Genomic DNA, 55,498 nt, shown 5'->3' with positions numbered 1-55,498 from the left:
AGCAGATGTTCCGCGACATACGCGAGGATCAGGTTGGTCGAGATCGGCGCCACCTGGTAGAGCCGGGTCTCCCGGAATTTGCGTTCGACGTCGTACTCGTTGGCAAAGCCGAAACCGCCATGAAACTGCAGGCACGCATTGGCGGCCTCCCAGCTGGCCTTGGCGGCCAGGTACTTCGCCATGTTCGCTTCCGCGCCGCAAGGCTGTCGGGCGTCGAAAAGCTCGCAGGCACGCCAGCGCATGAGGTCGGCGGCTTCCACTTCGATGTGGCTCTCGGCAATCGGGAACTGCACGCCCTGGTTCTGACCGATGGGGCGGCCGAACACGACACGGTCCTTCACATACCCGGTCACGCGGTCGATGAACCACTTGCCGTCGCCGATGCATTCCGCGGCAATCAGCGTGCGCTCTGCGTTAAGTCCGTCGAGGATGTAGCGAAAGCCCTGGCCTTCCTCGCCGATCAGGTGGTCCGCCGGAATCTCCAGGTTTTCGATGAACAGCTCATTGGTCTCGTGGTTCACCATGTTCGCGATCGGCTGTACGGTCAGGCCGTTGCCGATGGCCTGGTGCAGGTCGACCAGAAAGATCGACATGCCTTCGGATTTTTTCTTCACTTCGGCCAGCGGCGTGGTGCGCGCCAGCAGGATCATCAGGTCGGAGTGCTGCACGCGCGAGATCCACACCTTCTGCCCGTTGACGACATAGGTGTCGCCCTTGCGCACGGCCGTGGTCTTGATCTTCGTGGTGTCGGTGCCGGTGGTGGGCTCGGTCACGCCCATCGACTGAAGCCGCAGCTCACCACTGGCGATCCTCGGCAGGTAGCGGCTTTTCTGCGCCTCGCTGCCGTGGCGCAGCAGCGTGCCCATGTTGTACATCTGGCCGTGGCAGGCGCCCGAGTTGCCGCCGCAGCGGTTGATCTCCTCCATGATCACCGAGGCTTCCGCGAGCCCGAGGCCGGAACCGCCGTAGGACTGCGGGATCAGCGCTGCCAGCCAGCCCGCGGCAGTCAGTGCATCGACGAAGGCTTCGGGGTAAGCGCGTTGCTCGTCGATCTTGCGGTGGTATTCGTCGGGAAACTCGGCGCACAGCGCACGCACGGCGTCGCGGATGTCCTGGTAGTTGTCGGAAGAACGGTTCATGGTGTATCTCGATGGCAGGGTGAGTGGGGCATCGGCCGCGCGAGCGCGCGCATCCCTTGCAGCCACGAGGGCGCAATGAACGACCGATGCAGGGAACGGAAAGAAGCGAAAGGGGCCGGGCGGCCCCGGGGTGTCAGGCGGGCGCCGTCATCAGTGGGATGAGTTCGCGCACGTCAGGCAGTTCCTCGAGCCGGCGCAGTGCCGAATCCAGTGTTTCGGCCTGTGACGGCGGCAGCCGCGGCTTGATCGAGGCGCAGCAGGCCATGAACTTGGCCTGCTGATCGGGTGCGGGCAGCGGCCGGCCGGGGCTGCCGAGAAAGTGCGGCACGGCCAGCCGCAGCGTGTCGCCCCGTTTGAGCACCACCTCGACCACTTGCGGACCCAGGGCGTTCGGATTGGGGTTGCCGTCGTCCAGCACCTCGACCCGGCGTGCCAACTCGAAGGTGCGCGCGTCGTTCAGCGCGGGCGGGTCGAAGGCCTCGATGCCCACCCGGCCCTTGCGCAGTGCCGTTGCCACCACGTAGCCCATGCTGAGCTTGGCGCTGGCAGAGTCCATGCCAGGCTGCGCCGGCCGCCCCACGAGCCGTGCGATCAGCGCCGAGGCATGCACGCGCACGGTTTCCACGTCGTCCGCACCGAAGCCGTGCGTGGCCATGAGATCGACGACCGCATCGACGCCCGCATGGGTCGCGCGGCCGGTGGGGTAGGGCTTGTGGCTCATGCGCGCGATCTGGAAGACCTGGCCGACGTCGTTCGCCACGTCGGCCCAGCGCGACTGGCCGAAGTCATAGAGCGCGAAGTAGCCGAACGGGCCCTCCAGGATGTCTCGCGGTCCCGGGAAGCCGGCACGCGCCAGTTCGAAGGCGGTGACGGCTGCGCGTGCGTTCAGGCCCACCTGCAGGCCGACCGCGGGCGAGCCCTCGGCATGGGCCTGCATGGTGCCGGAGAGGTGGCTGTACATGAGGCCGAGTGCGTTGTGCATCGTGTCGGCGTCCATGCCGGCGAGCTTGCACAGTGCGGCCGTGGCGCCAAGGCCGCCGCACATGGCAGGGCGGAAGAAGCGCATCGGCGCACGCTGCGCCAGCGCGACGTAGATGGCCACGTCGAGTCCCAGCGTCACGGCCGTGATCAACGCCTTGCCCGAGACGCCGCCTTCGCGTTGGGCATAGCCGAGCGCGGCCGGCACGATGCAGGCGAAGGCATGGACCACGGCGACGTCGTGCACCGCATCGAACTCCTGGTTGAACACCTGGTAGGCATTGAGCATCACGGCCGACGGGAACGGCAGCTTCTCGCCGCTGCCCCAGACCGTGACGGCGTCGCCGTCGCCCAGGGACTGCGCGGCCTGCTTGAGGGCCGGCATGCGCGGATGGCGCGAGCCGGAAATGCCGACGCCGATGGTGTCGTAGATGAACGTCCGCGCCGCATTCACCGCTTCGGGTGGCAGGGAGTCGAAGTCGCGCGAGCGCACGTGGGCGATGAGGGTGTCGATGGCGTTCATTGAGGCATCGGGACAAAGGGGACGTCGCCGGACCGGGCAACGAGCGGCGCCGGCGCGGGGACCTGCGCGGCGTACCAGTCATGGAGGGATGAGCCCGTCACCACCCGCACCATCGGGTGCGCGAGCAGCAGGTCCAGCATGGCTTCGAAATCGCCGAAACGGTGGGGCACGCCCATCAGGTGCGGATGCAGCCCGATGGCCAGCACCCGGGGCTGGCCCAGGCGGGCGACCTCGCGCGCAAAGACCTCCAGGGTGCGTTCGAGTCGCAGCTTCATTTCGGGCGAGGAGTGCTTCTCGACCGCATAGATCACCGAATCGTTGACCTCCAGCATGTAGGGCAGGGCCATCAGCGAACGGTGCTCGGTTTGCATCCAGCACGGCAAGTCGTCCAGGCACCAGTCGAACACATGGTCGATGCCGGCGGCGGCGAGGATGTCGGGTGTGTCCGCCGCTTCGCGCAGCCCGGGCGAGAGCCAGCCGCGCGGACGGACGCCGGTGAAGGCGGCGATGCGGTCGAGCGACTTCACGATGGCTTCCGCCTGGGCGTGCCCGTCGAGTTGCGCCAGCGACTGCTGCTGCACCCCGTGGCCGATGAATTCCCAGCCGGCCCCCAGGATGGCCTGCGCGGCGCTCGGGTGCGAATCGATCACGGAGGCGTTGAGGCTGGCGGACGCGCGCAATCCGCGGCTGCGCAGCGCCTCGATCATGCGTGGCAGCCCGCAGCGCAGGCCGTACTCGGCCCAGCTGAAGTTCGGCACGTCGGGCACCGTCTCCTTGCCGTGCGGCGGCGTCAGCAGCGTGCGCGGCATGGGGCGGTCGAAAGGCCAGTGCTCCACGTTCACGACGATGTGCGCGAGGATGTGGCCCCCGTCCAGCGGCATCAACGGTGGGCGCTCGGACGAGAGTTGAAAGGGGACGCGTGGATTGCTCATGACGGGTTCTCTTGCAGGGTGGCGGTCATCGGTTCAGCTCCCTTCGAAACGCGGCGCGCGCCGCTCGGCAAATGCAGCCTGGCCCTCGGCGTAGTCCCGGCTGGCGAAGCATTGGCGCACCATCGCGTCGATCGCTTCCCGGGCCTGCGCTGTCGGGGGCTCCAGCGTAGCGAGAATCGCGGCCTTTGCGGCCCGCAAGGCCAGCGGCGCGTTCTGGGCGATCAGCGCCACGCGTGACGCCACTTCGGCGTCGAAGATCTCGGCGTCGATGCAGTCGTTGACCAGGCCCAGGCGCATCGCCTCGGGGGCGTGGAAGCTGCGCGCCGTGTAGAACAGGTCGAAGGTGGCCGGTGCGCCCAGCAATCTCACCAGCCGCTGCATGCCCTCGAACGCGTAGCCCAGGCCGATGCGCGCGGCCGGCATGCGAAAGCGCGCGTTCGACGCGGCGAAGCGAAGGTCGCAGGCGAGGGCGATGCCCATGCCGCCGCCCATGCAGATACCCTGGATGCGCGCCACTGTCGGCTTGGCGCATTCGGCCAGCACGCGCTGGGCGGTCGCCACCGCGTGGTCGTAGGCGGCCACGGCGTCGGTGCCGCTGCGCTGTTGCGCAAACTCGCTGATGTCGGCGCCCGAGACGAAAGCGGCGTCGCCTTCACCGGTGACGACAATCACGCGCACGGCGCGGTCGTCGGCCAGCGCCTGTACGGCTTCGGCGAGCTGCTGCCACATGGCCAGCGTCATCGCGTTGTGTTTGCGCGCATGGCTGATCACCAGGGTTCCGACCCCCGCTGCGGTCTCGGTCCGGATGTGTCCTTCGCTCATACCGCGGCCTTCGCTTGCAGCTGTTCGATGTCGGAAGGCGTGTAGCCGATCTCGGTCAGCATCTCGGTGGTGTGCTCGCCCCAGGCCGGGGCGGCGTGCGCGATGCGCGCTGGCGTGCGCGCCAGCGTGATGGGCTGCGACACCAGCCGGTAGCGCCGGCCGTTGCCCGCTTCCACATCCTGCGCGATGCCCAGATGGTTCACCTGGGCGTCCTCGAAGACCTGCGGAATCGAATAGACAGGGCCCGCGGGCACGCCGGCGCGGTTCAGCAGTTCGACCCAGTGCGCAACCGTCTGGCTCTTGAAGACCTCGGCCAGGGCCTCGTTGAGTGCCAGCCGGTGTTCGACGCGCAGCTTCTCTGTGGCGAAGGCGGGCACCGTCCTCAACTGCGGCGTCTGCAGGCATTCGCACAACCGCACCCAGTTGCCTTCGCCGGACGCGCCGAGATTGAACACGCCGTCGCTGGCCTGGAAGAGGCCCATCGGGCTGCTCGTCGGGTGATCGTTGCCTGCCTGGGCGGGCACGTCGCCGTCGTTGAGGTAGCGCGCGGCCTGGAAGTCCATCAGCGCCACCTGCGTGTGCAGCAGCGAGCCGTGCACCCATTGCCCCTGCCCGGAGCGCTCGCGCTCCAGCAGCGCGATCAGGATGCCCGCTGCCGCATAGACGCCGGTGCCCGAATCGGCCACCGCGAGGCCGGCGCGCATGGGGCCCTGTGCCGGGAAGCCCGTGACCGACATCAACCCGCCCATGCCCTGGATGATCTGGTCGAAGCCCGGGCGCCAGGCATAGGGACCGTCCTGGCCGAAGCCCGAGATGCTCGCGAGGATGATCCGCGGATTGACCGCGCGCAGCGCCTCGTAGTCGATGCCCAGTCGCGCCTTGACGTCGGGGCGCCAGTTTTCCACCACCACGTCGGCTGTTTCCACCAGCCGCATGAAGGCCTCGAGCCCTTCCGGCTTCTTGAGGTTCAGCGTCATCGATCGCTTGTTGCGGTTGAGGTTCTGGAAGTCGCCGCCCCAGCGGTCGGCTGCGAACATCGCCTCGTTCGGGTCGACACCCGCCGGGGGCTCGATGCGGATCACATCGGCGCCGAAATCCGCAAGGATGCGCACGCATGTGGGGCCGGCGCGAACGCGGGACAGATCGAGCACGCGAAAGCGCGCGAGGGCAGGGGAGGCGTTGATCTTGGGCATGGTTTCTCCGTGGGAAGTCAATGAAGCGGGGTGCTGGCGCGCTGGGCGGTGCGCGCCGCGGGAACAGAAGGAGCGCCTGTCGGCGCGGCGAACTGGTGCCCGAAGGCCAGCAGCTCGGCCTCGGCGCCCGGCGCACCGATGGCCTGGATGCAAACCGGCCGGCCGCGCGCGTCGGTGCCGATCGGGAACAACAACGCAGGGAGTCCGAGGTAGTTCACGAAGGCGTGGTACCGGTGCAGTGCGACCAATTCGCGCGGGTCGAAGCGGTCGGAGGTGGTGGTCACCACTTGCGCGTCGGGCACGCCGCGCGGCAGCGAAGGCAACAACAGCACGTCGGCTTGCGCGAAGTGCCCGGCGATGAAGGCGTCGCGCCAGCCCGCGCGGGCTTCGCAGGCGTGCCGGTACCAGGCGGCCGGGACGGCCCAGCCCGGCAGGAGGATCGACTGCGTGATCGGCGCCAGCGAGCCGAGTGCATGGCGCACGCTGTGCGCATGCGTGGCCGCGGCCTCGACGTGGAGCACGATCTGGGCAAGACACGACAGTTCGTCGAGTCCACGCAAGGACGCGCGGTGCCATGCCACCGCGTGCGAGGTGGCGCGAGATTCGAATGCCCCGAGCCGGCTTGCAACATCGTCGCGCAGGTCGGGCTGGTCCAGTGCCGACGCCACGCGCCAGCGGCGGTGGCGCGACAGGTCTTCCTCGATGCCTTCCAGGCTGAGCAGACGCTGCGCCATCGGCGCTTCGTCGGGCAGCAGCGCCGCGAACACATGGGCCGCATCCGACACCGAGCGCGCCACCACGCCGACGGTGTCCAGCGACGGCGCCAGCTGCGACACGCCACCTGCGTCGATCACGCCGGCGCCGGGCTTGAATCCGACCACGCCGCAGGTGGATGCGGGAATGCGCACCGACCCCGCGGTGTCCGTCCCCAGCGAGGCCCGGCACAAGCCGGCAGCCACCGCCACGGCCGAGCCGCTGGACGACCCGCCGACCGCCGCCGCCGGGTCCAGCGGATTCAGCGGTGCGGGAAAGTGCGGGTTCTCCGCGGTGGCGCCGCAAGCGTACTCCGCCATCACAAGGGCGCCGAGGTAGGTCGCGCCACGCTCGGAGAGGCGTCGCAACGGGGCGGAAGGAGGGCTGGTCACCGCATCGGTCGCAGCGCCTTCCGGTCGTCCTTGCCCTGCGGCGCGCAGCCCTGTGCCAAACACGTCCTTGTGCGCCATCGCGATGCCGGAGAGCGGCGCATGTGCGACCGGCCGGCTGCCTGTCGCGCGCTCGACCACGCAGTGATGGACGGCAGCGCCGCGCTCGAAGGCCTCGCGCTGCAAGGCCAGCGCTTCGTCGGCCGAGCTGGCACCCGTGGCAATCGACCGGCGCAGCGCGGCGATGGAGGGCGTGCCTGCATCACTCATGCGCGTGCTCCACGGGGCGGATGTCGAACGGCGGAGTGGTGCCGGCGGCCAGACGGCTCGCCATGGGCGCCAGCCGTGCCAACGTGCGCGCCGCGCGGACCTGAAGTCCGGGTGCGGCATCGATGCCATGCAACTGCAGGCTCAGCGTGACCCATGTCTTCCATGGCTCGAGGGTGGGGTCGGTCAAAGCGGTCTCCTGGCACCGTGCGCTCTCTCTGGAGCAGGTAAAATTAAAAGATGGATGAGGTCTATAAATATATTTATAACTCACAAAAATGTTTTATTCAATCGTTGTTTTACGGGAGCTCGCCCCATGAAAACCGCTGAACGCATCCGCCTTGCGGTCGAGGAGTCCATCCGCGACGGCACGCTCCTGCCCGGAGACACGGTGGACGAACAGGCGCTGATGACGGCCTACGAGGTCTCGCGCACGCCGGTGCGCGAGGCGCTGCTTCAGTTGCAGGCCCAGGGGCTGGTGGAAAGCCTGCCGCGTGGTGGCATGGTCGTCGCGAAGATGGACATGACCCAGCTGCTGGCCATGTGGGAGCTGCTGGCCGAGCTCGAGGGCCTGTGCGTGCGGCTGGCCTGTGAGCGCATGACGCCCGAAGAGCGGCTCGACCTCGCCAAGTCGCACGAGCGCGCCGCCGCCGCGGTCAAGAAAGAAGACGTCAAGGCCTGGCAGGAGCACAACCGGCGCTTCCACGAGGCGCTCTACCAGGGGGCACGCAATCCCTACCTGCGCCAGGAAATCCTGCGGATGCGTTCGCAGACTGGCGCCTACAGGCGCCACGCCTTTGCCGCGTTCGGTCGCCTCAAGTCGTCATGGGAGCAGCATTCCAAGCTGCTCGACGCGATTCAGCGGCGCGATGCCAGGGCGGCGGCCGAACTGATGGTCGAGCACATGAGCCCCGGCCAGGGCTCGACCAACTTCGCGTCGTTCATGGCGGCGCTGCCGAAGGAACTGATGGGGTGAGCGGCGGCAACTGCTGCTTCAGGAAGGTGACCAGCGCGTGCACCTTCAGCATCAGGTGGTCGCGCGTCGGGTAGACCGCAAAGAGGCGCCGAGGCGGCGCCACGTAGGCGTCGAGCGCGGTCTGCAACGAGCCATCGGCCAGTGCATCCTTCACCATCACCGACGGCACCAGGCCCAGCCCGACGCCCCGGCGCATCGCGTCGATCAGCAGCAGGCTGTTGTCGGCGCGGAACGTGCCGCTCACCCGCACACGTGCGCGCCCGTCCGGTCCGTCGAACACCCATTCATCGCGGTCGTCGCCCAGCAGGTACTGCAGGCAGTTGTGGCCCGACAGGTCGGCAGGTGTCGTGGGCCGGCCATGGCGCTCCCAATAGGCGGGCGCAGCGCACACCACGCGGGCCAGGTCCATCAGCGGCATGGCCACCAGGCTCGAATCTTCCAGCCGCGCCTGGCCGCGCAGCGCGACGTCGATGCCTTCGCGTACCAGATCGACCGGCCTGTCGTTCAGCCGCATCTCGAGTTCGATGCCCGGGTGTTGCGCCTGGAACGCATGCAGATACTCGTGGAGATGCGACAGCGTGAGCGACACCGGCGCCGCCACCACCAGCCGCCCCGTCAACCCGCGGCTCACCGAGCGGACATCGGTCAGCGTGCGCTCGGTGTCTGCCAGCGTCCGCTGGCAGAAGCTGTAGAAGCGCTCGCCGGCTTCGGTGAGCTGCATGCTGCGCGTGGTTCGCGCGAGCAGGCGGCAATCGGTCCAGGCTTCCAGCGACTGGATGGCCTTCGTGACGACCGAGTTCGAGAGGTTCAGCGCGCGGGCGCCAGCGGCCAGGCTGCCCTGTTCGACGACGCGGCAAAAGTACTGCATGGCAGCGTAGCGATCCATGGCGCCGAGCGTACCAGCCGAGGCGGCCAACGCAGCACGCGCGAGCGTCTCAGCGCCGCAGCGGGATGGCGATGGGGCGCATTGGTGCGGCGTCGCCACCACGCAGCTTGAGCGACGCACCGATGAACGCGAACTCGTAGACGCGGTCCTTGGCGAGCGCTTCCAGGTTGACCAGCTCGATGATCGGCGCGCCTTGTTGCGCGAGCAGGTAGGTGTGCACCGGCACGTAGTTGTCATCGGCATCGGGCGGGAAAGTCTCGAAGCTCAGGTTGTCGGCACCCACGACCATCGCGCCACCCGACTCCACGAGAAAGCGCGCGGCATCCACGCTCATGCCCGGCGGCGAATCCATGTAGGCGTCGGCCTTGTCGTAGAGCTTCATGCGGCCGGTGCGGATCAGGACCACGTCGCCTGTCTCCAGCTTCACGCGCTGCTTGTCGAGCGTCTCCTGCAGATCGGCCCGGGTGACGCGGTAGCCGGGCGCCAGCATCTCGACGCCTTTGGCGGCCGCAACGTCGATCAGGACGCCGCGGGCCACGATCGGCGGGATGGTCTCGGCGCCGGTCTTCTTCCAGCCGCGGTCGCCCAGGTGTTCGCGCGCCTCGAAGCCGTTCCAGATCTTGCCGTCGAGGCCGAAATGGTTGAGCGCGTCGATGTGCGTGCCCATGTGGGTGTACATCGAGATGGCCGCGCCGGTGTAGCTCACGTGCTTGTTCTGCGTGTGGCCGACGCCCATCGGGTCGTCGACCACGGTGCCGTGCGGCGTGTGCGTCATCCAGATCTGGTAGCGCGGGTCGCCGATGCCGTGCCAGCTCGGCATGCCGACGAAGTACTCGACCGACAGGTCGTACACACGCGCACCGTCCGCGCGGGAAAGCACCTGGGCCTTGGTGCTCGCGGTCATGAGGTTGAGTCGGCCGAGTTCGTCGTTCGGGCCCCACGGGCTCTTGCCCACGACGGGGGCTGCGAAGGCGAGGGTGACGCTCATTGCGCCCCATAGAGACGCTGCGGCGCCGATCTTGCGTATCCATTGCGACATTGAAAACTGCTCCATTTCGTTCGGTTGCTTGGTTGGCTAGGCACGCACTGCGCGGTGCCAGGTGCTGACCTTAGGAGGAACGAAGTCGCGCGGAAACCGTGCCGGCGGCAAAGGTCCTTTCTCGATTCGCGAACGATGAAACCGGCGGAGACAGATCCCACGGAGGGTAACTACCAATGTGCGATGGAATGTCTATAAATATATTTATAAACATTATGCGTACACCATGAAGGGCGACGCATTCCTGGAGTTCTGTCATTGAAGAAAAAGGAAACTGCTGTGGAAGCTACCTCCGTCTCATCCCTTGCGCGGCCTTCGACCGGCGCCCATTCCCCCTCGGACCACGACCGCATGCACCGCAAGATCGCATGGCGGCTGGTGCCGTTCCTGGTGTTCCTGTTCCTGCTGGCGTGGATCGACCGCGTCAACGTGGGCTTCGCCAAGCTGCAGATGCTGCAGGACCTGCAGTTCAGCGAGGCGGTCTACGGGCTGGGTGCCGGCATCTTCTTCATCGGCTACTTTCTGTTCGAGGTGCCGAGCAACCTGCTGCTGCAGAAGATCGGTGCGCGCAAGACGCTCGCGCGCATCACGATCCTCTGGGGCCTCACGTCGATGGCGATGATCTACGTGGAAACGCCCACGTCCTTCTATGTGCTGCGATTCCTGCTCGGCGCATTCGAGGCCGGCTTTTTCCCGGGCGTGATGCTGTACCTGACGTACTGGGTGCCGGCGCATCGCCGCGGCAAGATCAACGGCCTCTTCATGACCTCGTTTGCCATCGCGGGCGTCGTCGGCGGGCCGCTCGCCGGACTGATCATGAGCGGCATGGAAGGCGTCGCGCCGTTTCGAAACTGGCAATGGCTCTTCTTGCTCGAAGGCATTCCTTCGGTGCTTGCCGGCTTCGCGGTGCTGGCCTGGCTGCCGGACCGGCCCCAATCCGCACGCTGGCTGACCGAGGCCGAGAAGCACGCGCTGGCCGCCGAACTGCAGAAGGAGAACGCCGACGTCCCCAAGCAATCGAGTTTCGGCCGGGCGTTGCGCAACCCCATGCTGTGGCTGTGCACCGCCGCCTATTTCTGCATCGTGAGCGGCAACGCCACCATTGCGTTCTGGACGCCGTCGATCGTCAAGGAACTGGGCGTGAAGGGCACGCTGAACATCGGCCTGCTGTCGGCCATTCCGTTCATTCTGGGAACGGTCGCGATGGTGCTCAACGGCATGCATTCGGATGCCACCGGTGAGCGGCGGCGGCACTGCGCCTATGCGACGCTGATCGCCGGCGTCGGGCTCGTGGCCACCGGTGTGTTGATCGAGCAACCTGTGCTCGCCATGGTCGCGTTGAGCTTCGCGACCATCGGCATCCTCGCCGCCTTTCCCGTGTTCTGGTCGATCCCCGCTTCCTTTCTCACGGGCACCGCTGCGGCGGGTGGTATCGCTTTCATCAACTCGGTCGGCAACCTGGCGGGGTTCGCTGCGCCCTTCACGATGGGGTGGCTGAAGACGTCGACGGGAAGCGTGGCCGCGGGCCTCTATGCGGTCGCGGGACTGGAAATCATCGCGACGCTCGTGCTGTTGTATGCGATGCGCAATCGAGCACGCTAGACAGTGGTGCATCGCTCCCTCTGGATTCTTGCCGTTGCACCGCGTGCGCCTTGTGAGTCAAAGAGCGTTGCCCTTCCGGGCCGGAAGAGACGGCCCCTGTGCGGACCTTCCCTTTGCCCGGCAAGCGCGCAGCGCTGCAGCACGCGGGAGTTCAGGGCCGACCACCTGGAAGGTCCGCCGCGCGAGTCAGTGCCCTCAGAAGGCGTGCCGAATGCCCATGTCGTAGCCGGTGGTGCTCGTGGGGACATAAGGTGCGCTGATCCCGGCAATGCCGTTCGCAAACCTCACCCCGCCTCCGGGACTGATGGCCATCGCCGCATTCACGGACCCGTTCCACTTCATCTTGGTTCGCGCAACAGTGGCATAGAGCGCGGTGCGCTTTGACAGGTTGTACACATAGCCGACGGCGAACTTCTCGATCCTGGCATCGTTGTCTTGCAGCCATGTCGCGGGATTCAAAGCATTCACCGTACGGGGAGAGGCGTAGTTCACGCGCGAATAGGACGCACGGATCAATCCAGGCCCGACCGGGGCCGTGATGCCGATCAAGCCACCGGTGTACTTCCCATTGCTCTCGTTCCTGAAGGGATGCGGAATGCCGCCGATATTGGCTACGTGCATCTTGCTGCGCTCATCCCTGATCTGCGACAACTGGCCGAACAATTTGACGACATCGAAATCGTAGGAGACCCCAGCGTTGAGGATCTTCAAACGGTCCTTGTCGAATCCGCTGAGATCGTCCTTGGTGTCTTCCTGGTAGGCGATGGCCAGGTTGAGCGGGCCACGTTGATAGCCGAACCGCCCCCCGACGTTTCGCCCGCCCTTGCTCGGACTGTGGCTCACGCCACTCTGCTTCAGGTTCTCATGCAGCGAGTACATGACCTGGCCGTAGAACCCGCCAACATTGCCCGGCAGGAAATAGCCGACGCTGTTGGAGGCGCGAACGTAGTTGTCAAAGGGCATCAGGTTCGCGGGCGACTTTCCGTGGCTGGTGGTGAGCCCCGTGCCGATCGGATTCCATAGGTTCGCGCCAACCCCGACCGTGCCGAAGGGATCGAAGACCGTCAGATTCCAATAGGTCGGCACATAGTCGCGGCCGAGGCGCACTTCGCCAAACGGCCCCGACAGGCTGACCGTCGAGCGGCGGTCGAAAACGCCAAGCCCCTGGGCCCCGTCGTCCGGTGTGAGTGTGGATTCCAGCCAGAAGCCTGTAGCAAGCCCGCCGCCCAGATCCTCCTGTCCGCGAATGCCCAGGAGAGAAGGGGTGTGCGCGCCCGACGCGAGCTTCGTGGCGCCTTGCGAGATGGATGCCGGCGCTGCCAGGGACCACCAAGGCAGGCCTGCGGGCAGCACGCTCTTGGTCTGGTAGTGGCTCACCGAGATGTCAATGACGCCGAAGAGCGTCACAGAAGACTGCGCCCAGCTCGAAGGCCCGATGAACAGCGATGCAAGTGAGATGGGAAGAAAAAGCTTACGCCCGTGGTTGTGCATGAATGTCTCCTTCGTTGTTGTTGATTGCGCAGGGGGAAATTGGCCTGCCGCCGCCTGCGCCCAGGTCTTGTGTCTAGGCTGAGGGCGCCTCGAACACGGTCGCGACCGTCCCGTCGCGCAGCCACTCCTCCAGAACCCGCGCCAACGGCTTTTCCGACGCGGTCTTGGGGATCGCTTCGATGGCCATCAGCCGAGCGGGAAGGGCGTTCTTCGACAGCGTCTCGCGCAAACGCGCATGGAGCACCGAAAGGTCCAGGTCGGCGCGATGCGGGACGACGGCTGCGACGACATCGCGTTCGCCAGGCGCCCCCGAGGCCGCTGCGGTGCCGAACACAAACGCATCGCGGACCAGGCCGGTGTCCGCGATGGCCTTCTCGATCTGCGCCGGGTCGATGAATTCGCCGTTGCGGCGAATGCCATGGCCGCGGCGGTGCTCGAAGTAGAGCCAGCCGTGCGCATCGGCGCGCACGATGTCGCCGGTCCAGAGCCAACCATCCTTGCCTTTGCTCTGCGAGGCCTGCGGGTCTTCGAAGTACGCGATGTCGAAGGGCGCGCCACTGACCGGCCGGAACGCCAGTTCGCCAGGCGTGCCCGCAGGCGCATCGCTGCCGTCTTCGGCGACGATGCGGATGGAGAACGCCGGGTGCGGCCGGCCGATGCTGCCGATCGGACCTTTCCCGAAAGGGTTGACCGTCAGCCCGCCTTCGGCGGTGCCGTAGAACTCCAGAACATGGACGCCAAAGCGCTGCTCGAAGTCACGCCAGATGGCCTGCGGCATGCCCGCGGCGACCACGAAGCGCACGACATGATCCCGGTCGCTGGGCGACGGCGGCTCGCAGTAGACAGCGGTGGTCATGCCGCCCAGCAGGGTGAAGGCGGTGCACCGGTGCCGACGCACGATCTCCCACAACCGCGACTTGGTGAAGCGGCGCGACATGACGCAGGCGATCCCAAGCCTCAGGGCTGCACCCAGCGTGACCAACTGGGCATTGGCGTGCGTCAGCGACAGGCCGGAGTAGAGGCGATCGTCGCCGGTGTAGCCGAAGGCGGAGGCCGCCAGTGCCGCCGTGTCGACGAAGCGGCGGTGCGTGATCACGATCCCCTTCGGCTCTCCGGTCGTGCCGGAGGTGAAGAGAATCTGCATGGGGTCATCGGGATCGACGGGCGTGAAGTGCGCCGAGGGGAGGCCTGCCTGTGTGTGGCGGGCCAGCAGTTGCGCGTAGTCCAGCGCTTCGCAGGCGCGCGGCGCATCTGCCGCAAGTTCGCCCGAGATGACGCGCACGACCCAGCGAAGGTGGGTGGCGCGCGGTCGAATCTGCGCGACCGCAGCGGCGGCATAGTCCGCCGCGATCACACCCACGCAGTGCGTGCGATCGATCAGTGCGGCGAGCCTGCCGCCTTGCGCCCGCGCATCGATCGGTACCAGCACCGCCCCGAGGTGCGCGGCCGCCACCATGGCTTCGACGAACTCGGGGTGGTTCGCCATCACCAGCGCGATGGCGTCGCCACGTCGGATGCCCAGGCCTTGCAGGGCCCGGGCCAGCGCCAGGCCGTTCTCGTGCAGTTGCAGGAAGCTGCGGTGCTGCTCGGGCAAGGCCGGGCCCGCCTCGAACGTGAGGGCGATCGCATGGGGACGCGTGCGCGCATGGTGGCCGACGAGATCGGCCAGGGTCTTGAAATCCGTCATGTCAGTCCGCCTTGATGCCCGTCTTGTCGATCAGGGCCTTCCATTGCGCCGTCTCTTGCGCCGTCAGCGCAGCCAGTTCAGCCGGCGTCGAGCCCTCGGGTGTCAGGCCGAGTTGCAGCAGATGGCTTCGGAATGCGTCGCTCTTCAGGATCTGCTGCACCTCGGCGTTGAGTCGCGCGATGACCGGCGCGGGCGTGCCCGCCGGTGCCCACAAGGCGTTCCAGCCGCTCAGCTCGAATCCGGGCAGGGTCTCCCGGACCGTCGGCACCTGCGGCAGGACGGGGAGTCGCGTGGGTGTGGTCACCGCCAAGGCCTTGACGCGACCGCCGCGAACCAGCGCCAGCGCCGAGGCCTGGGGCTCGAGCCGGACCTGCACGCGCCCCGCCATGAGCTCGGTGTTGGCATTGGCGCCGCTGCGGTAGGGCACGTGCAGCAGATCGATGCCGCACTGCGCCTTGATCAGCTCCATGCCCAGGTGGAAGGCACTGCCGTTGCCCGTGGAGGCATAGGCCAGCTTGCCGGGCTCGCGCTTCGCCAGGGCGATCAGCGACGGAAGGTCGGATGCCGGCAGGCCGCTGTGGGCGAGCAGCACGTACCCGCCGCGCGCGACCAGGCTGATCGGCGCCATGTCCCTGGCCGGGTTGTAGGGCAGCCGTGGGTAGAGGTGCGGGTTCATCGTCGCCACCTGGTTCATGGCGTAGAGCAGCGTGTGCCCGTCGGCGGGCGCCTTGAGCGCCTTGTCGGTGCCGATGATCCCCGAGGCCCCCGGCATGCCTTCCACATAGACGGGGTTCGAGAGGCGTGTCGACAAAGCGTCGGCGATCAGACGAGCCACGATCTCGGGTGCGCTGCCGGTGGTTGCGGGCACGATGACCTGGATCGGTTTGGACGGCCAGGCCGCGGTGGCGGCCCTGGCAGCGTTGCCGACGAGGCTGGACAAGCCCAGGGCGAGCGATTGCCCGAGGAGAGTGCGTCTGGAATACATGGTGGCGTGCTTCATGTGCGTTGTGCAGCCCGTTCAAGAATGGTGATGGTCGCGGCCGCTTCCTCATGGCCCAGGAAGCCGCCGCCGTTCTCGGCAAGGGCCAGGCGCGCATTGGCCACCTGTCGCCCGCCGGCCTCGCCGCGCAATTGCAGGACGAGCTCATGGATCTGCATCAGGCCGGTGGCGCCGATGGGGTGGCCCTTCGACTCCAGTCCCCCCGAGGGGTTGACGGGCCGGCGGCCGCCCAGTGCGGTATGGCCTTGCTCCGCGAGCCATCCACCCTGGCCGGGTTCGCACAAGCCCAGGTGTTCGCACTGGACGATTTCTCCGAAGGCCGTGGCGTCATGGACTTCGCTCACGTCGATGTCTTCGGGCCCGACGCCGGCATCTGCGTAGGCACGCAGTGCGGCGCGGCGGCTGATCGGCGTCTCGCGTCCATCGACGCGGTCCGATCCGCTGACGAGAACACTGGCCCGCACGCGCACCGCACGCTTCGCATCGAAGCGCTCCAGGGCGTCCTCGCGCACGATCAACGCCGCAGCCGCGCCATCGCCGATCGGCGCGCACATCGGCAGAGTCAGAGGCCAGGTGATGGCGCGCGCCGCGAGCACCTCGTCGACCGACATCGCGACGCGATGCTGGGCCAACGGGTTGTGCACGGAGTGGCTGTGGTTCTTGGCGGCCACATGGGCCAGCTGCCGCTGCGTGGTGCCGTGGCGCGCCATGTGCGCGCGGGCCAGGGCCGCATAGATGTCCATGAAGACGCTGCGTTGCTGTGCGACGGGAGCTTGTGTGGGGTCTTCACCAGCTTGTTGTGCGAGAAAGCGCAGCAGTGCCTCAGGCCTTTCGGCGTCATGGGCGCCATCGAAGATGGAAAAGGTGCGGGCTTTGTCCGGGTGCGACAGCTTCTCCGCTCCCACCGCCAATGCGACGTCACACAACCCTGCACGCAGATGCGCGCAGGCGAGGTAGAAGGCGGTCGAGGCACTGGCACAGGCGTTCTCGACGTTGACGATCGGAATGCCATCCAATCCTGCCTCGCGCAGCGCCACCTGGCCACCGATCATGTGCTGCCCCTGCAGGAGCGACTGGCCGACGTTGGCGAAGAACGCGGCACCCACCTGGTCGGCCGTCGCGCCAGCGTCGGCCAGGGCGAGATCGATGGCCTGGCGGGCCAACGTGCGCAGCGGAACATGCGCGAAGCGGCCCGTGGGCGTGCTGCCGACGCCCACGATGTACAGCGGAACCGTCATCTCAGGCCTTCGCTGCCGCGGCGGGTGCTGCCGTGCGGCGGATCCGGTTGCGCAGCGTGCCGATGCCCTGCGCCTCGAGTTCGATGACATCGCCATCGCGCAGCAGCCGGCCGGTCTCCACGCCGCAGCCACCTTCGAAGGTGCCCGAGGCGAAGAGTTCGCCAGGGTGCAGCGTGCACGAGCGACTGGCATAGCTCACGATGTCCTCGAAGGTCAGCTGCATGTCGGCGGTGCTGCGGGTAGTCTGGACGAGGCCATTGAGCCTCGACTGCACCTGCAGCTGGTAGAGGTCGGGGATCTCGTCGAGCGTGGCGATGCAGGGGCCGATGGCGTAGGCGCCATCGAAGTCCTTGCTCTTGCCGGCCGGGCTGCCTTCAGCCACTTGCGTATCCCGCGCGGTGAAGTCGTTGAACAGCGTGACCCCGAAGATGTGGTCGCGTGCTCGCGACACGGGGATGTCCTTGCCACCCACGCCGATGACGACGGCCAGTTCGAGTTCGTAGTCCAGCGATTCGGCGAAACCCGGCCAGGCGATCTCGGCATCCGGCCCGGTCATGTTGAGCGGATTGCCGGTGTAGAAGCGAGGCACGGTGAACCAGTTCGGGGGCAACTCGAGCGAGCCATCGGCTTGTGCGGCGGCCATGGCGGCCTCCGGGTCGGCCGACCGGGCGGCCAGTTGCTCGGCGCGTCGCCGCAGGAAGAACCTGGGGTGCTCGATCATGGTTCCCCAGTCCCGGATCAGCGGCGGATTGGGCAGCGGGGGAAACAATGCGGCGCCGGCCAGGGACTCTGCAGCGCCGCCGTGCTTGACGACCTGCGCACGCGCAAGGTCCCAGGATGCAGGGCCTGCGCGCAGGAAAGCCAACGCAGAGCCGAAGGCCTCTTCGCCAGGGTGGCGAGCCGTGAGGTCCAGCACACCGTCGACGCCGATGAGGGCACCGAGGCGAGGTGCGTCAAAGCCCTCGCGCACAAAAGTCACGATACGCATTGAAGTCGCTCCTCAGTTGGAAAGAAAGGCCACGGCGCGGGCGGGAGCGGCGCTGGCGCGTGCCAGCTTCAACGGGAAGAAGCCCACGTGGAAGCCGCGCAGCGGCAAGGCGCCGAGGTTGCACAGTTGCTGGACGATGAAGGCCTCCTTCTCGCGGATCGCCTTGTGGCCGTCCCACAGCTGCTGCTTGTCGCCCGTTTCCTTGAAGGCCTGGGCCATCACGGCGAAGGGCCGGTCCCAGCCGACCGCATCGGTGCCGAGCACGGTGGCGCCTTGCTCCGACAGGAACAGCGTGCCTTCGCGGCTCATCCCCGGGTACTGAAAGAAGGCCGGCTCACCCAGGCGATATCGCTCCTGTCCGGTCCGGATCAGCACGGCGTCGCCGGGACGGATGGGCTCGCCCACTGCGGACAACGCCTGGCGAAGCGCATCGACGGGGATGGCCTGCCCAGGCTGCGCCCAAGGGCGCACATCGAGCACCTTGCCGGGGCAGAAGAGCTCGTTCAGTTCGACCTGGTCGATGGTGCGTGAGGTTCGCCCCTCGCAGGTCGATCCGCTGTGCAGCGGTGCGTCCACGTGCGTGCCGCAATGCGACGACATGTCGTTGAGCACCTCCGAGCCCCAACCCTCGCCGTCGGGCAGGTCATCGTGGCTGCAGCCGAAGAAGTGGCAGAAGCGATCTCGGCCGTCCGGCGTCGCTGGATGGGAGTAGTCCACCCGGGGCGCCACGACGCCCGCAGCGGCGGCCATGGCGGGAGGAAGCAGATCGCGGTCGTGCGGGTCCAGCGTCGAGGACAGATCGATCAATCTCATGAAGTCTCCTTTAAGTCATACGTACGTATAAATATACAACTGTATGATTTCAAGGATTGGCTGTCAACGAACTTCAATACCTCGCCACTTCCCCCATGCCCAAGCCCACCGCAGCGAAAACCACCGTCTCTTCGAAGCGGCAGGCGCTTTCCGACACCACCGCAAACCAGATCCTCGACGCCGCCGAGGCCCTGTTTGCTGCACATGGCTACGGGGGCACCAGCATGCGAGCGATCGCGGAGCGGGCCAACGCCAACCTGGGAGCCTTCCACTACTACTGGGGATCGAAGCAGGCGCTGTGCAAGGCCGTGCTGGAGCGCCGCCTGGGGCCGGTGATGAAGGAGCGCAAGGAGCGCCTGGATGCATTCGAGGGTCGGAAGGTCCCGTTGCGAGACATCCTGCGGGCCTCCATGGCGCCCTCACTGCTTGTCGCGGGAGCCAGTGTCCAGGAGCGCGAGTCGTTCCGTGCGTTCTACGGCCGCATGCTGATGGACCCTGCCGATGAAGTGCATGCGCTGACAGCATCCATCGTGGACGACTTCGCGCGACGCTTCGTGGATGTCGTGAGCCACGAGCTTCCTCACTTGAGCAGCGAAGAGTTCTACTGGCGCGTCATCTTCGTCTACGGCGCCTTCTTCTATGCGCACAGCACGCACACGCGGGTGCAGGCGCTGTGGCCCGAGAAGCTGCAGGAGACCAGCATCGAGGCCGGTGTCGACTACCTGGTGAACTTCATCGAGGCGGGCCTCAAGGCAAAGCCGGCGCCCAGGTCCGCGGGTTGACGGGCCACCTGACAGACAAGCGTCTGGTTGGGGGGCAGCACTGAGATACGTGATTCGAATGTTCCGGTCGCGCTGGCGGCCATGGCACTGCTTGTCCGAAACAAGAGGCCGGAGCGCCAATAACAGGACCCCTCACGAACACTGGCCGCAGTGATCGAGATCGAAAGCGACCCGATCAAATGACGCTCAGGAAATGCGACTTCGTTCTCTACGCCGCGTCTTCCGGCATGCCATCAGCACCAAATGCGACACCGCGCTCTTCCAGCTTCTCGCGCGCGGCGTGGTGCACCACGCCGCGTTTGCGCGTGTCGGACTCCAGCAGCCTGCGCAACGTGGCCTGGCTGACATTGGCATTGCGCACCACTTCCATGCGGACGCCCCAGAACTTGTCATTCGCAAAACGATCCAGGATCTCTTCGTCTGCATCCGGGTTCATGGCCGCCACGGCGCGTATGGCCTGATTGGGATCAGTCAAGAAGGGCTCGAGCTCAACCGCATTGGCCGCTCCACTGGCAGCGATGTAACGAAGCGCCTCTGCAGCTTTCTGTTCAGTTGTCTTTTTGACCATTGCACTCTCAAAGTGATGAAGCTCACCTAGCTTCTCATGCGCAATGGTTGATGCATCCGAATTCCGGCTGCCCGGGTCGGATATGCGGCCATGGATCCCGCAAGAATCCTCGCGAACTGTGGGGGACGAAACGACTTTCCTCCAGCTTTCGGCTCAAGCCGGCGACGGGCGCGCAGCCCGTGCCAATGGGGCGGCAGGGATGCCGCCAACATCGGGCCATGAGGCATGCCGGGAAAGGCGAGGTACTGCGCACGCACGCCTGCGCGGTCGAGTCGCCCCGCCAGGTCCCGGCCTGCCTGCGGTGGCACGGCGGCACGCTGGCGTCGCAGGCGTTCGGCGCGCGCCGCGCTGACACCTGCAGGAGGTGGCGCGGCAGGACTCTCGCCTTCGGTCGAGGCGCCTTGCATGAACAACAACATGGTCTCGCGCCCCGCCGGCAGGGGGCGGGGTGTTCGGCCTCGCGCAGGATGAAGCCGTCCTGCCACCACAACGAGGGGGCCGCCGCCGCGCAGCGCGAGAAGAACTGCGGCCGGCGCAACAACGCGTGCAGCGCGAACAAACCACCGTACGAGTGTCCCGCACAGCGTGCGGCGTCGCGGATCCAGCGGTGCGCGCGCCGCCAGGGCCGGCACCGCTTGGGCGACGATGAAGTCGAGAAAATGATCGGCGCCGCCGCCTGGCCGACCACGCTCCTCGTCGTCCCAGGTCGGACCGTCCGCGCGCACCGACGGCGTGTAGTCATAGGTGCGCATCGCCACGTCGAAACGCAGATCGCTGTCGGGGCCGATGGCCAGGATCATCGGCGCGTCGCCGCGAGCGCTCAGTGCATCGAGTTGTGCATTGCCGAGCGAGCAGGAAGCAGTTGCTGCAATCGCACAGGGAATTTCAGGTCAAAGAGCGTTCCAATGCGGTCTACGACAGGCCGTTCTACGGACTTGCCTGTCGGGATCGTCCTTCAAGCAGGCATCGGCGGCCCCCGAGTCCGGCGGCGGAAATCGCTGCATAGCCGCCGCTCGCAAGGGCGAACTGCCGGATTGCGCCCAGCACGCCTTGACCACTTGCTGCGCGCTCAGGAGCCGATAACTGGGTGCTTACGCGCCTGTGGTTGTCGTCGGTTGGCGCCCACAGAAGAATCGTAGGAGGGCATGAAAGATCATCCTCTCGCTTCCATTGCACCCCGCACGGCGAATGCCTCACGGATCAAGATGCTCAGCGAGCTACAAACGTCCGTAGCCCTTCTTGGCCCCTTGAGGAAAAAGCACCCGAGTGAGTATCAGAGACCTGGTTGCGGGCGCGGTGCAGCAGCGACAGGAGCCGGGTTCGCTCCCTCCCGTGGAAAGCGCGGTGTCCAGGTTCTTCCCGCATCGAGCGATGAAAAGACCCGCTTTCCGTCTTCCGCGAGGATTTCCTGGTCATCGGCGTACACGATTCGCGCTGCGAAGTCGGCGCTTCGAAACGGTTGACCCAAGGGGGTCCAGGTCTTGCCGCCATCGGTCGTCTGCGTGACCTGGTTGCTGACCGTACTGAAACCAGGCGTCGGCTGAATGCCCAACGCTCGGGTCTGATCCCGCCAATAGGTCCCAATCGGCACGGTGCGCTCGGTGCTCACCCAGGTCTTTCCGCCATCGGTGGAACTGGTGAAATACGTCGTCATGCCATTCATGCGGGTAACGGCAATCTCTCCATCCGGGAGCACTTGCCAGTGGCTGACCCAGAATCTCTCGCGATTCGTCGTGACCTGAAGGGACTGCTTGTCGACGCGCGTGATGAGGGTCTCGCGTCGAAAGCCGGGAACGTTTCTGGCCATCAGCAGAGCGTCTGGATGATCGAGCAGCAGAGCGGGCAGCCTTGCTTCGTCCACGTCCTGAATTCCCGCGCTGAGTTCCTTGGGCGCGGCCTCATCGTTGCCCAACTGGTCCTGGACCAGGATGCGGGCGCCCTTGAGCCGGTCGGTGACCACGAGCAGCGCCCTGCCTTCAGACAAATCTTGGATCGTTGCGACCTGACCATGTTCGCTCGACAAGCGGCGAGCCTCCCACGAACCACCGCGGCGTTTGACGGCGTAGCGGCCGAACTCGGAGCCGGCCACGCACGTTGCATCTTTCCAGCAGGAAACGAAGCTCACTCGCGCCAGCGTGTCGAGTGGCTCCGATGTCCAGCGCCCTGGGGCCACGCGCTCGACGATCTCGCCCAGATGCGATCCGGCCACCATACGGGCTCCGCTTTGCGATCCGATGGGAGACAGCATCGACACCAGCCCTCTTGCGCGAGCAATGGCCTGTGCTTCATCTGCAGGCATCTGGAGCCATCCTCCACCTGGTTGCAGCGTGGGGGCATTGCGTGAGTCGTCCAGCAGCGCTCGCATGCTTTCCGCGGTACCTCGTGCACCGCCGAGCAAGACGATCTGGGCCGGCTCCTTGTCCCCAGTGCTCGGCGAGAACACCACCGTTCCCAGGTTGGCAAGGCGTCCCACCTCCACCTTGAAGCGTGGCACCTGCTTGTCCAGGGACGCATGGTCGCTGGTGATCAACGCAAGCAGCAGGCCTGGCCCAGGGCCGATGCTTCCGGCACTCGCAAACTCATACTCGCCGGGAGGCAATCGACCGAAGTGCAGTGATTCGGTCGGTACCGAACTGCCTCCAAACACACCCACGGCCATCGGCGTCAGATCGGGTACTTCATGGCGAACGCCTTGCGCGGAGATCAAGGTGATCTGCTGCCACTTCGGATTCAGCAGGCTGATTGGCCTGGTGGAAACGACTTTGAGTAGCACATACCCGTCCGTTCCCTCGGACGGAAGCCGAACGTCAAGCCGGCCATCTGGCGCACGCGTGGCGATCGATGTGGCGCAACCAGTCAACAGCACCAAGCTGGCGACGGCAAGCCATCGCCCGATGACATGAGCTCTCATTCGTTCCTCCCGAGTTGTCCCGCTGAAATTTCTTAAAAGTAACGGGATGCTAGCCGAGGCATGAACTGAGCAGCAAGCCCAGGAGGGTTTGTGATCACGACGGCCGCTCGGATATGCGTCCCTGAATGGTGGTTCCGAACAGTTCAGCCCGCAGCGATCGACCGATCACCCATGCTGCTGAAAAAAGCATTGTTGCGTGACCGTACACATCGGTCGTCTTCATCCAGCCCAAAAATGGGCGGGAGAGTGAGCGCGCGAACTACGACCGCGCCCTTGAGGCCGCCCCCAAGCCGTTCATGGGCCGCTTCGTCACGAGCTTCGGGCGGCGAGGGTTCGGCTGTTCAAACCGCATACACAGCATCAAGGTCGCGGAACCCCTTGATCTCGATCGGATTGCCAAAAGGATCGAGGAAGAACATGGTCCATTGCTCACCGGGCTGTCCCTCGAAGCGCAACTGCGGCATCAAGACAAATTCCGTCTCGGCCTCCTGCAGACGTGCGGCCAAGGTCTTCCACTCGGTGAGCTTCAAGATCAGGCCGAAGTGCGGCATCGGCACGAGCTTGTCGCCAACGAGGCCCGTTGCGGCAGTGGCGAGAGGCTTGCCCAGGTGCAGCGAGATCTGATGGCCGAAGAAGTCGAAGTCCACCCAGGTCGCGGTGCTCCGTCCCTCGCGGCAGCCGAGCACGCCGCCGTAGAACCGTCGCGCGCTTTCGAGGTCGGTGACGTTGAAAGCGAAGTGAAAGATCGAAGTCATTGGCATGGCTGCAGTCCTGTTGCTTGTTGGATAAGTCATAGTCAATAGCCTCGCTCGGGATCAACAAAACCTGAAAGCCGTGGATCGCCGAAGCCTGCGTTGATCTTCGAAGCGATCTGCGCGATCGCTTCGTCGATCACGGTCTGCCCTGCGATGTGAGGCGTCAGCGCGATCTGCGGGCAGGTCCAGAACGGATGGCCAGGGGGAAGGGGCTCCTCGCGCGTCACGTCGAGGGTGGCGCCAGCGAGGTGGCCACTCTGGATCAGCGCCAGCAAATCGGACTCCACCACGTGGGCCCCGCGCGCCACGTTGATGAAGTATCCGCCCGGCAGCAGGCGTGACAAGGTGGCACTGCACACGATGTCGCGCGTGAGCGGTGTGAGCGGCAGCATGCATACCAAGATGCGCGTGCGCGAAAGAAACTCGTCGAAGGCATCGGCGCCCGCCAGGCAGGTGAAACCCTCGACGTGTTTGATCGACTGGCTCCAGCCAAGCACTGGAAAGTCAAACTTCACGAGCGTCTCGGTCACACGCAGGCCGAGTGCGCCGAGTCCCATCACACCGACTGGGAAATCTGCGCGCAGACGAGGCTTGCGCGGACGCCAGTTGTGTGCGGCGGCATCGTCGGCATAGGCGTCGAACTCGCGGAAGTGCCGCAGAACGGCGTGGCAGACGTAGTCGGCCATCTGAACGGCCATGCCACCGTCTTCGATGCGTACCACGCGCGCGTGAGTCGGAAGGCGCAGTCGCATCAGCGCGTCAACGCCCGCCCCCATATTGAAGATCACGCGCAGGCGCGGATGCGCGTCCATGAAAGCCTGCGTCGGCGACCAGACGATGGCGCATTCTGCTTCTGCGGCCACGGCCGGCCAGACAGTCAAGGAGGCCTTCGGCAGCGCCGCGCGCAGCCGGGATTCCCACGTGGCGCCTTCGACATGACTACAGCACAGCGCAACGGCGCCAGCCGGGTTGGGATTCGAATCGTTCATGCTTTTCTTGAGGTGCTTCTACTCAATCGTGCGGCGCCGGCAGGTTCGTCCGGCACGAAGTGCGCGCTGCGGGTTGAGGTGCGAAAAAAGGGAAGTCCGGCCCTTGGATGCGAAGGCTGAGAAATGGCGGTCGTGTCGCGGGACGGGGGCTCCGTCGCAACCGCACTTTCTCCGCAGCTCGCAATTCCTAAGAGACGGTGTCGGCGATGGGTGGCTTGGAATTCAGAAGATCCAGCGCAACGTCGACGATCATGTCTTCCTGGCCGCCAACCATTTTTCGTTTGCCTAGTTCAATGAGAATTGAACGGGTATCCAGGCCGAAAGTCTTGGCTGCACGTTCCGCATGACGCAAAAAGCTCGAATAGACACCCGCGTACCCCAGCGAGAGCGTTTCGCGGTCCACCCGCACAGGACGGTCCTGCAGGGGCCGAACCAGATCTTCGGCAGCATCCATCAGTGCGAGCAGATCACATCGGTGATCCCACCCGGCACGGTCCGCTGCGGCGATGAAGACCTCCAGCGGTGCGTTTCCGGCCCCCGCACCCATGCCGGCCAGCGAGGCGTCGATGCGGGTCGCACCGAATTCGACAGCCACCATCGAGTTGGCGACGCCAAGACTCAGATTGTGGTGCGCGTGGATGCCGCGCTGGGTTTCAGGCTTGAGCACTTGGCCGAACGCCTGCAATCGCTCGCGGACTCCTGTCATGTCCAGGGCCCCGCCGGAGTCGACGACATAGACGCATTCGGCACCGTAGGACTCCATCAGCTTTGCTTGGGCGGCGAGAGCCTCGGGTGCGATCATGTGAGACATCATCAAGAAGCCGACGGTGTCCAATCCGAGGTCCCGCGCGGCGCCGATGTGCTGGCGAGATACGTCTGCTTCGGTGCAATGGGTTGCGATCCGAACCGAGCGCACGCCAACGGCATGCGCATCGCGCAAGTCGTGCAATGTGCCGATGCCGGGTATCAAGAGCGTCGTCACTCGTGCCCTTCGAACCGAGTCGGCCACTTCGCCAATCCATTCGCGGTCGCTGTGTCGCCCGAAGCCGTAGTTGAAGCTGGCGCCGGCCAGGCCATCGCCGTGAGCGACCTCGATCGCCGCGACGCCCGCTTTGTCGAGCACGGTGGCGATGTCACGGGCTTGTGCGAGCGTGTACTGGTGACCGATCGCATGCATGCCATCTCGCAAGGTCACGTCCTGAACATACAAGGAGGTAGGTTGTCGGCTCACGAGATGGCCTCCATTTTTTCGAGCATTCGCAAGGCGAGATGGTCGGCGGTAGCCATCGCGGCCGACGTCATGATGTCGAGGTTGCCTGCATACGCGGGAAGGTAGTGGGCAGCGCCTTGGACTTCCAGGAAGACCGTTGTCTTGAGGCCAGCCATGACACCGGCACCCGGAACGTTCAATCGGCCGTCGGCGCCGACTTCATCGAACTGCACGGACTGCTTCAGGCGATATCCCGGGACGTAAGCCTGTACGGCACTGACCATTGCGGCGATCGACTCCTCGATCTGACCCGTGTCCGCGGACGCGGTGAGCGTGTAGACGGTGTCGCGCATCATCATCGGAGGATCTGCAGGATTCAGGATGATGATCGCCTTCGCGACCTCGGCACCGCCAACCTCTCGCAGTGCCTGGGTGGTCGTTTCGGTGAACTCGTCAATGTTGGCGCGAGTTCCCGGCCCTGCGGACTTGGACGCGATCGAGGCGACGATCTCGGCATATCGCACGGGAGCGACCCGGTTGATTGCGGCCACAATGGGAATGGTCGCCTGTCCTCCGCAGGTCACCATGTTCAGGTTGACTGCGTCGACGTGTGTGTCCAGATTCACCACCGGCACGACGAAGGGGCCGATGGCCGCCGGCGTCAGATCGATGATTCGGCAGCCGCTTGGCGCCAGGCGCGCCGCATTGACGAGATGCGCCTGGGCCGAGGTCGCATCGAAGACGATCGCGACGTCCTGAAACTCAGGCATCGCAATCAGCCCATCGATGCCCTCCGAGGTGATCGCGATGCCCAGCCGGGCGGCGCGCGCGAGTCCATCGGACTGCGGATCAATTCCCGCCATTGCAACGATCTCGAGGTGCTTGGAGTTCCTCATGATTTTTATCATCAGGTCCGTCCCGATATTGCCCGAGCCTATGACGGCGACTTTCAATTTTCGCATTGGATTCCAACGTAGGTTTTTGCAGCCGATCTTCGGCTCAGAGGTGGTCGGGTCGTTGAACGCCGCGGTTGTGGCGATGGCACAGTTCGCGCCACTTGATGATCGGATGGTCGCCCTCGATCAGCATTTCCTGGAGCCAGGCCTTGTCGCTGCTATAGAACTTTTGCAGCGCGAGCCGAGCTTCTATGTCTTGATTGTTGAAGCCGTCCAGAGAGACTGGTTTCCATCGATTCCAGAACTCCTGCTCGTGGTCCAGAGCCTCTTGCGGATTGGTTACCCGCTTGCCGATCATGATCAAGTAGTAGTGCTCATCCTCGCTGACAGGGACGTACCACTCGAACTGATGGCGGCCCGCGTCCGGGAAGTCGTCAACCCGCAGAACGCCCGGCAGCCACAGCGACGCCGCGGTCGTTCGGGTAGGCACACCATCGGTTCGGGTATTGCGCACCCCGCGGACGACGACGTCGCCTTCGACCTGGCCTTCCCAGAGGCTGACGTGATGGGCGAACTCGTCATACACGCCCTTGGGCTGCCCGTCCACCTCGTGCAGGACGATTTGCCCGGAATTGGCAGTGTGTCCAACGGGCAGAGATCGCTGCGTGTCGTTGACCAGCGGAGAGGTGCGGTGGATGTAGACGTGCAACCCATCGAAACCGTTCTCGCAACCCACGCGCCAGTTGGACTGGACCATGTAGGAGTCGCCTTCGAGGGCCAGGTCCTCGTCGAGAAACATCGGAGGGACGTCTTCGCAAAGCGGGTGCGGCTTGACATCGTCGTCACCCATGAAAACGAACACTGCCCCCTTGGCTTCCTGGACCGGGTACGACTTGACGCTCTGCCTGCCAATTGCCTTGCTATCGGGCGAGGCGAGGATGTCGCAGAGTTCACCGGTTTCCCACTTGTAGGTAAACCCGTGATACCAACAGGTAATGGTGCCCTTCGTGTAGCACTCCAGCTTTTCCGAAAAGGGGACGCCGCGATGAATGCAGCGGTCGCGCAGTGCATAGACCTTTCCGTCAATGCGTTTGAGCAAGATGTTCTCGCCGCACAAAGTGGCCTTCACGATCTGGGATTCGCCGATCTCGCGCGACAGCTTGATCGGATACCAATGATTGCGAAAACCGAGCTTTGCTGCCAGATAGGTGCGCCAGGATGGAACCTTGCGCAGCAAGCGGTCGTCAACGAACGTGATAGGGGCTTCCATTGTCATCTCTCGGTCTCGTGGTTCGTTCTAGAAGAGTTCTTCATCGAAAAAGGCTGTTGTGATGGCCACGAACTCTCGAGGCGACTCCATCATTGCCCAATGCCCGACATGGGGAAGGACGAATCCCCAGGAGTTTTCGAGCAGCTCAAGATAGCCATAGGTACGAGCCAATATGGCAACCTTGTCGGCCTTGCCTCCCACTACCAGGGTCGGCGCCTTGACAGATGCAATCTGCTCGGATGTGTACGTCAGCTTGCTGCGTTTGATGACATCGATGGCGGCCCTGGCCGCGGGCTCTTGCATGAGCGCATGTCGATACTGCAGAAGTTGCTCGTCGAACTGGAAGCGTGGTCCGCCAAGATGCTCCATGATCGTTCGCATGGCTTCGATCGAATAGTCGTAGGCAGCGAACGGGCGCATGGCCTCGGGATCGGGGTTCGAAATTCCAAGGCCGGCACTGCCCATGAGCACCAGCTTGCGAACCAGATCGGGGGCGGTCATGGCCACGCCCAGGGCCGTGGCGCCACCCATCGAGTTTCCAATCAGGTGCGCCGGGGCTGCGTGATTCAGATGCCGAATGAGCGCCGTCAGGTGGCGGTTTCTCGCCTCCTGGCCATAGTCGTAGACCGACGGATCCGGCTTGGCTGTGCGCCCGAAGCCTGGCATGTCGTAGGCAATGACCCGAAATTTTCTTGCATAGGCCGACAAGCAGCTTCGCCAATTTCCCCAGGAGTCGGCACCTGCTCCGCCGCCATGAACGAGGACCAGGAGGGGACCTTCACCGGCTTCGATGTAGTGGGTGGTCAATCCGTCCAGTTCGACGAATTTGGATTGAGCGCCGATCGCGGCGACATCCTTGCTGATGTCGCTCGCATGAGAAGAAAGCATGGTTGGCTCCAGTTTTTGATATTTGCCTGTGAGTTCAGGATTGGGGCGTCATGAATATTCCGCCCATACCCGTCCACCAAGGCGTCATTGCTTCGTAGTAGATGGCTTCGCCGCGGGCATTTCGCAAAGCGCCGGCCATGCAGGCCCAGGTGGCGATCTCCAAACCGCCATTGCCTCCGTGGTCCGTGATTTTTTCGGGAGTCCACTGGCCCAGCCTCTCGCCTTGACCCGAGATCACCAGTTCGATGATCGATTGGTCCCATTCGGCATTGACCCGGCCGGAGTCCGGCATGCAAACCCAATGGGACAGCCCACCGGTGGCAACGATCGCTACGCGCGTCGTGTCATCAATGCTGGCGACGTAGTCGGCGATGATCCGGCCCAGTCCGAAGCTGCGCGCGCACGTCGGAATCGGCTGCATGACCGTGTTGATGTAGATGGGGACGATGGGGATGCCGGCGTCGCCATTGATCATTTCGTTCGGTACCGTGATCCCGTGGTCGGGCGTGAGCCGTTCGACACCGATCAGATCAAAGCCGGCGGCGGCAGCGAAATGCATCAATCCGGTGGCAAATTCGCGATGACCCCGATAAGCCACGCGACGGGTTCCCAGATCGCCAAGCGGGAGATAGGAGTCGGCCAATCCCACCGCCCAAGGGATCTGGAAATCCAAGTTGAAGTTGGTCAGATGGTCACTGGAGACGATCAGCAGCAGGTCCGGCTTGCTGGCGCGGACTCGCCGGCCAACCTCGAGCATGCCGTCGGCAATCCGTTGAGCCGCGTCCGCGGCGTTGCCGGGAAGCCCGAAGGTATGAGACGTGGCGGCGCCACTAACGATCTTTGCCATCGAGGTGCTGATCCTGGAGATAGGGTTGAATCGAGGCTGGCGGCAGGCTTAACAGGCCCAGCGCGGCAAGCAGCTTGAACTGCAGGTTGGGGTGCACATCGAGTTGCGCGAGTGCCTGCTTGGGGTCGGCCAGCAGGGCGCGCCGTTGCGCTTGCGGCACTTCGAACTCGGTGTAGACCGCCTCCGCGTTCTGGGCCAAGCGTGCGGCGAAACCCGGGTTGCCGACTGTGTTGGAGATCAGTCGATGCAACTCCACCGGGGGGCGGGGGGCGGATTTGTCGTGCGTCACGTTCGCTCCCGGGTGTGCTAGGAGAAGGTCACGTCGCACGCGCCAAAACCATCGACCTTGAGTTGATAGTGGGTGTCAGCATGCACCGTGACCATGGGCCCGAGCGCACCGGTCATGATGACTTCTCCGGCCTTGAGCGGCTCGTTCAGCGCAATCATCTTTTGCACCAACCAAAGCGCCGCCAGGTAAGGATCGCCCAAGCAGGCAGCGCCAGCGCCTTGCGAGACGACTTCTCCGTTTGCGTACAGCTGCATGGTGCAGCCGACGGTGTCGACCTCGCTGGGGCGCAGGCGTTGGTTGCCGATGACGAACAGTCCTGAGGAGGCGTTGTCGGCAATCGTGTCCACGATGCCGATCTGCCAATTGCAGATGCGACTGTCCACGATCTCCAGGGCCGGGGAAAGCCAGTCGACGGCATCGACCAGCTCCGCCAGCGACGTTGGCGCAGTCCGCATATCGGTGCGAAAAGCCAGTGCAATCTCGCCTTCGATGCGCGGCTGGAGCAGCTTCGATCGATCAATCGTCGCTCCATTCGCCACGCGCATGCTCTCAAAGAGAACGCCGTAGTCGGGCTGGTCCACGCCCAGCTGCTTTTGAACGACTGGCGATGTCAGCCCGATCTTGCGGCCCACCACGGCTTCGCCTGCCCGCGTGCGAAAGGCGGTGTTCAACTGCTGGACCTTGTAGGCGCCCTCGAGGTTCAGGGGGCCGATCTCGGGACCGACGGGGTCGATGGGGACGCCTTCATAAGCCCGCCGAATTCGCCGGGCGACATTCTCAAAGAGTGCCAATTTGCTCATAGCGTTTGCTTTCTGCCGGCTCCCTTCCGAAGGGAGCGGCCAACTACATCAAGGTAAACTGCGTGTCCGCGATGTTCTGAATGTCGCGCTCTGTGTACTGTATGCAATGAACATTCCTCTGTCAATGGAGCGACGGAGGGTTTTCGTCGTTTGTGCGACCGAGCGCGGGTTTCCTCGGGGCAGCGCATCCACTTTTTGCTTCTTTTCCAGCGAGTTTTTCCATGGCACGTGCTTCTCTGATAGTCCAAAGCGCTCCTTTGCGCGAACAGGTTTACGACGCGCTAAGGCTTGAGCTTCGCAACGGCACGATCAGTCCCGGCTCCAGACTGCTTGAGGTCGAGGTGGCTGCGCGTTTCGGTGTGTCGCGCACGCCGGTGCGGGAGGCGCTTTTCCAGTTGGCGCGTGATGGCCTGATCGTCACCAGCGATCGCGGTTTCATGCTGCCTGCGGACACGCCACGCGACATCGCGCACCGGCTTGAGGCGCACTTGTTGATCGACCCACGAGTGGCCCGCCATGCGGCAACGGATGCAAGCGCGGAAGACATCAAGTTGTTGGGCAAGGCGCTCGAAAAGGAGCAGCAGGCACAGCAGGCCAATCGCTTCGCTGCTTTCGCAGAGAGCAGTTACCAGTTCCGGCTCTCGTGGCGAAAAATGTGCACGAACGTCCCGTTGCAACGTTGCGCACTGATGCTGGAAGACCAATTCCTGGCAGTGCGAAACGAGTTCTACAGAGATCCGGCCAATCGCGCATTGGCTGTGTTCCATGATGAACGTGTGTTCGCAGCGATCGAGCGCTGCGACGGAGATGCGGCCGAGGAGTGCACGCGCGTCTATATGCAGGAGTTGATCAAGAAGTTTTCGGTCGCTTCATGACCGGGTAAGGGCAGGGGCGCGACTCAATCCTGCTTCAGTTGCAGACGGTACGTCTTTGCAATCTTGACCCACTTGGTTTGCTCGGTCCGCATGAGATCCCGTATCTGTTGTGAACCTTCTTCCCTGGGTAGCAGTCCCTGCTTGGCGAAATTGGACCTGATCTCAGGCGCGGCAAGGCTGCAGGCGAAAGTGCGGTGTAGTGCTTCCACGCGGGACGCTGGCACGTTTCGGGGATCGAGCACTCCGTACCAAGCATCGCCCCCTATCGCGGGCACGCAAGCCGTTCCAGCCAATCCGTGAGCACCCGGTTGAACGCGTCCGGGTCTTCGAAGTGAGCCGAATGACCGGCGCCTTCGATCTCTGCGTAGTTCGAATTCGCAAGCCGCTCGTGGACCGCGCGCATGGCTTGCGGTGGAAAGAGCACATCCTCCTGGCCCACAATGAACAGGATGGGCAGTCCGCTGCGCTCGAGGCTCTCCAGGGTCACGCGCCGCGGTGCACCCTTGAGCGTTCGCAGGGTGACGCTGTTGAAACTCGCGAGCTGTTGATAGAGTGCAACGCGTTCGGGCATGGCTGTCCGAACGCGTGAGCCAAGCACGCGCTCGACCTGGGGAAGGTCGGCGGTGGCAGCCTCTGCAACTGCCATTCGCTCGCGCGCGGCGGGCGGCAATTCCAGACCAACCAGAGAGTCCGCCACCACCAATGCGCGCAGCCGCGCCGCGTGCTCGGCAGCGAACGCCATGGCTGCACCGCCGCCCATGGACTGGCCGATGAGCACCGAGCCCTCGAGCCTCAATTCGCGCCAGATGGCGACAAGATCGTCCGCAAAGCTTTCGCGTCCTGATTGCTCCACATCGGTGGAATTCCCGAATCCGCGAAGATCCAGCGTCGTCAGGCGCCAACGATGGCTCAGGCCGGCAATCTGCGCGAACCAGCTGGCGTGATTGCCGCCGACTCCATGAAGCAGGACGAGGCTCGGGCCCGCCCCATGTTGCTCGAAGTAGATTCGGCTCTCGCCGATTGTCAGATAAGGCACGTGAGGAGCTTCATTCCCAGGTGGCGAACGCCATTGCACATCCCGTACCGGCAGGGCTGCGATAGCAAGGAATGTAGTCGATGAGATTCATCTTCATGCCCTCTACCGCGCCCGCGAGGGCCGACCAGCAGCGAAACTCGGAGTTGCCCGACTGGAGCTTCTCGAGCTGCAGCGCCGCGTGCTGCTCGATGTCCCCGGACGCCATGACCCGCAAGAAATCGCGATCGAACTGCTCGTCGACGACAAAATGGCTGAGCCCACCTGTGGACACGATCGCCACGCGCAGGTCGTCAGGCCAAGACTCCACGAGCCTGCGAGTGGTTTGGCCAAGCTGGTACGCCCGCCGCGGCGTGATCTGGGTGGGCGGATAGTACGTATTGATGCTGACCGGAATCACAGGATACGTGTGCTCGGACATGATCTTGTAGTACACATATCCGAAGGAGTGGCTCATGCCTTGTCCGGCAGCCATGTAGCGCGAATGCGCCGGATCGAACCCGGCACCCATCAAGTCTTCGATGAGCCGCAACGCGCGCGGCGCATCCACCGGGTAGTCTCTTTCCTCTTGCGGATACCAGAGCTCCTGGTTCAGGCGAGGGTCGTACTTCCATTTCATGATTCCCTGCGCCTTGTAGGGAAGCGAGTCGCCGCAAAAGACGGAGATCGATGGCATGTTGTCTTCGTCGAAGACTTCCTTGTGATCGTCACCGAGCACGATCAGAAGGTCTGGAGACGCTGCATCCAGGCGACGCGTAAGTTCAGCCATCGCCGCCTGATTGGCTTGGTGGCGCTTGTGCATGACCTCCGGAACTATTTGCTCCGTCAGCGCGGGATCGGCTCTTGAAAGCAGCTCCTGGTAGGAGACCCGCTTGCCGTCGAAGTCATGCAGCGCAAAGAGGTTCTGGTCGTCCTGCGCCGCGCGTGCGAGCCATGCAGATGGCTCCATCAACAGCGCTGGACTGTGAGAAGACGCAATTCCCATTATTACTTTGGCCATAGGATTCCTTTTTTGGTGGAGGTTAGAAAGGGCTCGGCGCGCCTTCAGTGGCGGCGCGGCTGAAGGATCGGTGGGCAACGGACAAGACCCATCGCCTGATTTCCTGTGTGGCCGGCTCGCTCGTCGACGACTGGCGAGTCAGCATGTAGTACCCACCCGCACTTTCGAGTTGTGATTCAAGAGGGCAAACCATCTCGGCGTCCCCAAGCACGCTCTCGAGAAATATCCTGGGAACGATGGCAATGCCTTTGCAGTCCTTGGCTGCTCGGATCGCCATGAAGAAATGGCCGAAATCCAAAGAAGGTGCTTTGGCGGGAGGTCCCAAGCGATGGTGGGCGAGCCAATCTCCCCACGCATGCTTTCGATTCGCGGTGTGGATCAGCCGGTAGTTCAATACGTCGGCAGCGCGCTCGACCGGGCGGCCTTGCGAAAGCAACTTGCGCGACATCACGGGCACGAGAACGTCGGGGAAGAGAAAGTCTGCCTGCACGTCCTTCCAACTGCGTGCCATCTCGAGGTCGATGCGCGGCGCAGCGGCGGCATATTGCCGGCCTGGTAGCCGGCCCACCCGGATCGCAACGTCCGCCTGATGGGTCCGGAAGTCGACAGGGTCAAGTGAAGAATCGATCCGAAGCTCGATGTGCGGGTGCGTCTCCGTGAACTCCTGCAGCAAAGGCATCAGCCAGAGGGTGCAAAGCGTCGGCAGTACATCCAGAGTGACGCGTCGGTGGGCATCGCCCATCGTCATCTTCGTGGCCTGCTCTATGTTGCACAGAGAAGCCTGGACGGCCGAGAAGTAGTCCTTCCCCTTCTCGGTCAGTTCGATGCGTCGGGTGAATCTGTCGAAAAGCCTCACGCCCAGGAATTGTTCGAGCGCGCGAACCTGGCGGCTGACGGCGCCCTGCGTGACGTGCAGTTCGTGCGCCGCCTGCGTGAACGACAACTGGCGAGCTGCGGACTCGAATGCGCGCAGTGCCGGCAGGGGCGGAAGTCGAAGTGATTGGCTCACGACTGCGCGCTTCGAACTGGTTGGCTCTCAACTACGCAAGAAGGCCGTAGAGGTCATCGCCCTTGCGTTCAATTGCATAGGTCTTGAGCGCCTTTGTGCAGGGAAACTCGAGTGCCTTGCCGGTGCGGATGTCGAAGGCGCCGCCGTGCAGCGGGCAATGAAGCACGCCGTCTTCGATGTGCCCGTCCGAGAGCGACACCAGCGCGTGCGTGCATGTGTCTTCGGTCAGGAAAAATTCGTCTCCGATGCGGGAAACGGCAAGTGCCTCTTCGCTGCCCTTGGGACAGACTTGACGGGGGCGTTCGGTACCGACGTCGGCGGCCTTGCATAGCCAGATGGGAGAGGTGCTCATGGGCAAATTTCAAAGTGAGGGAAGGGGCGCGGCCGGCGCGCTTCCTGCAATGCAGGACATCAACGCCGCATGGCGTCAATGTTCTGTGTATGCAGTATGCACAGAATTTCCGTCTGTGTCCAGAGGCTTTTCGCCGGCATGGGGAGTTCAGAAGTTGTGGCGGATGCCCAGTGCCACCCCGAACTGCTTCTTGCCCGCGAGGGAGGGCGACTGGCCGTCGACCGAGAGTGCAGACGCCCCTTGGTTGTGCATGTAGCCCGCCGTGGCATACAGGTTGGTGCGGGTGGACAGGAGGTAGCGCAGCCGGGCCACCGGGAACCAGGCGTCATCGCGGCTGTGGCGACGGTTGATTCGATAGAGCGTCGCGTCCAAATGGACCAATGGCGCAATTTCCTGAGTCAACGACACCCAGCCGATGGACTGTCGGTACGGCGTTGCGCTCTCGTGCTTTCGTCCGATCCAGCCCACGCCGATCCGGCCCTTGAACACGGTGACATAACCATTCAGTGTGGTTCGAAGATCGTAGTACCTGCTCGAGTTCAGGTCCTCGAAGCGGATGCCCGGTGCGCCGCGCAATTTGTCGTAAGCGGCAGCGACTCCCCAGCCATCGCCGTCGTAGGTGCCGAGCATTGAAAGCTGCGTGCAGGCCTTGTGATCACTGGCCTGTTCACCGGGGCAGTTGGTGGCTGCAGGACCGCCGGTTGCGGCCACGTCGCGCCCGAAGCTGTAGACCGCGCGGTAGTTGAACCTGCCGTAGGTAAACCGGTAGCCGATGGAGTTGTCGGCGCGATCATTGGGAATGTAGGGGTCGACGGAGCCCACGCCGAAGAGGTTGTCCCCCATGTAGTCGGAACCGTACAGCGCATAGCGAAACGTGTATTGCCGACCCAGCACCACTTCCCCGTACGGTGTTTCAAGCCCCACCGTGGATTGGCGGCCAAACGAGCGACCGCCTTGAGAAAGGGTTCCGGTGTCGGGGGCGAAGCCAGTTTCCAAGACAAAGTTGGCGCGGTAGCCGCCACCCAGATCTTCGGTCCCGCGAAAGCCGATTCTCGACGGCGTGGAACCGTTGGAGGTCAGCTTCTTGATCGTGAACCCGGCACTGCCCGTTTTGTCGATGTAGGCGACGGCGGCGTCAACGATGCCGTAGATCGATACCGTGGACTGCGCGAAGGCGGGCGCGCCGCACGCAATCAGCATGGCGGCCAGAGGGCGTTTCATTGGATGTTTCATGGATTTTCATGACGAGGTTGGGGCTGTGCTGTGACGGGCGCAGCGTGCGATCAGCTCACTCACGTCAGTGAGGGCTGTGAAGCGAGAAAGGACGGACTCGGCGTTGATGTCGTCGTCCGCCGGACGCGATCAGACGTCTCGCAGATCCTTGAAGCGCGGCAGCATCGCGCACAGCAGGCAAACGGCAGCCAGCATCCCGATCGAGCAAAACAGCGCGATGCGATAGTTGCCGTAGTGCGACTGCATGACGCCATACAGCACGGGACCCAGCGCAGTCCCGCCCATGAACGCGCCGAAGACAAGACCGTAGAGTTCACCCATGGACTCCAGACCGAAGTACCGACTTGTGAAATAGCCCAGAACGTCGGATTCGCTGCCCAGTCCGATGCCGAAGAAGAGTGCGCCGGCATAGAGCCCCCAGATGCCGACGTTCTCCAGCACGAAGAACAAGCCAACGATTGGCAACATGAACACGAACATGGCAACGCGCGGCGCGAAGAAGCGGTCGAACAGCATGCCTGTCACGATGCGACCGACGATGGCCCCAAACGTCAGCAACGACACGATCACCCCGGCGACCTGACCAGGATGGATGCCCGCATCCAGGAGCATCGGAACGAAGTGAATCTGGATGCCGTGCAGCGCCGTCGCCATCAGGAACGCGATGGCAAGCAGTGCCCAGAAGACGGGCATGCGCAGCGCTTCCTTGCGGTCGATCGAAAAGGCGGCATCGATCGCGGCGCCACCATGCGTCGGTTTGGCGTAGGGGGCCAGTCCCACGTCGCTGGGCAGATCGCGCAGGAGCCACGCGACGATCGGCAGGCCGATCAGCAAAACCGCCAGCCCGAGTCCCACGTAGGCGATACGCCAGCCATGGTCGGTGATCAGGTATTGGGCCAGGCCGATCCCGATCGACTGTCCGGCCGCTGTTCCGGCTGACGCGATGCCAATGGCCAATCCGCGACGGGTTGTGAACCACGCGATCAGCACCCTGACGTAAGACACGTTGTTCGCCGCGACGCCCACGATGCCCAGGATCGCAAACATCAAATAGAAGTGTGCGAGTGAGCTGGTCAGAAAGAACATGGTGCAAAGAACCAAGCCCAAGCCGGTCATCGAAGGCAGCAGCACGCGTCTGGCGCCATGCCGATCTATCAGGCGTCCGGCAACCGGGGTAAAGATGAGCAGCATCACCGAAATGATGGACAGCGCCGCGGCCGCCTGCCCACGGCTCCATCCGAATTCCTCGCCCAGGGGCTTCATGAACGTTCCAAACGTGAGGAACGTCATCGACGTCTGGCCGAACGCCATCCCGATGAATGCGATGGCCGCCATTCGCCAACTGGGATGTATGAAGTGACTGGCGGGCCGAATCTGCGCGGGAGAGATGTGAGTACCGTAGCTCATGAGGCGATCCTTTTTCCTTTGAGATGAAACAGACAACTAGCCATCTCGGCTCTTTGTATGCAGTATGCAGGGTCCAGAATGCAGGAAGTGGGCCAGCAAAATCGAGCCACAGGGATCGGGTTTAACCCGAAGGTTTGCCAAACTGCACCAGCCAAGTGCGACCTGCACGCAGATGCCGAAGCTGTCGATGAACCGGCGCAATGCATGACTCGCGGTCATGCATCGACTGCAAAAGAATCGTTTGTTGGTGTTGGCCGCGCACACCTACGATTTGCTCAACTTAAACAGGGCAAACAGTTGCTCGGAACACCCAATGAATTCTTCGTTTGCTGGGACCTCGTTGAAGGTCGGAATCGCGGGACTTGGCGCGATTGGCAAGTCCTTGGCCGGGCTGCTGGATCAGGGGATCCCGGGATTGCGTCTGCACGCTGTGGCAGTGCGCGATGCCTCCAAATACGCAGGTTTCCTCGATGCGCTTTCGGTGCGTCCCATCACCACCGACTTCGAAGGTCTGGCGCGAGACTGCAATGTCGTCATCGAATGCGCACCCGCTGCCTTGGTGCCGGATATCGTTGCGCCGGCGCTCAAGGCCGGGCGAAAGGTCGTGGTCCTGAGTTCGGGGGCATTGCTCGCCAACATGCATCTCCTGGACCTGGCAAAGGAGGGCGGCGGGCAGATCATGGTGCCTACCGGCGCCTTGATCGGCCTGGACGCTGTCACTGCCGCAGCCGAGGGCACCATTCATTCGGTCACCATGACGACGCGCAAGCCGGTGAAAGGTTTGCTTGGTGCCCCCTATCTGGCTCAGCACAACATCTCGATCGAAAAGATCTCGGAGCCCATGAAGGTGTTCTCCGGCAGCGCGCGCGAGGCTGCTTTGGGATTCCCCGCTAATTTGAATGTTGCCGTTGCGCTGTCGCTGGCAGGGATCGGCCCCGACAGGACAAGACTTGATATTTGGGCAGACCCCGCGCTGAAGAGGAATACGCACACGATCGTCGTCGATGCCGACTCAGCATCCTTCTCGATGACCATCGAGAACATTCCTTCAGAGAATCCGAAGACCGGTCGCATCACGGCACTCAGCGTGCTGTCTCTTCTGAGAAAGATCGGTTCGCCCTTGCGAGTCGGCTCGTGATCCAGCGGATCTTTCTGTGCAAGGACATGGAGATCCTGCCCGACCTCCCGTACCGGGTGTGTCCTGTCGAACGCGACGGCGCCTACCTCCTCTACAGGATCGAGGGGGCGATCTTCATGACAGACGAGTTGTGCACGCATGGCCAGGCATCCCTGGCAACCGGCGAGCTGCATGGATACCAAATTCAATGTCCGTTGCACGGCGGTGCATTCGATGTTCGCACCGGGCTTGCGACCGAATTCCCGTGCAAGCGCCCCATCGGGACGCATCGAGTCGAACTCGTGGAGGACTCGATCTTCGGATGGTTCGAATAGCCAACTGTCCCTTTCTCCGTAACCCAATCTCTCGGAAGCACCTATGTTCAGCAAAGAAGACAATGAAAGACTGACCCGGGTCGGGCCTGGCACCCCGATGGGCAAAGCAATGCGTCGTTTCTGGATTCCATTCTTGATGCCGGAAGAGTTGTCCGAACGCGATGGAACGCCGCTGCGCGTACGCCTGCTCGGCGAAGACCTGATCGCCTTTCGCGACACCGAAGGTCGTCTGGGCCTGCTCGAGCGCTATTGCCCCCATCGACGCGTCGACCTGTACTTCGGGCGCAATGAGCAGTGCGGATTGCGCTGCGTCTACCACGGCTGGAAATTCGATATCAAGGGAAACATCGTCGACATGCCGGCCGAACCGGCCAACAGCACGTTGAAGGACGAGTTGAAGATCACGGCCTACCCGATTGTGGAATGGGGCGGCTTGATCTGGGCATACATGGGCGAGCCTGAATGCATGCCTGAAGTGCCGCCGGAAATTGAATGGGGTGTGGTTCCACCGGCGCATCGTCATATTACGAAGCGGCTTCAGGAAACCAATTTTGCGCAAGGCGTCGAGGGCGGCATTGACTCGAGTCACGTCGGGATCTTGCATAGCGTGCTCAACGAAGACACGCAGATGCCGTTCCGTCAGCGTCAGATCTCCCCCAATCTGGCCATCCCCTATCTCGCATCGGATACGGCACCGCGCTTTTTTGTTCGTCACACCGATTACGGGATGGCGATCGGCGCTCGTCGCAATGCCACCGACGAAGAGTACTACTGGCGCATCACGCAGTTTCTTGCGCCGTTCTACACAATGATCGCACCAAACAAGACTGGTGGGCCGATCATGGGTCATGCGTGGGTCCCTATCGACGATCACAACTGCTGGCTGTTCACGATGACGTGGAACGCACAACGGCCTCTTGAAGCACACGAACTGGATCACGGCGGCGTACACGCTCAGGTGGTACCGGACGGCTCCTACCGACCTCTGATCAATCGCACCAACGACTACCGCATCGATCGCGATGCCCAAAGGCTGCGCAGCTCAACCGGGATCGACAGCATCGGGATGCAGGACACGGCGATTCAGGAAAGCATGGGGACGATTGTGGACAGGAGCCGAGAGAACCTGGGCTCCGGAGATGCAGCGATCGTCGGTTTCCGCAAGTCGCTTCTGCGCATGGCCGATGGCCTGGAAGCCGGGCAGGGACCGATGTCGCCGCTTCACCCCGAGTGGTACCGGGTTCGCTCGGTGGCCATCGTCCTGGCCAAGGGAGTTGATTTCATTGAAGGTGCGACGGATCAATTGAAGGCGATCTCTCCCGAAGACATGCAGTCCGAGGTCCGCCATGGCTGACTCCCTTGAAATCCTGACAGGCGGGGCGCAGGAAGCCGGCATTGTCATCGTCGGATCCGGCCTTGCTGCCGTCTGCGCTTTGGAGGCCATGCGTGAAGCGGGCTACGTCGGGCAGGTGACGATGATTGGCGAGGAGCGGCAGATGCCTTACGACCGGCCTCCGCTGTCCAAGCAGGTACTCAAAGAACCGGGCGCAGAAGCGCGCATAGACTTGCGAGACGCTGCGATTTTCGACGCTCCTGCAACGCGCCTGCTGCGCGGGCGATGCGTGGCTGAGATCGATGCGCGGCAACGGCGTGTGGTTCTTGATGATGGCGCGGTTGTGGGCTACACCAAGCTGCTGCTGGCCACGGGTTCGCGCCCGCGTGTCTTGTCGGGGCTGCCACCTGCCGGGGCCGGTGTGTTTTACCTTCGTACATTGGACGACGCCGTGGCCTTGCGAGGTGCGCTCAAGAGTGCGACAAGCTTGGCGGTCGTCGGTGGGGGCGTCATCGGCCTCGAAGTCGCGGCCACTGCAGTTGCCCTCGGTGTGGAAACGACCGTGATCGAAGCTTCACCCCGACTCATGTCCCGGGCAGCGTGCCCGCAATTGAGCGAAGTGCTGGAGGAGGAGCACCGCAGTCGCGGTGTGCGCGTGCTGTGCGGAGCAACGCCCAGCGCGTTCGATTTTTCAGGCAACCGTCACACCATTTCGTGGAGCGACGGTCGCACGCTGGAAGTGGATGTGGTGTTGGTGGGGGTCGGCGTGACACCTGAGGTCGATCTGGCCGAACGATGCGGCATCCAATGCGCACCCGAGGGAATCGTGGTGGACGGTTTCGGGGCCACCAGCATCCCAGGGGTCTACGCGGCAGGGGAGGTCGCCTTCCATTACAACGGCCGGGTCGTTGGCCACCAGCGCCAGGAGAACTGGCATCACGCGGCGGCCCATGGGCGCCACGTGGGCGCGTCCATGATCGAACCCGGCGCCGTGTATCAGGAGATCTGTGGGTACTGGTCCGATCAATACGATCTGAACATTCAGGTTTTCGGAGCGGTCGCCGGCGACGAGCACGTCGTGCGGGGCGATCTTTCAGCTCGACGGTTCGCGGTATTCCACCTGGCTGCCGGCGTTGTCGTGGGCATTACGGCCGTCAATTCGCCCAGTGACCTTCGGCGGGGAAAAAAGCTTGTCCGTGAAGGCTCGTCACTCGAACCAGAGATCGAGTCCATCGTCCGAGCGTAGAGGTTTTCCGTTGAGCGTTTGGGAATCACAGGGCGAGCGATGATGAGGCATTGGCCGTTTCGACCCGGACGGCCCGTTCGGGTCGGCGTTGCACTGGACGAAGACGACGCGGCGCCCCGGGCGATTCACGTAGCGCTTCGTGTTGGCTTGACTTCGCTGTTCGGCACCGTTCCGTTCCCAAGCAGGTCCCGGCATGCCAGGCCGCGCTGTGCTCGCCAGCGCAATGCGGGCATGGTGTGGGTGGGTAAGGCATGCTGTTCCCCTCAGTCGTTGCTGCACTCGTGCAGCTTGCTCGCGTGCGTCCTCGGCGCCGCGCAGACCAGGAAAGGCCCGGATTCCGATGCTCTTGATGGTGCGCAGCGAGGGGCAGGTCGAGCGGTTGCGCGCGGATCGACGGATGCGTCAAGTGGCCGTGCATGCACGGTAGTCACCGGTCAGGCCGCCCGCTTCGGCGTCCGCCGATTCCTGATGTGGAGGTGGGGCCCGTGCTTCGCAGGACCTTGCGTGGCCGCGCAGGACTACAGCGCAGTCGGGGGCTTCGTGTCGATAGCCTTCAGCAGGGCCTGCAGCATCTGGGTGCCCGGGGTATCGAGTCCGAGCAGGGGCGCGCGCGGCACACCCGCTTCGAAGCCGCGCAGGCCCAAGCCGGCCTTGATCGTCTTGGGCAGGCCGCCCTGTAGGATGAAGCGCAGGATCGGCAGCTGGGCATAGAACACGCGGCGCGCGCGGTCCAGGTCGCCTGCGGCGCAGATGTCGTAGAGCGCCTGGGGCCACTCGGGAATCAGGTTGGGCGCGGCGGTGCACCAGCCGACGGCGCCGGCTGCAAAGGCTTCGAGCGCCAGCGGGTTGCTGCCGTTGAAGAACGGAATGCCGCCATCGGACAGCTGCATCAGCGTGTGCATGCGCTGAATGTCGCCCGAGCTTTCCTTGACCATCGTGGCGTTCGCGATGTCCTTGACGATCCGGACGATCAGCTCCGGCTTCATGTCGACGCCGCTGGTGGCCGGGTTGTTGTAGACCATGATCGGCACGCCCACGGCTTGCGAGATCGTGGCGTAGTGGCGAAAGATCTCGTCGTCCGAGAGCTTCCAGTACGACACCGGAAGCACCATCACGGCATCGGCGCCCGCCGCTTCCGCGAACTTCGCCTTGCGCACCGCGTTGCGCGTCGTCAGGTCGGAAATGCCCACGATGACCGGCAGGCGCTTGTTGACCTGCTGGATCGACGCTTCGGCGACAGCATCCCACTCGGCGTCGTCCAGGTAGGCGCTTTCGCCGGTGCTGCCCAGCGGGGCGATGCCGTGCGAACCGCGTTCGACCAGACGGTCGATGAGGCCGCGCACAGCTGCAAGGTCGACACGGCCCGAGGCCTTGTCGAACGGCGTGACGGGGTAGGAAATGATGCCTTTGAATGACGTGCTCATGATGGCTTGGGGATCTTTCGGTGAAGGGATCGAATGCACGCCGTTCAGCGCGAACGGATGCAGTCCGCGTGGCGGCCGGTGCGCAAGGTGCGGCGCGCGTAGTACGCGAAGGCCGCCTCGTTGCGCTTGGGACGCAGGATCCAGTCGTGCGCTTCACGGCCCAATGCCGGATCGATGGGCTGAATCGCCCCTGCAGCGGCGGCCAGCAGCTGCATCCTGGCCGCACGCTCGAACGCGATCGCCAGCACGCAGGCGGCCTCGACGCTTTCAGCCGCCACCAGCAGGCCGTGGTGCGAGAGCATCAAGGTGCGCTTGCTGCCCAGTGCCGTCGAGATGAGCTCGCCCTCCTCGTTGCCGACCGGCACGCCGGGCCACTTCGGAACGAAGGCCACGTCGTCGTACAGCACGCAGTTGTCCATGTGGGAAACCTCCAGCGGCACTTCGAGCATGCTCAGGGCCGCCGCGTGCAAGGCGTGCGTGTGGATGATGCAATTGACGTCCGGCCGCGCACGGTAGACCCACGAGTGAAAGCGGTTGGCCGGGTTGGCCATGCCCGAGCCGGACTTGACGTTCAGGTCTTCATCGACCACCAGCAGGTTGTCTTCCGAAATCTCGTCGAAGCCCAAGCCCAGGCGTTGCGTCAGGTAGGTGCCGTGAACCTCGGTGCGCGTGGTGATCTGGCCCGCCAGGCCGGAGTCGTGTCCGTTCTCGAAGAGGATGCGGCACGTCAGCGCCAGCTTCTGGCGCAGCGTGTACTCCGATGGCAACAGGGTCGTTTCCATCTCGGCATTCGCCTTGTCGATCAAGGCTTCTTTGTTGAGGGAAAAAGTGTCTTCTGACATAGCGATCGCTCCCGTATCAGCGTTGAGAAAAAGTCAGCCCGAGGTTTCGAGCGTCGAAAGAGTGAGGTCCGGTTGTCCCGGAAACAGAGGCGCGTAGCCCGGCAGGCCTTCGATGCGGTCGATCCACCGCTGCACCTGCGGGTAGCGCGCAAGATCGACGCCGCCCATCGGCGCCATGCGGGTGTACGGATACAAGGCGATGTCCGAAATGCTCGGCGCCGTTTCCGTGGAGACCCACTGCCGGCCTGTTGCCAGGCGCGCTTCGAGAATCGCCAGCGCGTCGTGGCCTTCCTGGCGCCACGCGCGCGCAGGGGCGTCGGCGGGCGTGAGGTCTTTGCGCAGGGCCAGGTGCAGCCGCAACTGGGCCAACGGTCGCATGTGCTGCTCTTGCTCGAAGTGCATCCATGCGAGCGTCTGCGCTTGCTCGTGGAGCGCCTGGGGCCACCACGGCGTGCCCTGCGCCAGATAGAAAAGGATGGCGCCCGACTCGCTCAGCATGCGGCCGTCGTCCAGTTCGAGCACGGGCACCCGCTTCATCGGCGCGTTGGCGAGGAAGCTTACGGACTGCAGGTCGCCCCGGTCGATCGACAGCGTGGTTCGCTGCAGATCGATGCCCACGAAGCTCGCCAGGAGCCGGACCTTCCAGCAGTTGCCGGAGCGTTGCGTGTCGATGATGCGCATGGCGGTCAGTCCACCTTGGTGCCGGCGGCCTTGGTGATGCGCGTCCACTTGTCGGTCTCGCTGCGCACATGCTTCAGGTAAGCCGCTTCACCCGTAGGCAGCGGCTCGACGCCGATCTCGGCCAGCTTGGCCTGCAGCTCGGGGCGGGCCAGGGCCCGCGCCAGGGCCTCGGACAACAGCGTGGTCTGTTGCTTGGGCGTGCCCGGTGGCGCGAGCAATGCGTTCCACGACCCGATCAGGAAGGTCGGCACACCGGCTTCGGCGCTGGTTGGCACCTTCGGCATGGCGCCACTGCGCGCGTCGTCGGCGATGACCAGGGCCTTCAGGCGCCCGGCCTGGACCTGGCTGCGGATGACGGGAATGGCGTCGATCACGATCTGCACCTGCCCGCCCAGCGCGGCGTTGATGGCCTCGGCACCGCTCTTGAACGGCACGTGGACGATCTCGGTGTTGGTGGCGATCTTGAAAAGCTCCAGCCCCAGGTGCGGCGAGCTGGCATTGCCCGCGGAGCCGGCGTTGAGCTTGCCGGGGTTGGCCTTGGCATAGGCCACCAGGCCCTTCACATCGTCGACGCGCAGCGCGTCGTTCACGACCAGCACGTACGGCGAGTTGCTCACCAGCGAGACGGGCGCGAAGGCGCTCGCGTCATAGGCGAGTTTGCTGTAGATCATCTTGTTGACGACCTGCGTGCCGACCGTGCCCAGCAGCAGCGTGTAGCCATCGGGCGCGGCCTGGGCGAGCGCCTGCGCCGCGATGTTGCCGCCCGCGCCGGCGCGGTTGTCGATGATCACCGACTGCTTGAGCTCTTCGCCCAGCTTCTGTCCCACCAGGCGCGCCACGACGTCGGTGATGCCGCCCGCGCCGAACGGCACGATCAGCTTGATGGGTTTGGCGGGGTAGGCCGCCTGCGCAAAAGCGGGCCGGGGAAGGGCCACGATCGTGGCCGCGCACAGCACCGCGCCGAGCAGGGCCGCGGCAGTGAGAAATGGATCTTTCCAGCGAAAAGATGGGAAATTCGACATGACATACTCCAAAAGAACCCAACGGTGCGGCGACAAATCTGTGTCGCGGCTAAGGACTCAAATGTACGATAGGACTCATGTGTCCTACAAGAAACCATGACGATCAAGTTGAAACTCCTGCGCACCCAGGCGGGAATGACGTTGGAAGAGCTTGCGCAAGCAGCTGAGCTCACGCGCAGTTATGTCTCCAAGGTGGAGCGTGGTTTGGCCAACCCGTCGGTCGGCGTTGCGCTGAAACTCGCCAAGGCGTTGAAGCTGCCGGTGGACGAGTTGTTCGGCCAGGCATCGACGAGCAGCTCGGTCACGATCACGCGCGCCGCCGACGCCAAGGCGAAGCAAAAAGACGAAGGCGCCCCGCGGCTGGTCGCGGGCACGGCACCCGGTCAGCGCGTGGTCGCCTTCGTGTTGCAGCCCGGTCGGGACAAAGGCGCGAAGCACCTGAAGAGCGACCACGAGGGCGAGGAACTCATCTATGTCCTGAGCGGCGAGGTCAGTCTCGAACTCGACGACAAGACCGAAGACCTGGTCGCCGGAGACTGCGTGCATTTCAACGCCTCCGTGCCGCACCGGCTGATCTGCACGAGCAAGAAAGTGGCGGAAGTGCTGCTCGTAGTCGCAGGTCCTTCCACAGCCGCGTGAGGCCCCACTCCGAGCCGGCGCCATGCCGCCGCTCACACGCTCCTCGAGTTCGGCGCGCGCTCTCCATCTGCTGCCTTTCCCAGGCCTGGTCCGGCAGGCCGCTGCGGCTGGTGGACGTCTATCCGCCAGGGTTTCCCGGCGATGTCGCCGCCTGGTTGATCCCGCCGCAGCTGCAGTAGAAACTGGGTCAACCGGTGATGCCCGCATGACGGGACGAGGGCCGAGACTCAGGACACTTGGCTAGCGCGGGCGCGGTTCGTCGACGTTGAGCGGCTTGATGTCGAGACTCCACATGGCAGCGTCGCTCGTCGACACCGCCACCGCACCGGCCGCCAGTGCGCTGCGCACGTCGTTGGGGGAGACGACGAAGCCCGAAGCCACGATCGGCGGAAGTGCGTTGCGCTCCTTGGCGGAGATGTGCGAGAGCATGGGCGCCGGCATCAGCTGAACCAGGTTCGGGTCGCTCTGCTCTAGCGCCTTCACGCTGCGCGGCCACGTCGAACGGTCGGTCACGAACACCTTCTGCATCGTGAGAAGGCCCGCCCGGTTGGCGCGCTGGATGGTGGCCACGCGGGTCGATACCAGGCTGGTCGCGCCGATCTCGGCCAGGTATTCCACGCCTCCCTTGTCCGGCGAGATGCCTTCGCAGCTGTCGATGTTGACGATGGCGATCTTGTCGGCGCGGGTGATGGTCGCCACCACGGCGTGCAGCTTGCGCAGTTCCACGTTCGCCACGATGGCGATTTCGGTGGTGCTGTCGATGAAGGCGTCGATCTGCTCCGCGCCGTAGAGCGTCGCGATGATCGGGTGCCGCGCAAGGCGCGCGCCGAGGGAGCGGTCCATTCGGTGAAACTCAGTCTTCGGTCTGGGGCAGCTTGTCGGTCAGGCCGAGCTTGCCCGGGTTCAGTATGTTCTTCGGGTCGAGTGTGCGCTTGATCGCCTCGAGAACGGGGAAGGCGCTGCCCAGCGAATCGGCCATGTATGGCGCACGCAGCAACCCGACGCCATGGTGGTGGCTCAGCGCGGCATTGTGGCGCACCAGCACCGCATTCGCGGCGTCCCAGGCCTGGCGGTACCAGCGGCCCCGGTTTTCCACTTCCACTTCGCCGCGCAGCGAAAAGTAGAGGCAGGCGCCGTCCACGTAGGCGTGCGACTGGTGGGCCGAGCCCGCGAGCGTGCCGGGTACCGCATTGAGGGCTGCCACTACCGCGTGGTAGATGGCGGGCAGGTCGCTCCAGCGGCCGCTCATCTCCAGCGTGTCGGCCACGAAGCCGGGGCTGCGCTTGAAACCCTCGGCGCTCTTGCCGGTGAGGTAGCGCGTGTCGAGCCAGCGCTCGAAGATGACCGGGCCGTCCAGTGGCCGGCCGAGTTCCTTGCAGACGCGTTCGCTGATGGTCATGACCGCGTCCACCATTTCGGGCGCGCCTTCGTCGGCGATCAGCAGCACGTGTGTGTCGGCCAGCTCGAATTGCACCTTGCTTTCGAACGCGTCGTACAGCCGCAGCGCCGCCGGGTTCGCGCCGCGCTGCATGATCTCGCGGCAGGCTTGCAGGCCGGTGGCGAAGCTGTCGAAACCATAGGCGATGGCGCGGCCGTAGTCGGGCAGGCGGTGCAGCTTCAGCCGCACGCGCACGATCACGCCGAGCGTGCCTTCGGAGCCGATGAAAAGCTGTTGCAGATCGGAACCCACTGCCGCGCGCGAATAGCCGCCCACGGTAATCAGGCTGCCGTCGGCCAGCACCACGTCCATGCCGAACACCATGTCCTCGATCTTGCCGTAGCGCGTCGAGAGCTGGCCTGCACCCCGGCAGGCGACCCAGCCGCCGACGGTGCTGATGCCGAAGGATGAAGGCCAGTGGCCCATGGTCATCTTGTGCTCGCGCTGGATGGTCTCTTCGAACACGTCGCCGAACATGCCGGCCTCGACCTCGACGATCTGGCTATCGGCATCGAAGCCGATCAGCTTGTTGAGCTCGCACACGTCCAGCACGATGCCGCCGCGCACCGGCAGCGCAGCGCCCGTTACGTTGCTGCGGCCCGCGGAGACGGTGACCGGAATCGATGCGGCGTTCGCGATGCGCATCACGGCCTGGATCTGCTCGACGGTTGAGGCGCGCACGATCACGGCCTGCGGTGTCGCGGGCTTGCCTGCGGTTTCGCTGACCATCGAGCCGGCCCACCAGTCGCGCGTCCATTCGACGACGCTGCCGGTGTCGGTCAGCACTTCGTCAGCGACCTGGCGCAGCGCATCGATGTGGGCGGCGACCACCGTGACCGGAGCGCGTTGCAGGCCCGGCGGGCCGTCGGTGGCCGTGATGGTCTTGGCGTAGGCCGGCGGCGTGTGGGCGCCGACGACATAGTTGCGGCGGTTGTAGCCGCGTTGGATGGCGTCTTTGCTGATCATTTACTTCACTCCCATCAGGATGGATTTTTCATGCTCGATCGCGGCGCGGTAGCTGGCTACCTGCTGCGCCGTTTCCGAAGTGGACAGGCCGAGTTCGGCCTGCAGGATTTCGCCGACCCGTGCCGCCGCGCGGCCCGAGGCGTCGCGCGCCATGAGGCGTGCGCGGATGCGCCGCGATAACACATCGTCCACGGTGCAGGCGAGTTCGTGGCGCGCCGCGTAGACGACTTCGGCCTCGCTGTACGGCAGGCCTTCGACGATCGGCTTCAGCAGGCCGGGTTCGGCCTGGAGGATGTCGCTGACAAAGCGCGCCTCGGTGCCGTAGCGCTCGCCCAGATGCGCCGAGATGCCGCCCGAAGCGGTGATCGCCTGGGCGTCGTAGCCGGCCGCGCCCAGCAGGAAGGCCGACTTGGTCTTGCAGCCGTTACGCTTGCCGAGCACCTTCTGCGCGGCGTCGATGGTCTGCTCGGCCATGTGGCGCGAGGTCGTGAGCTTGCCGCCCACGATGGTCAGCAGGCCGTCGGGCGCGGTGCGTATTTCGTGGTTGCGCTTGATCTCCAGCGTCTTGCCGCCCGGCGGCGCCACCAGCGGTCGGCAGCCGGCGATGCTGCCGACCACGTCTTCGGCCTGCAGATCGGTTTTCAGCGCGGAGCGCGCGCCGTCGAGCAGAAAGTCGAGTTCCTCGCGGGTGCAGCACACGTCGTCGAGGTTGCCCTCGTAGTCTTCGTCGGTGGTGCCGAGGTAGGAGACGTTGCCCCAGCGCGTGATGGTCGCGCGCCGGTTGCGGCCCGGCACCGGGATCGTCACGGTGCAGTCGTTGCGGATCTTCAGCCACGGAATGGCCACGTGCACGCCCTTGGCGGGGCGCACGTTCAGCGTCTTCTCGTCGTTTTTCTTGCGGCCGTCCCAGTCGCGCAGCCACACGCCAGTCGCCATGACGACGACGCCGGCGCGCGCGCGGATCTCCCGGCCATCGGCCTGGACGATGGCACCGTCGACCTTGCCGTGCGCGTTGCGCGTGATCTCGATGGCCTTCGCGTGATTGACGACCGTTGCGCCATGGAAGGCGGCGGTGCGCGCGATGTTGAGCGTGAGCCGCGCGTCGTCGACACGCGCGTCGAAGTACATGAAGCCGCCGGTCAGGTGCTCCTCGCGAAAGGTCGGGCAATGCGACAGCACCTCGGCCTTGGTCAGCTTCTGGTGCAGGATGCCCTCGCGCCAGCCGCCCGCGATGTCGTAGGTCCAGAGCAGGCCTTCGAAGGCCTTGGCCAGGCGCTTGTCGAACACGCCCTCGCGCTCCATCACCGGAAAAAGAAAAGGCAGGCGCTGCACCAGGTGCCGGGCATTGCGGCGCAGGCGCTGGCGCTCCAGCAGAGAGTGGCGCACCAGGCCGAGGTTGCCCTGCTCGATGTAGCGCAGGCCGCCGTGAACCATCTTCGACGACTTGGACGACGTGCCGAAGGCAAAGTCGTCCTTTTCCACCAGCGCCACGCGGTAGCCGCGCAGGCTGGCGTCGAGCGCCGCATAGGCGCCGGTGACGCCGCCGCCGACGATCAACATGTCGAACTGCTCGTCGGCCAGGTGCGTGAGCTGTTCCTGCCGGCTCAGTCGCAGCGGTTCGGTGGTTGTCATCTCGGCCCGGTCTTTGTCGGGCCGCAGGGATGGCAGGACCATCATGAGGAAATCTCTCCTGTTGAAGCGTGATTGAAGTTGCGCGTGTGTGCGAGTTCCGATGCAACGCGGGCGTGCCAGAGGGCGCGCCTCGCGTTGCGTTCATCGGCGCCGACCTGGGGCTCGAACATCGCGTCGGTGACCAGCGTGGTGCGGGCTTCTTGCAGCGAGTCCCACAGGAGGCCGGACGATCCGGCGAGGAAGGCGATGCCGCGCAGGCTGGCCCGGTCGGTTTCCTTCGTGCGCCGTACCGGCATGCCCGTGAGGTCGGCCTGGATCTGCAGCAGCGCCGAGCTGCCCGAAAGACCGCCGCCGACGACGAGTTCGCTGACGCGCCCGCCCGACACTTCCTCGTTCGCCTGGATGCACGAAGCCACCGAATGCGCGATGCCCTCGAGGATCGCGCGGGCCACTTCGGCGCGCGTGGTCGCCATCGAAATGCCGGTGAGCGATGCGCGCGCGGCGGGCTCCATGGCGGGCACGCGCAGACCGGTCAGCGCAGGAATGAAGGTGACCTCGCGCGAGGAGCCGGCGGTGGCCGCCAGCGCGCTGATCTGCGCCGCGTTGTCGAACCACAGCAGCTTCTCGCAAACCCAGTTCAGGGCGGAGCCGGTCGTCGCCACGAAGGTCTCGACGGCGAAGTGCGAGACGCCGTGCGCGCGGCGCGCCGTCATCGTGAGGGTACCGTCGTGCAGGCCCGCGTTGGCGGGCTGCACCGGGCCGGTGATCACGTCGACGAAGCTGCCAGTGCCATGCACGCACATGGCCTGCTCGCGGTCGAGGCAGCCCAGGCCGATGGCGCCAGCATGCTGGTCGCCCGCGCAGGCCAGGATGGGGACGTCGATGCCGAGCAGTTCGGCGCGGGTGTTGCCGAACCGGTCAGCGTCCTCGCGCAATTCGGGCAGCAGTTCGCGCGGAAAGCCGAGGGCGTCAATCCAGTCGAGCTGGTAGTGATGGCCGGCCAGCACGTAGGCGCTGCCGGAGGTCACGTTGGTCGGCGTGGTCACGCAGGCGCGCTGGTCTGAGAGGTGCCACAGCAGCCAGCTGTCGATGGTTCCGAAGGCGAGGCGGCGTTCGTCGAATGCGCGGGCGACGGCGGGCGTTTCGCGCAGGTGGTGCGCGGCCCAGAGATAGGGCGAACGCACGCCGGCCGGCCGGCCCATCTGGCGCACCAGGAGCGCGTCCCAGTCGGGCGCGAGCCTGTTCAACTCGTCGACGTAGCGCGTGTCCTGCCACACCATCGCGGGCACCAGCGCCTGGCCGGTGCGCGTGTCCCAGAGCACTGCCGAGCAGCGCTGCGTGGCGATGGCGAGCGCGACGATGCGCAGGTTTTCGTTGCTGGCGCGAGCGATGGCCGCGCGGCAGACGGCCAGCGTCTTGTCGAGGATCGCATTCGCATCCTGCTCGACCACGCCGGGGCGCGGAGTGTCGACCTGCAGCGGCGCGTATTCGAGGCACGAGACATGCCCGTCGCGGCCGACGACGGCCGCCCGGGTTCCCGAGGTGCCCTCGTCGATGGAGAGGATCACATCCTGAGCGATGGTCATCAGTTCATTTTTCCCACGGCTGGACGCAGCGACTCGACGGTCGGGTGCACGTCGTCCTTGAATTGCGGCGCATCGGCCTCGTTGTCCGGATTGATGGTGGTGCGCGTCGGATCCCAGCGGATCACGAAGCAGATCACGCTGGCAATGAGCGGCACGACTGACAGGATCAGGAATGTGTGCTCGAGCCCGTACTTTTCGCGGAACAGCGGAAACACCAGCAGCCCCAGCGCCGCGCCGATCGAGCCCAGCGCGCCGATGATGCCGTTCGCACCTGCGCGCAGTTCGCTGCGAAACGACAGCGACGACAGGCTCTTGCCGTTCGCGCCGGGTCCGCCCGAATGGAACAGGATGAACAGCGAAGGCACGGTCACGGCCAGCCACAGCGGCATGTGTCCATGGAACAGGCCGAGCGTCAGCAGCATCACGAACACCATCGCGAAGCCGAAGGCCGAGGCGCGGCGCAGGCCGAGCTTGCGGCCGATCCAGGGCGAGAGGAAGCCGCCGAAGATGCCGAACACGTTGAAGGCCAGCGCGCCGACGGTGGCCTGTGCGAAGTCCTTGCCGAACAGCGTCGCGCTGATCAGCGGCAAGTACCACCCCACGGCGAAGTACTGGATCGACTGACCGATCTGCACGGTCGCCGCGAGGATCGTGCGCTGCAGGTACACGCCCCGAAAGATCAGCAGCACGTTGGCCGCGCCGCGGCGGGCCTGATTGAGCACCGGCAGGCGTTCGTTCCTGGGGGCGGCGGCAAAGGGCTGGCCGTAGATGCGGCTCATGGCGCGTGCCGCGTCGTCGAGTCGTTCCTTGCGGGCGAGCCAGATCGGGCTTTCGACCAGCAGCGCAAGCTGCAGCACTAGGATCGTGATGCCGAAGACGGCGGTCGCGGCCACCGAGTAACGCCAGATCGAGTCACCCACTTCCCACGAATAGAACAGCAGCGCCAGCAGCAGGTTGGTGCAGACCGCGGCGTACCACATGCCCTGCCAGGTGTTGAGCCGGCTCTTGAGCTTGGCCGGCGTGAATTCGGCAAGCACCGCCATCGCGATGGCGAAGTCGATGCCATAGGCCGCGCCGACGAAAAAGCGTCCGACCAGAATCACCTCGAAGCTGGGTGCGAAGACCACCAGCACGGCGCCGATCACGGCCAGAAGCTTGGCCAGGACGAGCGGGCGTATGCGGCCCCAGCGATCCGCCATCCAGCCACCGATCGGATTGAACGCGATGGCGACCCACGAAGCCATCGAGGTCATCAGCGCCACCTGGCCCGCGGTGAGGGACAGGTTGCGCGTCATGGGTCCGAGACCCGCGCTCAGTGCGGAATTAGAGAAGGCGTCGAGGAACAATCCGCCGAGTGCGAGCCACCAGATGACGGCAGCCCGGCCGACGATGCCCTGGCGTGAATCCAGGTAGGCGATGACATCGTCGATGCCGCGGATCTTGATCGCGTTGGGTTGCACAGTTGTCTCCATTGGAATAATCCGCAAGAGGACGATGCAAACCATGCAGGCGCGACAAAGCCATCTCACAGATGGTCTTTAAATCTGAACCTGTACGCAAAGTTTAGGGCGACCTTTTTGGCAGGTCAATCGAATCGCGCGCAGTGTTAACCACTAGACGCCCGTTGACTTGTCATTGGACCTTGGTCCAGCGCGCCGCGCAAAAACGATACGTAGGATGGCGCGGTCGTGCATCCGTCGCGCCATCGCCGTGCCTCGTCAAGCCACAAGAAAAAGCAGGAGAAGAAGCCCATGAACCGCGTCTATCGCCTTGTCTTCAACCGGGCGCGGGGCATGCTGCAAGCGGTCTCGGAAATCGCGCACGTGTCGGGCGGCGGGGTGTCCTGCACAGCGCGCTGTCCACCGCGCCCTCGCACTGGTGTTGAAGTTCGTCCCAGAACTCGTGCCGCCATGCCTCGTTATCGGACAAGGTTTCCCCGGCGATCATTGCGGTGCGCTGCTGCGTCTTGGGCGGCGCGCTGATGCGCTCGACATGTTGCATCAGCTTGCGCGCCGCCGTCTGTGGCTCGCCGATCAACTCCTCGACACTCGCCCCCAGCGTACGCGTTAACAACGGTAGCGCCGACACCGGCCGCGCCGCCGGTCGGCAGATCCACTCCCCGCGTTGCGCAAGGCCGGGCGGCCGCAATGCATCGCTACCTCGAAGCCCTGGGCGCTACCGTCCAATGGGCATCGCGACAGCTGGTCGCTACGTGTTGGACTTCATTGGCTGGGTCGAAGAGCGCGGCGTGGGTCATCCGAGCCAGGTCAGCCGTGCCGTGCTCGAACGCTACCAACGCTGGCTGCACCACTACCGCAATAAGAATGGAATTCCACTGTCCATCGCCGGGCAGCGCTGCAAGCTGGTGCCCTTGCGCGGCTTCCCTAAATGGCTCACGCGCGTTGGAGAAATCCCGGTGAACCCGGCGGCCGACCTGGAGCTGCAAGAAGTTGCGCCGCCTGCCACGTGTAGCGACGCTATTGATTGCGTTGGACCCACCCTGCACAACCAACGGTAATAGGGCATTTACGTGTCTTTGGTTATCGTTAGTTGAATGCCTCCCCATAGGAGCACCATATCACCTAGGCTGCGAGTCGCCTTCGTGCAGAGAAAGAGGGTATGCGACGAACTGCTGTGTGGCCTGAAGCGGGCCGAGCAGTTTGATCCGCAGTTGGCTCCTGATCCCTCCTGGCGCGACGGTATTGAACCTTCAAGCGGCAGCCATTCTTGTCCGCAGTGCATCGCCACTCGTTGGATCGGGGGATCTGACAACTGAGATGACGCGCACCTGCAAATCGTGGTGAGGCTCCGGTGGCGGTTTCTTGCTGGACCCGTCATGGCCACCTTGTCGCGCGTCACCGCGCCACGTACTGCCAAGAGCTCTATGGCGTTGCCGTCGTCCGCTCCCAAGTTCAAGGCGAACACGATCGAGGGGGATTGGCGGGCCACCGATAGACAACAGGTTTCGGGAGGCTCGCCTCTGGGCGACGTTTCGCACCTCAATCCCGCTGACGAACACGCGGCACATCATGATCCTCTTGATCATGGCCGGCGAGCAGCTGATGCGGGAGGGCACGTTGCCGGAGGCGCCGACTAGGGGCTCCCCTCGACGCCTACTGGAGCTCGCTTTCAAGCCGCGACCGAACGACTCATGATTTGCGAAATGCATCCGCACATGCTGAGACTTGTTTAGCCAATCCCGACAGATCTTGTCAGCTTCTAAACAAGCTCTGTAAGCGCCGGATGCATTGGCGAGAACCGCGTTTCGAAGGTGTGTCCTTTTGCTTGGGGCATCCAGGCCCGTAGGCGCCTGCCACGTGGTTCAGTACATTTTCTGAACCCCGATCGGACAAAAATCATGGTAGCCATCGTCAGCGGTAACAGCCTGGGCCTGAGCCTGACCTCAC

General features: G+C 64.4%; 53 protein-coding genes (1 of these 53 cut by a window edge). 11 read left to right on the top strand and 42 right to left on the bottom strand.

Going from position 1 to position 55,498, the window contains the following annotated elements:
- From AC07XP_RS11320 to AC07XP_RS11290, 7 genes are all read right to left on the bottom strand, one after another.
- Positions 1–1,139, bottom strand: partial view of an acyl-CoA dehydrogenase family protein gene (locus tag AC07XP_RS11320; RefSeq protein WP_070061255.1) — the 5' portion only. 22 nt of this gene lie to the left of the window's left edge; 1,139 of the gene's 1,161 nt are visible here — the first part of the coding sequence; its start codon is at positions 1,137–1,139; its stop codon lies beyond the left edge, outside the window.
- A gap of 133 nt (positions 1,140–1,272) precedes the next feature.
- Positions 1,273–2,640, bottom strand: a complete 1,368-nt coding sequence (locus AC07XP_RS11315) for an MmgE/PrpD family protein (RefSeq protein WP_495264703.1) — start codon at positions 2,638–2,640, stop codon at positions 1,273–1,275.
- Positions 2,637–3,572: a polysaccharide deacetylase family protein gene (locus AC07XP_RS11310; protein ID WP_495264702.1), complete on the bottom strand. Its 936-nt coding sequence runs from the start codon at positions 3,570–3,572 to the stop codon at positions 2,637–2,639. The genes AC07XP_RS11315 and AC07XP_RS11310 overlap by 4 nt, the downstream gene beginning before the upstream one ends.
- A 33-nt stretch (positions 3,573–3,605) precedes the next feature.
- Positions 3,606–4,394, bottom strand: coding sequence for an enoyl-CoA hydratase (locus tag AC07XP_RS11305; RefSeq protein WP_495264701.1), 789 nt, complete (start codon positions 4,392–4,394; stop codon positions 3,606–3,608).
- Positions 4,391–5,587, bottom strand: coding sequence for a CaiB/BaiF CoA transferase family protein (locus AC07XP_RS11300; protein ID WP_495264700.1), 1,197 nt, complete (start codon positions 5,585–5,587; stop codon positions 4,391–4,393). Before AC07XP_RS11300 ends, AC07XP_RS11305 begins: the two co-directional genes overlap by 4 nt.
- 17 nt (positions 5,588–5,604) lie before the next feature.
- Entirely contained in the window at positions 5,605–6,999 is a 1,395-nt protein-coding gene (locus AC07XP_RS11295; RefSeq protein ID WP_495264699.1) for an amidase, read from the bottom strand.
- On the bottom strand, positions 6,992–7,186 hold the full coding sequence (locus tag AC07XP_RS11290; protein ID WP_070061249.1) for a hypothetical protein: 195 nt from the start codon (positions 7,184–7,186) through the stop codon (positions 6,992–6,994). The genes AC07XP_RS11295 and AC07XP_RS11290 overlap by 8 nt, the downstream gene beginning before the upstream one ends.
- Before the next feature lie 126 nt (positions 7,187–7,312).
- Here AC07XP_RS11290 and AC07XP_RS11285 point away from each other — a divergent pair, with 126 nt between their 5' ends.
- Positions 7,313–7,972 carry a GntR family transcriptional regulator gene (locus tag AC07XP_RS11285; protein ID WP_062469590.1) on the top strand — a complete coding sequence of 220 codons (660 nt, stop codon included), beginning with the start codon at positions 7,313–7,315 and terminating at the stop codon, positions 7,970–7,972.
- Here AC07XP_RS11285 and AC07XP_RS11280 read toward each other — a convergent pair.
- Both AC07XP_RS11280 and AC07XP_RS11275 read right to left on the bottom strand, forming a co-directional pair.
- On the bottom strand, positions 7,938–8,858 hold the full coding sequence (locus AC07XP_RS11280; protein ID WP_495264698.1) for a LysR family transcriptional regulator: 921 nt from the start codon (positions 8,856–8,858) through the stop codon (positions 7,938–7,940). The two genes, AC07XP_RS11285 and AC07XP_RS11280, sit on opposite strands and share 35 nt — an antisense overlap.
- Positions 8,859–8,907: 49 nt before the next feature.
- A complete protein-coding gene (locus AC07XP_RS11275; protein ID WP_223301353.1) occupies positions 8,908–9,846 on the bottom strand; it encodes a cyclase family protein in 939 nt (312 codons plus the stop codon).
- Positions 9,847–10,248: 402 nt separating this feature from the next.
- Here AC07XP_RS11275 and AC07XP_RS11270 point away from each other — a divergent pair, with 402 nt between their 5' ends.
- Positions 10,249–11,499, top strand: a complete 1,251-nt coding sequence (locus AC07XP_RS11270) for an MFS transporter (protein WP_487848473.1) — start codon at positions 10,249–10,251, stop codon at positions 11,497–11,499.
- A gap of 195 nt (positions 11,500–11,694) precedes the next feature.
- Here AC07XP_RS11270 and AC07XP_RS11265 read toward each other — a convergent pair whose 3' ends face one another.
- The 6 genes from AC07XP_RS11265 to AC07XP_RS11240 all read right to left on the bottom strand — a co-directional run bounded on the left by AC07XP_RS11265 (position 11,695) and on the right by AC07XP_RS11240 (position 18,716).
- Positions 11,695–12,990, bottom strand: a complete 1,296-nt coding sequence (locus AC07XP_RS11265) for a porin (protein ID WP_495264697.1) — start codon at positions 12,988–12,990, stop codon at positions 11,695–11,697.
- Positions 12,991–13,063: 73 nt separating this feature from the next.
- Positions 13,064–14,677 (bottom strand): class I adenylate-forming enzyme family protein, encoded by a 1,614-nt coding sequence (locus AC07XP_RS11260; RefSeq protein ID WP_495264696.1) that lies wholly within the window; start codon positions 14,675–14,677, stop codon positions 13,064–13,066.
- A 1-nt stretch (position 14,678) separates the two neighbouring features.
- Positions 14,679–15,677 carry a Bug family tripartite tricarboxylate transporter substrate binding protein gene (locus AC07XP_RS11255; RefSeq protein ID WP_495264695.1) on the bottom strand — a complete coding sequence of 333 codons (999 nt, stop codon included), beginning with the start codon at positions 15,675–15,677 and terminating at the stop codon, positions 14,679–14,681.
- Positions 15,674–16,915 carry a thiolase family protein gene (locus AC07XP_RS11250; RefSeq protein ID WP_495264694.1) on the bottom strand — a complete coding sequence of 414 codons (1,242 nt, stop codon included), beginning with the start codon at positions 16,913–16,915 and terminating at the stop codon, positions 15,674–15,676. Before AC07XP_RS11250 ends, AC07XP_RS11255 begins: the two co-directional genes overlap by 4 nt.
- A gap of 1 nt (position 16,916) precedes the next feature.
- Positions 16,917–17,903 carry a fumarylacetoacetate hydrolase family protein gene (locus AC07XP_RS11245; RefSeq protein ID WP_495264693.1) on the bottom strand — a complete coding sequence of 329 codons (987 nt, stop codon included), beginning with the start codon at positions 17,901–17,903 and terminating at the stop codon, positions 16,917–16,919.
- A 12-nt stretch (positions 17,904–17,915) separates the two neighbouring features.
- Complete coding sequence (locus AC07XP_RS11240; protein ID WP_070061241.1) at positions 17,916–18,716, bottom strand: cyclase family protein; 801 nt, start codon at positions 18,714–18,716, stop codon at positions 17,916–17,918.
- Between the two features lie 95 nt (positions 18,717–18,811).
- Between AC07XP_RS11240 and AC07XP_RS11235 the strand changes: the two genes are divergently transcribed.
- A complete protein-coding gene (locus AC07XP_RS11235) occupies positions 18,812–19,498 on the top strand; it encodes a TetR/AcrR family transcriptional regulator (RefSeq protein WP_495264692.1) in 687 nt (228 codons plus the stop codon).
- A gap of 208 nt (positions 19,499–19,706) precedes the next feature.
- Here the strand turns inward: AC07XP_RS11235 and AC07XP_RS11230 are convergent, their stop codons facing one another.
- The 12 genes from AC07XP_RS11230 to AC07XP_RS11175 form a co-directional block, all read right to left on the bottom strand.
- Complete coding sequence (locus AC07XP_RS11230; protein WP_159271265.1) at positions 19,707–20,066, bottom strand: hypothetical protein; 360 nt, start codon at positions 20,064–20,066, stop codon at positions 19,707–19,709.
- Positions 20,067–20,100: 34 nt separating this feature from the next.
- Positions 20,101–20,808, bottom strand: a complete 708-nt coding sequence (locus AC07XP_RS11225) for an alpha/beta hydrolase-fold protein (protein WP_495264691.1) — start codon at positions 20,806–20,808, stop codon at positions 20,101–20,103.
- 531 nt (positions 20,809–21,339) lie between these two features.
- Entirely contained in the window at positions 21,340–22,839 is a 1,500-nt protein-coding gene (locus tag AC07XP_RS11220) for a WD40/YVTN/BNR-like repeat-containing protein (RefSeq protein WP_495264690.1), read from the bottom strand.
- Positions 22,840–23,318: 479 nt separating this feature from the next.
- Positions 23,319–23,732, bottom strand: coding sequence for a VOC family protein (locus AC07XP_RS11215; protein WP_095745962.1), 414 nt, complete (start codon positions 23,730–23,732; stop codon positions 23,319–23,321).
- Positions 23,733–23,773: 41 nt separating this feature from the next.
- Positions 23,774–24,721 carry a 2-hydroxyacid dehydrogenase gene (locus AC07XP_RS11210; RefSeq protein WP_495264689.1) on the bottom strand — a complete coding sequence of 316 codons (948 nt, stop codon included), beginning with the start codon at positions 24,719–24,721 and terminating at the stop codon, positions 23,774–23,776.
- A gap of 187 nt (positions 24,722–24,908) precedes the next feature.
- A complete protein-coding gene (gene dmpG, locus AC07XP_RS11205) occupies positions 24,909–25,952 on the bottom strand; it encodes a 4-hydroxy-2-oxovalerate aldolase (RefSeq protein WP_495264688.1) in 1,044 nt (347 codons plus the stop codon).
- Positions 25,949–26,893, bottom strand: a complete 945-nt coding sequence (locus tag AC07XP_RS11200) for an acetaldehyde dehydrogenase (acetylating) (RefSeq protein ID WP_495264687.1) — start codon at positions 26,891–26,893, stop codon at positions 25,949–25,951. The genes dmpG and AC07XP_RS11200 overlap by 4 nt, the downstream gene beginning before the upstream one ends.
- A 37-nt stretch (positions 26,894–26,930) precedes the next feature.
- A complete protein-coding gene (locus AC07XP_RS11195) occupies positions 26,931–28,103 on the bottom strand; it encodes a Rieske 2Fe-2S domain-containing protein (protein ID WP_495264686.1) in 1,173 nt (390 codons plus the stop codon).
- Positions 28,104–28,124: 21 nt separating this feature from the next.
- Positions 28,125–28,985 (bottom strand): alpha/beta fold hydrolase, encoded by an 861-nt coding sequence (locus AC07XP_RS11190; protein ID WP_495264685.1) that lies wholly within the window; start codon positions 28,983–28,985, stop codon positions 28,125–28,127.
- A gap of 34 nt (positions 28,986–29,019) precedes the next feature.
- On the bottom strand, positions 29,020–29,832 hold the full coding sequence (locus tag AC07XP_RS11185) for a DODA-type extradiol aromatic ring-opening family dioxygenase (RefSeq protein ID WP_495264684.1): 813 nt from the start codon (positions 29,830–29,832) through the stop codon (positions 29,020–29,022).
- Entirely contained in the window at positions 29,816–30,121 is a 306-nt protein-coding gene (locus tag AC07XP_RS11180; protein ID WP_495264683.1) for a hypothetical protein, read from the bottom strand. Before AC07XP_RS11180 ends, AC07XP_RS11185 begins: the two co-directional genes overlap by 17 nt.
- A 17-nt stretch (positions 30,122–30,138) precedes the next feature.
- Positions 30,139–30,921, bottom strand: a complete 783-nt coding sequence (locus AC07XP_RS11175; protein WP_495264682.1) for a 2-keto-4-pentenoate hydratase — start codon at positions 30,919–30,921, stop codon at positions 30,139–30,141.
- Between the two features lie 221 nt (positions 30,922–31,142).
- On the opposite strand from AC07XP_RS11175, the gene AC07XP_RS11170 reads away from it, so the two are divergent.
- Complete coding sequence (locus tag AC07XP_RS11170; RefSeq protein WP_095745954.1) at positions 31,143–31,796, top strand: GntR family transcriptional regulator; 654 nt, start codon at positions 31,143–31,145, stop codon at positions 31,794–31,796.
- Positions 31,797–32,058: 262 nt separating this feature from the next.
- On the opposite strand, the gene AC07XP_RS11165 is transcribed toward AC07XP_RS11170, so the two are convergent.
- The 6 genes from AC07XP_RS11165 to AC07XP_RS11140 form a co-directional block, all read right to left on the bottom strand.
- Entirely contained in the window at positions 32,059–32,832 is a 774-nt protein-coding gene (locus tag AC07XP_RS11165; protein WP_495264681.1) for an alpha/beta fold hydrolase, read from the bottom strand.
- A gap of 10 nt (positions 32,833–32,842) precedes the next feature.
- Positions 32,843–33,829 carry a DODA-type extradiol aromatic ring-opening family dioxygenase gene (locus tag AC07XP_RS11160; RefSeq protein ID WP_495264680.1) on the bottom strand — a complete coding sequence of 329 codons (987 nt, stop codon included), beginning with the start codon at positions 33,827–33,829 and terminating at the stop codon, positions 32,843–32,845.
- Positions 33,830–33,851: 22 nt separating this feature from the next.
- Positions 33,852–34,838, bottom strand: a complete 987-nt coding sequence (locus tag AC07XP_RS11155) for a LysR substrate-binding domain-containing protein (protein ID WP_495264679.1) — start codon at positions 34,836–34,838, stop codon at positions 33,852–33,854.
- A gap of 31 nt (positions 34,839–34,869) precedes the next feature.
- Entirely contained in the window at positions 34,870–35,190 is a 321-nt protein-coding gene (locus AC07XP_RS11150) for a non-heme iron oxygenase ferredoxin subunit (protein ID WP_495264678.1), read from the bottom strand.
- Positions 35,191–35,337: 147 nt separating this feature from the next.
- Complete coding sequence (locus tag AC07XP_RS11145; RefSeq protein WP_495264677.1) at positions 35,338–36,411, bottom strand: porin; 1,074 nt, start codon at positions 36,409–36,411, stop codon at positions 35,338–35,340.
- 141 nt (positions 36,412–36,552) lie between these two features.
- Positions 36,553–37,830 (bottom strand): MFS transporter, encoded by a 1,278-nt coding sequence (locus tag AC07XP_RS11140; RefSeq protein WP_495264676.1) that lies wholly within the window; start codon positions 37,828–37,830, stop codon positions 36,553–36,555.
- Positions 37,831–38,143: 313 nt separating this feature from the next.
- Here AC07XP_RS11140 and AC07XP_RS11135 point away from each other — a divergent pair, with 313 nt between their 5' ends.
- From AC07XP_RS11135 to AC07XP_RS11120, 4 genes are read left to right on the top strand one after another with little or no spacing between them, the layout of a single operon-like run.
- Positions 38,144–38,968 (top strand): aspartate dehydrogenase, encoded by an 825-nt coding sequence (locus tag AC07XP_RS11135; protein WP_495264740.1) that lies wholly within the window; start codon positions 38,144–38,146, stop codon positions 38,966–38,968.
- The gene (locus tag AC07XP_RS11130) at positions 38,965–39,282 is read left to right on the top strand and encodes a Rieske 2Fe-2S domain-containing protein (RefSeq protein ID WP_495264675.1); all 318 of its coding nucleotides are present in this window, start codon (positions 38,965–38,967) and stop codon (positions 39,280–39,282) included. Before AC07XP_RS11135 ends, AC07XP_RS11130 begins: the two co-directional genes overlap by 4 nt.
- 43 nt (positions 39,283–39,325) lie before the next feature.
- Positions 39,326–40,636 (top strand): Rieske 2Fe-2S domain-containing protein, encoded by a 1,311-nt coding sequence (locus AC07XP_RS11125; protein WP_495264674.1) that lies wholly within the window; start codon positions 39,326–39,328, stop codon positions 40,634–40,636.
- A complete protein-coding gene (locus AC07XP_RS11120) occupies positions 40,629–41,861 on the top strand; it encodes an NAD(P)/FAD-dependent oxidoreductase (protein ID WP_495264673.1) in 1,233 nt (410 codons plus the stop codon). Before AC07XP_RS11125 ends, AC07XP_RS11120 begins: the two co-directional genes overlap by 8 nt.
- Before the next feature lie 518 nt (positions 41,862–42,379).
- Here the strand turns inward: AC07XP_RS11120 and AC07XP_RS11115 are convergent.
- The 4 genes from AC07XP_RS11115 to AC07XP_RS11100 are packed head-to-tail and all read right to left on the bottom strand — an operon-like array spanning position 42,380 to position 45,830.
- A complete protein-coding gene (locus AC07XP_RS11115; RefSeq protein WP_495264672.1) occupies positions 42,380–43,285 on the bottom strand; it encodes a dihydrodipicolinate synthase family protein in 906 nt (301 codons plus the stop codon).
- A 44-nt stretch (positions 43,286–43,329) separates the two neighbouring features.
- On the bottom strand, positions 43,330–44,127 hold the full coding sequence (locus AC07XP_RS11110) for an aldolase (RefSeq protein WP_095745943.1): 798 nt from the start codon (positions 44,125–44,127) through the stop codon (positions 43,330–43,332).
- Positions 44,128–44,160: 33 nt separating this feature from the next.
- Complete coding sequence (locus tag AC07XP_RS11105; protein WP_495264671.1) at positions 44,161–44,808, bottom strand: glutathione S-transferase family protein; 648 nt, start codon at positions 44,806–44,808, stop codon at positions 44,161–44,163.
- 5 nt (positions 44,809–44,813) lie between these two features.
- Complete coding sequence (locus AC07XP_RS11100) at positions 44,814–45,830, bottom strand: Bug family tripartite tricarboxylate transporter substrate binding protein (RefSeq protein ID WP_495264670.1); 1,017 nt, start codon at positions 45,828–45,830, stop codon at positions 44,814–44,816.
- A gap of 96 nt (positions 45,831–45,926) precedes the next feature.
- Between AC07XP_RS11100 and AC07XP_RS11095 the strand changes: the two genes are divergently transcribed.
- Positions 45,927–46,469: a helix-turn-helix domain-containing protein gene (locus AC07XP_RS11095; RefSeq protein ID WP_495264669.1), complete on the top strand. Its 543-nt coding sequence runs from the start codon at positions 45,927–45,929 to the stop codon at positions 46,467–46,469.
- Positions 46,470–46,709: 240 nt separating this feature from the next.
- Here the strand turns inward: AC07XP_RS11095 and AC07XP_RS11090 are convergent, their stop codons facing one another.
- Genes AC07XP_RS11090 through AC07XP_RS11070 form a run of 5 tightly spaced genes read right to left on the bottom strand, consistent with a single transcriptional unit; the run spans position 46,710 to position 53,551 of the window.
- Entirely contained in the window at positions 46,710–47,312 is a 603-nt protein-coding gene (locus AC07XP_RS11090) for a glycerol-3-phosphate responsive antiterminator (protein WP_495264668.1), read from the bottom strand.
- Between the two features lie 10 nt (positions 47,313–47,322).
- Positions 47,323–48,873: an FAD-binding oxidoreductase gene (locus AC07XP_RS11085; RefSeq protein WP_495264667.1), complete on the bottom strand. Its 1,551-nt coding sequence runs from the start codon at positions 48,871–48,873 to the stop codon at positions 47,323–47,325.
- Positions 48,874–50,550, bottom strand: coding sequence for a glycerol-3-phosphate dehydrogenase/oxidase (locus AC07XP_RS11080; protein ID WP_495264666.1), 1,677 nt, complete (start codon positions 50,548–50,550; stop codon positions 48,874–48,876).
- Complete coding sequence (locus AC07XP_RS11075) at positions 50,547–52,091, bottom strand: FGGY family carbohydrate kinase (protein ID WP_495264665.1); 1,545 nt, start codon at positions 52,089–52,091, stop codon at positions 50,547–50,549. The genes AC07XP_RS11080 and AC07XP_RS11075 overlap by 4 nt, the downstream gene beginning before the upstream one ends.
- Positions 52,091–53,551 carry an MFS transporter gene (locus AC07XP_RS11070; protein ID WP_495264664.1) on the bottom strand — a complete coding sequence of 487 codons (1,461 nt, stop codon included), beginning with the start codon at positions 53,549–53,551 and terminating at the stop codon, positions 52,091–52,093. Before AC07XP_RS11070 ends, AC07XP_RS11075 begins: the two co-directional genes overlap by 1 nt.
- Positions 53,552–53,842: 291 nt before the next feature.
- On the opposite strand from AC07XP_RS11070, the gene AC07XP_RS11065 reads away from it, so the two are divergent.
- Positions 53,843–54,073, top strand: coding sequence for an ESPR domain-containing protein (locus AC07XP_RS11065; protein ID WP_495264663.1), 231 nt, complete (start codon positions 53,843–53,845; stop codon positions 54,071–54,073).
- A 203-nt stretch (positions 54,074–54,276) separates the two neighbouring features.
- Positions 54,277–54,609 carry a hypothetical protein gene (locus AC07XP_RS11060; RefSeq protein ID WP_495264662.1) on the top strand — a complete coding sequence of 111 codons (333 nt, stop codon included), beginning with the start codon at positions 54,277–54,279 and terminating at the stop codon, positions 54,607–54,609.
- Positions 54,610–55,498 lie beyond the last annotated feature (889 nt).

It is taken from the genome of Variovorax sp. GW531-E2 (genome assembly GCF_059423125.1).
The sequence above is the reverse complement of the archived record's forward strand: the minus strand, read 5'-3'. Positions and strand labels throughout refer to the sequence as shown.

What these genes read in the sequence shown, in the direction of transcription:
- AC07XP_RS11240 (WP_070061241.1), bottom strand. Translation starts at nt 18,716, where the DNA reads ATGAGATTGATCGATCTGTCCTCGACGCTGGACCCGCACGACCGCGAT.
- AC07XP_RS11100 (WP_495264670.1), bottom strand. Translation starts at nt 45,830, where the DNA reads ATGTCGAATTTCCCATCTTTTCGCTGGAAAGATCCATTTCTCACTGCC.
- AC07XP_RS11310 (WP_495264702.1), bottom strand. Translation starts at nt 3,572, where the DNA reads ATGAGCAATCCACGCGTCCCCTTTCAACTCTCGTCCGAGCGCCCACCG.
- AC07XP_RS11065 (WP_495264663.1), top strand. Translation starts at nt 53,843, where the DNA reads ATGAACCGCGTCTATCGCCTTGTCTTCAACCGGGCGCGGGGCATGCTG.
- AC07XP_RS11075 (WP_495264665.1), bottom strand. Translation starts at nt 52,091, where the DNA reads ATGACCATCGCTCAGGATGTGATCCTCTCCATCGACGAGGGCACCTCG.
- AC07XP_RS11260 (WP_495264696.1), bottom strand. Translation starts at nt 14,677, where the DNA reads ATGACGGATTTCAAGACCCTGGCCGATCTCGTCGGCCACCATGCGCGC.
- AC07XP_RS11300 (WP_495264700.1), bottom strand. Translation starts at nt 5,587, where the DNA reads ATGCCCAAGATCAACGCCTCCCCTGCCCTCGCGCGCTTTCGCGTGCTC.
- AC07XP_RS11245 (WP_495264693.1), bottom strand. Translation starts at nt 17,903, where the DNA reads ATGCGTATCGTGACTTTTGTGCGCGAGGGCTTTGACGCACCTCGCCTC.
- AC07XP_RS11145 (WP_495264677.1), bottom strand. Translation starts at nt 36,411, where the DNA reads ATGAAACGCCCTCTGGCCGCCATGCTGATTGCGTGCGGCGCGCCCGCC.
- AC07XP_RS11270 (WP_487848473.1), top strand. Translation starts at nt 10,249, where the DNA reads ATGCACCGCAAGATCGCATGGCGGCTGGTGCCGTTCCTGGTGTTCCTG.
- AC07XP_RS11170 (WP_095745954.1), top strand. Translation starts at nt 31,143, where the DNA reads ATGGCACGTGCTTCTCTGATAGTCCAAAGCGCTCCTTTGCGCGAACAG.
- AC07XP_RS11210 (WP_495264689.1), bottom strand. Translation starts at nt 24,721, where the DNA reads ATGAACGATTCGAATCCCAACCCGGCTGGCGCCGTTGCGCTGTGCTGT.
- AC07XP_RS11175 (WP_495264682.1), bottom strand. Translation starts at nt 30,921, where the DNA reads ATGAGCAAATTGGCACTCTTTGAGAATGTCGCCCGGCGAATTCGGCGG.
- AC07XP_RS11190 (WP_495264685.1), bottom strand. Translation starts at nt 28,985, where the DNA reads ATGCTTTCTTCTCATGCGAGCGACATCAGCAAGGATGTCGCCGCGATC.
- AC07XP_RS11315 (WP_495264703.1), bottom strand. Translation starts at nt 2,640, where the DNA reads ATGAACGCCATCGACACCCTCATCGCCCACGTGCGCTCGCGCGACTTC.
- AC07XP_RS11230 (WP_159271265.1), bottom strand. Translation starts at nt 20,066, where the DNA reads ATGGTCAAAAAGACAACTGAACAGAAAGCTGCAGAGGCGCTTCGTTAC.
- AC07XP_RS11110 (WP_095745943.1), bottom strand. Translation starts at nt 44,127, where the DNA reads ATGTCAGAAGACACTTTTTCCCTCAACAAAGAAGCCTTGATCGACAAG.
- AC07XP_RS11235 (WP_495264692.1), top strand. Translation starts at nt 18,812, where the DNA reads ATGCCCAAGCCCACCGCAGCGAAAACCACCGTCTCTTCGAAGCGGCAG.
- AC07XP_RS11090 (WP_495264668.1), bottom strand. Translation starts at nt 47,312, where the DNA reads ATGGACCGCTCCCTCGGCGCGCGCCTTGCGCGGCACCCGATCATCGCG.
- AC07XP_RS11085 (WP_495264667.1), bottom strand. Translation starts at nt 48,873, where the DNA reads ATGATCAGCAAAGACGCCATCCAACGCGGCTACAACCGCCGCAACTAT.
- AC07XP_RS11095 (WP_495264669.1), top strand. Translation starts at nt 45,927, where the DNA reads ATGACGATCAAGTTGAAACTCCTGCGCACCCAGGCGGGAATGACGTTG.
- AC07XP_RS11265 (WP_495264697.1), bottom strand. Translation starts at nt 12,990, where the DNA reads ATGCACAACCACGGGCGTAAGCTTTTTCTTCCCATCTCACTTGCATCG.
- AC07XP_RS11195 (WP_495264686.1), bottom strand. Translation starts at nt 28,103, where the DNA reads ATGACAATGGAAGCCCCTATCACGTTCGTTGACGACCGCTTGCTGCGC.
- AC07XP_RS11080 (WP_495264666.1), bottom strand. Translation starts at nt 50,550, where the DNA reads ATGATGGTCCTGCCATCCCTGCGGCCCGACAAAGACCGGGCCGAGATG.
- AC07XP_RS11060 (WP_495264662.1), top strand. Translation starts at nt 54,277, where the DNA reads ATGGGCATCGCGACAGCTGGTCGCTACGTGTTGGACTTCATTGGCTGG.
- AC07XP_RS11200 (WP_495264687.1), bottom strand. Translation starts at nt 26,893, where the DNA reads ATGCGAAAATTGAAAGTCGCCGTCATAGGCTCGGGCAATATCGGGACG.
- AC07XP_RS11215 (WP_095745962.1), bottom strand. Translation starts at nt 23,732, where the DNA reads ATGACTTCGATCTTTCACTTCGCTTTCAACGTCACCGACCTCGAAAGC.
- AC07XP_RS11305 (WP_495264701.1), bottom strand. Translation starts at nt 4,394, where the DNA reads ATGAGCGAAGGACACATCCGGACCGAGACCGCAGCGGGGGTCGGAACC.
- AC07XP_RS11105 (WP_495264671.1), bottom strand. Translation starts at nt 44,808, where the DNA reads ATGCGCATCATCGACACGCAACGCTCCGGCAACTGCTGGAAGGTCCGG.
- AC07XP_RS11225 (WP_495264691.1), bottom strand. Translation starts at nt 20,808, where the DNA reads ATGACTACACGCCGTCGGTGCGCGCGGACGGTCCGACCTGGGACGACG.
- AC07XP_RS11125 (WP_495264674.1), top strand. Translation starts at nt 39,326, where the DNA reads ATGTTCAGCAAAGAAGACAATGAAAGACTGACCCGGGTCGGGCCTGGC.
- AC07XP_RS11120 (WP_495264673.1), top strand. Translation starts at nt 40,629, where the DNA reads ATGGCTGACTCCCTTGAAATCCTGACAGGCGGGGCGCAGGAAGCCGGC.
- AC07XP_RS11115 (WP_495264672.1), bottom strand. Translation starts at nt 43,285, where the DNA reads ATGAGCACGTCATTCAAAGGCATCATTTCCTACCCCGTCACGCCGTTC.
- AC07XP_RS11275 (WP_223301353.1), bottom strand. Translation starts at nt 9,846, where the DNA reads ATGAGCGTCACCCTCGCCTTCGCAGCCCCCGTCGTGGGCAAGAGCCCG.
- AC07XP_RS11280 (WP_495264698.1), bottom strand. Translation starts at nt 8,858, where the DNA reads ATGGATCGCTACGCTGCCATGCAGTACTTTTGCCGCGTCGTCGAACAG.
- AC07XP_RS11295 (WP_495264699.1), bottom strand. Translation starts at nt 6,999, where the DNA reads ATGAGTGATGCAGGCACGCCCTCCATCGCCGCGCTGCGCCGGTCGATT.
- AC07XP_RS11185 (WP_495264684.1), bottom strand. Translation starts at nt 29,832, where the DNA reads ATGGCAAAGATCGTTAGTGGCGCCGCCACGTCTCATACCTTCGGGCTT.
- AC07XP_RS11150 (WP_495264678.1), bottom strand. Translation starts at nt 35,190, where the DNA reads ATGAGCACCTCTCCCATCTGGCTATGCAAGGCCGCCGACGTCGGTACC.
- AC07XP_RS11255 (WP_495264695.1), bottom strand. Translation starts at nt 15,677, where the DNA reads ATGAAGCACGCCACCATGTATTCCAGACGCACTCTCCTCGGGCAATCG.
- AC07XP_RS11250 (WP_495264694.1), bottom strand. Translation starts at nt 16,915, where the DNA reads ATGACGGTTCCGCTGTACATCGTGGGCGTCGGCAGCACGCCCACGGGC.
- AC07XP_RS11135 (WP_495264740.1), top strand. Translation starts at nt 38,144, where the DNA reads ATGAATTCTTCGTTTGCTGGGACCTCGTTGAAGGTCGGAATCGCGGGA.
- AC07XP_RS11140 (WP_495264676.1), bottom strand. Translation starts at nt 37,830, where the DNA reads ATGAGCTACGGTACTCACATCTCTCCCGCGCAGATTCGGCCCGCCAGT.
- AC07XP_RS11160 (WP_495264680.1), bottom strand. Translation starts at nt 33,829, where the DNA reads ATGGCCAAAGTAATAATGGGAATTGCGTCTTCTCACAGTCCAGCGCTG.
- AC07XP_RS11285 (WP_062469590.1), top strand. Translation starts at nt 7,313, where the DNA reads ATGAAAACCGCTGAACGCATCCGCCTTGCGGTCGAGGAGTCCATCCGC.